Genomic DNA, 57671 nt, shown 5'->3' with positions numbered 1-57671 from the left:
CATAGTCAAAGCAGCGCCGCGCGCGACCGACCGAGAACGCCGCAACCGTCAGGCGGGTTGCGTAAAGCCATTCGTTCATCACGGCAAAGCCGCCATCAACCTCGCCCAAGACCTGTGCATCGGGCAGACGGCAGTTGTCGAAATACAGGATATAGTTCTTGTAGCCCTTGTGGCTGACCGAGTTGTAGCCCTCGCGCACTTCAAACCCCGGCGTACCGCGATCCACCAGGAAAGTGGTGATGCGTTTCTTCGGGCCCTTGGGGGTTTCGTCCACGCCGGTCGCGATGAAGACGATGAAGAAATCCGCATGTTCCGCGCCCGAGATGAAATGTTTCGATCCGTTGACAACCCAGTCGCCGCCATCGCGCACCGCCTGGCATTTCATACCACGCACATCCGAACCCGCATCCGGTTCGGTCATCGCCAGGGCGTCCATCTTGTCACCACGTACGGCAGGCAGAAGATACCGTTCGCGCTGCTCGTCGTTGCAGGCCATCAGGATGTTCTGCGGGCGCCCAAAGAAATGCGTCAGTGCCATTGACCCGCGGCCAAGCTCGCGCTCGACCAAGGTGAAATCCAGATGAGACAGACCTGCGCCGCCGACTTCCTCGGGGAAGTTGCAGGCATAAAAGCCCAGATCGATACATTTCTGCTTGATCTGCTCACCCAGCTCAGGAGGCACGGTTCCCGAACGCTCGACCGCGTCTTCATGCGGGTAGATTTCGTTTTCAACAAAGCTTCGGACCGTCGAGACGATCATGTCCTGTTCTTCTGTCAGACCAAACTGCATGGCGCGTGTTCCCTGGATCGGTGGTTGACCAACCAAACGCCATCGCTCAAGGTCACGGCATGCAGAGTTGATATCAAATCATGCCAAATTCGAAAATTTTGACGCGACAATACAACATCCTGCTCTTCAACGGGTTTTCGAACCATTGCCTTGCAAACATGGTCGAACCGCTCAGGGCTGCGAACAACCTGTCGAGGCAGGTTTTGTATTCGTGGTGTTTCTGCTCCATTGACGGAGACCCCGTTCAAAGTTCCAGCGGCCTTGTCGTTACACCGAATGGTTCAATCTTGGATCAGCAAGGCGACGTTCTGGTGGTCATGCCGTCTTATGGGTATCGCAAGTTGGACACGCGATCGACCACGCGCACCGTGCTGGCTGCGGCCCGAAAACACCGGCAAGTGGCCGGATTGGATACCGGCAGTTGGCTGCTGGCCCGCGCCGGTTTGCTGGATGAGCACCGGGCGACCATTCACTGGGACGAGCTTTCCCGGTTCGAAGAAAGTTTTCCGGCCGTGGATGCGGTGCAGGAACGTTTTGTCATCGATGGCAACAGGCTGACCTGTTCTGGGGCGATGGCCGCGTTCGATCTGGCCTCGGCCCTGATCCGCAAGGATCACGGCCCCCTTTTGTCCATGGAAGTCGGGCATCTTCTGATGAGCCGAAATGGGCAGGATCATTACCCTTTGCCTCTGAAGTCCGAAGACACTTTGGTCAATCGCGCACTGGCTGTCATGCAGGCGAACCTTGAAACACCTCTTTCGATCAGGGAACTGGCCCGCAAGATCGGGTGTTCACAAAAGCGGATCGAAATGCGCGTTCAGGCAGAGCTCAAAACCACGCCGCAGGCGCTGTATCGTCGGCTGAGGCTTAACCTTGCACGCAATCTGGCAGAAGATACCGAGCAGTCCATCGCCGAAATCGCCGGTCGTTGCGGATATGAAAACGCCAGCGCCATGACGCGAGCGTTCAAGGCAGAATTCGGCCAGACACCGACGGCGTTTCGCCACCGGAGCTTGTCTGACGGCTGAATGGGGTGCGCATGGCGATGCCCGCTTTCCTGGAAAACCAAAGAACCCTGGGGGCTATTCCAGCGAAACCCACAGCACCTTTGCGTTTTCTTCGCTGGTCGAAATACACCCATGCCCCATTCCGCTGTCATAATAAAGCGAGTCACCGGCCTTCATTGGCAAGGGGCGGTAGTGTTCAGACACGAAGATAAGTTCACCGCTGAGCACATACATGAATTCTTCTCCGGAATGTCGGATCCACGTCTCGAATTCCGACAGGTCACGCGCCTTGATAGTCGCGATATAGGGCAGCATCCGCTTGCTGGTCAGTTCGGGGCAAAGCAGTTCATGCAGGTAAGTGGGCGTATTCTTGATTTCCCCCTCGCCTTTCGGAGTGAAATCACGGCGGCCTGAAATGCCGGATTGACCCGACTGAAGAAACAACTGCGGGGTGCTCATATCCAGGGCCTGAGTCAGACGCCGTACGATGTCAAAGCTTGGCTTTGTCTGGTTGTTTTCGATCTTGGACAGCGTCGACCGCCCGATACCCGCAGCGCGGCCGGCTTCTTCCAGAGTCCACCCTTTCGCGCGCCGAGCATCGCGGATGGACCGGCCCAGAGCCTCTCCTTCATCCAGATCTTCCTGTCCGGAAACATCATTTCTGCTTTCGTCGCCCATTTAATTCCCCCTGTTTTATCAAAGGTTACATGCCTCCCGGTAAATACGCAACTTCTTGAATAAGAGATTTTTGTTGCCTAAAGCACATTATTTCCCTTATAGGAAACAAAGTTTCGTACTAAGGATTCGGGGCAAAAGGAGGAGACCATGTTCAAAACGTCGCTGATTGAGGCAGATCCCGTCATTGCCGCGTCCATTTCGCGCGAGGGTGAACGCCAAGCGGAACAGATCGAGTTGATCGCCTCGGAGAACATTGTCTCGAAGGCCGTGATCGAAGCTCAGGGTTCGGTCTTGACCAACAAATACGCCGAAGGCTATCCGGGCCGCCGCTATTATGGCGGCTGCGAATATGTCGATGAGGTCGAAGTCGAGGCGATCGAACGCCTCAAGAAGCTGTTTGGCTGTGAATATGCCAACGTTCAGCCCCATTCCGGCGCACAGGCCAACGGGGCCGTCAAGTTGGCGTTGTTGAACCCGGGCGATACCATTCTTGGCATGTCGCTGGACGCAGGTGGCCATCTGACCCACGGTGCGAAACCGGCGCAGTCCGGCAAATGGTTCCGGCCCGTGCAGTACGGCCTGACCGATGCAGGGCTGATCGATTATGATCAGGTTGCCGAATTGGCGCGGGCGGAAAAGCCCAGGCTGATCATCGCAGGCGCATCCGCCTACTCGCAAAAGATCGACTTTGCCAGATTCCGTAAAATCGCGGACGAGGTTGGCGCATGGTTGCTGGCTGATATGGCTCATATTGCCGGATTGGTGGCGACCGGCCTGCACCCCTCGCCTGTAGGGCACGCACATGTCGTGACCTCGACCACGCACAAAACGCTGCGCGGGCCTCGTGGTGGCATCATCCTGACCAATGACGAGGCGCTGGCGAAAAAGATAAATTCTGCCGTCTTCCCCGGCCTACAGGGTGGCCCGCTGATGCACGTCATCGCAGGCAAGGCGGTGGCTTTTGGCGAGGCGCTGAAACCCGAATTCAAGGAATACATGCAGCGCGTCGTTGACAGCGCATCGGCCTTGGCAAGCGTCATGATGGCGCGCGGATGTGATATCGTTTCCGGCGGCACCCAGAACCACCTGATGTTGGTCGACCTGAGACCTTTGGGCGTCACCGGTAAGGACGCCGAAGCCGCGCTGGAGCGCGCCGGGTTTACCTGCAACAAAAACAGCGTTCCCGGAGATCCGGAAAAACCCACCATCACCAGCGGCATCCGTCTGGGCACCGCCGCCGGGTGCAGCCGTGGCTTTGGCCCGGAAGAATTCAGGAGGATCGGCCATCTGATCGGTGATGTTCTGGACGCGCTCGCGCAGTCACCGGAAGGTGACGAAGCCGTCGAACAGGAAACCCGCAAACAGGTTCGCGCTCTTTGCGCAAGCTACCCGATCTACTGAAAGTACGCGAAATGAATACCTATGACCTCATCGTTATCGGGGGCGGACCGGGTGGCTATGTTGCCGCGATCCGCGCGGCTCAGCTGGGGCTGAAAGTGGCCTGTGTCGAAGGGCGCGGCGCACTGGGCGGTACCTGTCTGAACGTGGGGTGCATCCCCTCCAAAGCGTTGCTGACCTCCTCGGCCAAATATGCCGAGCTTGCACATCTCTCCTCCCATGGCATTGCGGTCGAGGGGGCCAGCATCGACGTCAGTGCGATGATGGGGCGCAAGGACAAGATCGTCGGTGATCTGACCAAGGGCATCGCATTCCTGTTCAAGAAGAACGGCGTCGATCTGATTGAAGGATGGGCCAGCATCCCGGCCACTGGTCAGGTCAAGGTCGGCGACAGCACATACGAAGCAAAGAACATCCTGATTGCGACAGGATCCGAGCCGACCTCACTGCCGGGGATCGAGATTGATGAGCAGGATGTGCTCAGTTCGACCGGTGCAATCGCGTTGGAACGCGTGCCGGATCATCTGGTTGTGATCGGTGCAGGTGTGATCGGTCTGGAACTTGGGCAGGTCTGGGCGCGTCTGGGCGCCAAGGTCACCGTGGTCGAATATCTGGATCGCGTTTTGCCCGGCATCGATGGCGAGATCGCCAAGCTGGCGCAGCGGGCCCTGTCAAAACGCGGTTTGAAATTCCAACTGGGCCGTGCTTTGAAGTCTGTCGATAAAACCGATACGGGTTTGTCGCTGACGGTGGATCGTGTTGGCAAGGACAAGGAAGAAGTGATCGAGGCCGACAAGGTTCTGATCGCTGTGGGCCGTCGCCCGGTGACGCGCGGGCTTGGGCTGGAAGAGCTGGGCGTGGCCGTGAACCCGCGTGGCTTCATCGAAGTCGACAGCACATTCCAGACGTCGGTGCCCGGTATCTATGCCATTGGTGACTGTGTTCCCGGCCCGATGCTGGCCCACAAGGCCGAAGAGGACGGTGTTGCCTGTGTCGAGATGCTGGCCGGCGAAGCCGGTCATGTCGATTACAACACCGTGCCGGGTGTGGTCTATACCGATCCCGAAGTGGCCTCGGTTGGTCAGACCGAAGAGGCTCTGAAAGACGCGGGCGTCGAATATGTTGTCGGCAAGTTTGCTTTCATGGCCAATTCGCGGGCACGCTCGACAGGTGAAACAGATGGCGCGGTCAAGGTTCTGGCCGGTTCCGACGGCAAGATCCTCGGGGCTCATATCTGTGGTGCCCATGGCGGCGATCTGATCGCCGAGTTGGTTCTGGCCATGTCCAAAGGTGCCGCGGTCGCCGATGTTGCAGCCTCGTGCCATGCGCATCCTGCCATGGGTGAGGCGGTCAAGGAAGCCTGTCTCGACGCCATGGGGCGTGCGATTCACGCTTAACGAGGTTTGCCAGATGACAATCCAGCTTAGACCACGCCACCCGGAAAAGGCCAAAAAGGCCGACAGCGTGATCCCGCGTAAGCCCAAGTGGATTCGCAAGAAAAAAGGTGACAGCGCCGCGTATTACGAAACCCGACGTCTGATGCGGGATCACGATCTGGCAACGGTCTGCGAAGAAGCGGCCTGCCCCAATATCGGCGAATGCTGGTCCAAGCGCCATGCAACCATGATGATCATGGGCGAGATCTGCACACGGGGCTGTTCGTTCTGCAATGTGGCCACCGGCCGCCCCGATGCGCTGGACGCGTTCGAACCCGGCCGGGTTGCGGCGGCGGTCAAGAAACTGGGCCTGCGCCACGTGGTGATTACATCTGTTGATCGCGATGATCTGGCCGATGGCGGGGCCGAGCATATCGCCCAGACAATCCGCGCCGTACGCCATCAGAACCCCGGCACCACTGTCGAGGTTCTGACCCCCGACTTCCTGGGCAAGGGCGACGCCGCAAATATCGTCTTTGACGCAGTGCCGGACGTGTTCAACCACAATCTGGAAACCGTCCCGCACCTGTATCCGACGGTTCGTCCCGGCGCGCGCTATTATGCGTCGCTGCGGCTGCTGGACGATGCCAAACGCTCGAACCCCGAGATTTTCACCAAGTCGGGTCTGATGGTCGGCTTGGGCGAAAGCCTCAACGACGTGCGTCAGGTGATGGATGATCTGCGCGCGGCCAATGTCGATTTTCTGACTGTCGGGCAGTATCTGCAACCGACGCCGAAACATCATCCGATTGACCGGTTCTGGTCGCCCGAGGAGTTCGCCCAACTGGAACAGATCGCTCGTTCCAAGGGCTTTTTGCACGTGTCAGCCACGCCGCTGACCCGTTCGTCGTTCCATGCGGACGAAGACTTTGCCGCCCTCAAGCAGGCCCGTCAGCGGGCCATCGCCACCGGGGCATAACCAAACGCAAATGGGAGGGAAACCATGGAAGCGTTAAATTCAATCGTAGGGGCCATCAATGGCGTCGTATGGGGGCCGATGATGCTGGTCCTCATCCTCGGCGTTGGCTTCTTCCTGCAGGTCGGGCTGAAATTCATGCCGATCCTGCGCATCGGCACAGGCTTCAGCCTGTTGTTCAAAGGCCGTGAAGGTCAGGGCGAAGGGCAGATCAGCCCGTTCAACGCACTGATGACTTCGCTGTCGGCGACCATCGGTACAGGTAACATCGCCGGTGTGGCCACTGCTGTCTTCCTGGGCGGTCCAGGCGCCTTGTTCTGGATGTGGATGACCGCCCTGGTGGGCATGGCCACCAAATATGCCGAAGCCGTCTGCGCGGTGAAATATCGCGAGAAAGACGAGCTGGGCAACTATGTCGGCGGTCCGATGTACTACATCAAGAACGGTCTGGGCGCGAAATGGGCCTGGCTGGGCGTGGCTTTCGCCCTGTTCGGCGCGGTTGCCGCCTTTGGCATCGGCAACGGTGTGCAGGCCAACGGTGTTGCTCAGGTGCTGGAAGCCAATTTTGGCCTGAACACCTCGGTCACCGGCGTTGTTCTGATGGTTCTGACTGCAGCCGTTATCCTGGGTGGTATCACCCGCATCGGTGCGGTTGCCGGTAAGCTGGTCCCCTTCATGGCCGTTGCCTATATCATCGCGGGCCTGCTGGTTCTGCTGATCAACATCGGCAACATCGGACATGCGCTGTCGCTGGTCTTTACCTATGCGTTCACCCCGTCCGCCGCAGAAGGTGGTTTCGCGGGTGCAGCCGTCTGGGCCGCCATCCGCTTCGGTGTGGCACGTGGTGTGTTTTCGAACGAGGCCGGTCTGGGTTCGGCCCCGATCGCGCATGCCGCTGCCGAGACCAAGGGTCCGGTCAACCAGGGCCTCATCGCGATGCTGGGTACGTTCATCGATACCATCATCGTCTGCTCGATCACCGGTCTGGCCATCATCGCGTCGGGGGCATGGACATCGGGTGAATCCGGTGCGGCGCTGACGAGCCACGCGTTCGAATTGTCGCTGCCGGGTATCGGCGGGTATCTGATCGCCATCGCGCTGTCGATCTTTGCCTTCACCACCATCCTCGGCTGGTCGTTCTACGGCGAGAAATGTGTCGAGTTCCTGCTGGGCGTGAAATCCCTGATGCCCTACCGCGTTCTGTGGATCGTGATGATCTACTTCGGCGCAACTGCGGATCTGGGCTTCATCTGGCTGCTGGCCGATACGCTGAACGCCATGATGGCCATCCCGAACCTGATCGCCCTGGCGCTGCTGAGCCCGATCGTCTTCAAACTGACGAAAGAGTTCTTCGCCTCGGGCGGCAAGTCCGAAGAGCCGGGCGGCACACCTGCCGAATAAGACCGGCCCGACCAAAACGGGGGGCCATCCCGGCCCCCCGCCTTTGAAACCGAATTCAATATCTCGAGGAGAGACGTGATGGCCACTAAAATCCTGCTGCCCATTGATCACACCGACGACCGCTCGTGGAAACTGGCCCTGTCGACCGCCTTGGAACAGGCAAAGTTCTACGGTGCCGAACTGCATGCGGTTGCCGTCATCCCCGAGATCATCCAGCTGCCGAACCTTCCCGCCAACTATGGTGCCGGCGCAAAGGACCACGTGCGGGGTGCGGTTCAGGCGATTCTGGATCATGCCAAGGCTTCCGACGTGCCGGTCCATGTAGAAGAAGGCAGTGTTTACCGCGAAATCCTGAAGCTTGCCTACAAGGAAGGCTTTGATCTGATCGTCATGGCATCGACCAAGGGCGATTTCCCGAACTACGAGATTGGCCCGAACCTGGCCCGTGTCGTGCGCAATGCGCATTGCACCGTCATGGTCGTCCGCGACCAGTCCCGCTGATTGAAAGGTTGAAGAAATGACCACACCGAAGCGCACGCCCTTGTATGACCTTCACGTCGAACTTGGTGGCAAGATGGTTGATTTTGCGGGTTGGGAGATGCCTGTTCAGTATCCTTTGGGGATCATGGGAGAGCATAAGCAGTGCCGTGAGAAGGCGGCGTTGTTTGATGTGTCTCACATGGGTCAGGTGATCCTGCGCGGTGAGAATGTGGGTGAGAAGCTGGAAGCTCTGTGCCCGCAGGCCTATGCGACGCTGAAGGAAGGCAAGGCGCGGTACGGGTTCTTCACCAATGCCGAAGGCGGGATCATGGACGATTTGATCGTGTCGAATGCGGGGGATCACTACTTTGTGGTGGTGAACGCGGCGCTGCGCCATCAGGACATTCCGCATATGCGCGACAATCTGGACGGGGTTGAGGTGACCGAGATCTTCGACCGCGCGCTGGTGGCCGTGCAAGGCCCCAAGGCCGAAGATGTGGTGGGCGCGCTCTGCCCCGCGGCGCGCGATCTTAAGTTCATGGAAACCACGATTGCCGACATCCTGGGTGTCGAATGCCGTATCTCGCGCCTGGGCTATACCGGCGAGGACGGGTACGAGATCTCGATCCCCGAGGATAAGGCGATCGAGATCACACGGGCCTTCCTGGCGCATGAGGAGTGCGACCCGGCGGGTCTGGGCGCGCGCGACAGCCTGCGGCTTGAGGCCGGGCTGTGCCTCTATGGCAATGACATCGACCAGAGCACCTCGCCGGTCGAGGCCAGCCTCGGCTGGGCGATGCAGAAGCGTCGCAAGGAAGAAGGTGGTTTTCCGGGGGCGGAGCGTATCCAGCGCGAACTGGCCGAGGGCGCAGCCCGCAAGCTGGTGGGCATCAAGCCCGACGGCCGTGCGCCGGCGCGTCAGGGCGTGGAAGTGCAATGCCTAGAGGGTAACACCATCGGTCAGATCACCTCGGGCAGCTTTGGCCCCACGGTCGGCGGCCCGGTTGCGATGGGTTATGTGAGCAAAGGCCATGGCGCGCCGGGCGAGAAGGTGAACCTGATCATCCGGGGCAAGGCGCAACCGGCGCAGATCGTGGCGCTGCCCTTCGTCAAACAGAATTACAAGCGTTGAAGTCAGGAGAGAGAAGCATGGCAACCTATTATTCCGAAGAACATGAATGGCTGAGCGTCGAAGGCGACACCGCCACGCTGGGCATCACCAAACACGCGGCTGAACAGCTGGGTGAGGTGGTGTTTGTCGAGCAGCAGGAAGTGGGCGACGAGTTCGAGAAAGACGGCGAGATCGGCGTGATCGAATCCGTCAAGGCGGCCTCGGAACTCTATGCCCCGGTCGATGGTGAGATCGTCGAGGTGAACGAGGCGCTGGCCGACAATCCCGGCGCGCTGAACGACGACCCCGAGGGCGAGGCCTGGATCTACAAGATCAAGATCAGTGACGCGTCGCAGCTCGAGGATCTGATGGACGAAGCCGGATACAAAGCCTTCATCGGGTAAACCCGAACGGAGTCCCGGCATGGGGCTCCATCGAATTAATTGATGCCGCCGAATTTGGGCCCCGCCCTTCATCTGGCAAGAAATATCCCCGCCGGAGGCTCCCGCAGTCTCCGCCGGCCCTGACCTATCCATGGGAGCGCTGCAATGGCCTTCAAACTGACCGACTACGAAGCCTATGATTTTGCCAACCGTCGCCATATCGGTCCCAGCCCGACCGAGATGCGCGACATGCTGCAGGTGATCGGCTTCAAGACGCTGGACGAGCTGATCGACGCCACCGTCCCCCCGGCGATCCGGCAGAAACAGCCGCTGGACTGGGGTCCGGCGATGACGGAACGCGATGCGCTTTTCCACATGAAACAGGTGGCGGGGAAGAACAAGGTTCTGACCTCGCTGATCGGTCAGGGCTATTACGGCACCACCACGCCTGCGCCGATCCTGCGCAACATCCTGGAAAACCCGGCCTGGTATACCGCCTACACGCCGTACCAGCCCGAGATCAGCCAGGGCCGACTCGAGGCGCTCTTGAACTTCCAGACCATGGTCAGCGACCTGACCGGGCTCGATGTGGCCAACGCCTCGCTTCTGGACGAAGCCACCGCGGCGGCCGAAGCCATGGCGATGGCCAAGCGCGGCGGCCGGTCCAAGGCCAACAACGCGGCCTTCTTCGTTGACAAGAACTGCCACCCGCAGACCATCGCGGTGATCAAGACCCGGGCCGAGCCTCTGGGCATCGACGTGCAGGTCGCCGACCCGGATCAGCTGGACGCGGGCGCGGTATTCGGCGCGATCTTCCAGTATCCGGGCACCTATGGCCATGTGCGCGACTTCACCGCCGAGATCGCGGCGCTGCATGAACACAAGGCCATCGCCATCGTCGCCGCCGACATCCTGTCGCTGGCGCTGCTGAAGTCACCGGGCGAGATGGGCGCGGACATTGCCATCGGCTCGACCCAGCGCTTTGGTGTGCCGATGGGCTATGGCGGCCCGCACGCCGCCTACATGGCCACCACCGACAAGCTGAAGCGATCCATGCCGGGCCGGATCATCGGTGTGTCCATCGACAGCCGCGGCAACAAGGCCTACCGCCTGTCGTTGCAGACCCGCGAGCAGCACATCCGCCGCGAGAAGGCGAACTCGAACGTCTGCACCGCGCAGGCGCTGCTGGCGGTGATTGCTTCGATGTATGCGGTCTATCACGGCCCCGACGGCATCAAGGCGATTGCCCAGTCGGTGCACCGCAAGACCTCGCGCCTGGCCGCCGGCCTGGAAGAGGCGGGCTTCTCGGTCGAACCCGAGGTGTTCTTCGACACGATCACGGTCGAGGTCGGCCATCTGCAGAAGACGGTGATGGAGGCCGCCGTGGCGCGCGGCGTCAACCTGCGCAAGGTGGGCGACACCCGCGTCGGCATCAGCCTGGACGAACAGACCCGCCCCGAGACGATTGAGGCGGTCTGGGGCGCCTTCGGCATCGACCGCAAGGATGACAGCTCGAACAAGCAATACCGCCTGCCGGATTATGCGCTGCGTGAAAGCGCCTATCTGACCCACCCGATCTTCCACCAGAACCGGGCCGAGGCCGAGATCACCCGCTATATGCGTCGTCTGGCCGACCGCGACCTGGCGCTGGACCGGGCGATGATCCCGCTGGGGTCCTGCACCATGAAGCTGAACGCCACGATCGAGATGATCCCGGTCACCTGGCCCGAGTTCGGCAATCTGCACCCGTTCTGCCCCGAAGATCAGGCGCAGGGCTATCACGAGATGATCGCCGATCTGAACGACAAGCTGTGCCAGATCACCGGCTATGACGCGATCTCCCAGCAGCCCAACTCGGGCGCGCAGGGCGAATATGCGGGCCTGCTGACCATCCGCAACTATCACTTTGCGCGCGGCGAAGGGCACCGCAATGTCTGCCTGATCCCGACCTCGGCCCATGGCACCAACCCGGCCTCGGCGCAGATGGTGGGCTGGCAGGTCGTGCCGGTGCAGGCGGATGACAAGGGCAATATCGATGTCGCCGACTTCCGCGCCAAGGCGGAAAAGCACTCGGATCATCTGGCCGCCTGCATGATCACCTACCCGTCCACTCATGGTGTGTTCGAGACCACCGTGCAGGAGGTCTGCCAGATCACCCATGACCACGGCGGCCAGGTCTATATCGACGGCGCCAACATGAACGCCATGGTGGGCCTGTCGCGCCCCGGCGACATCGGCGGCGATGTCAGCCACCTGAACCTGCACAAGACCTTCTGCATCCCGCATGGCGGCGGCGGCCCCGGCATGGGTCCGATCGGCGTCAAGGCGCATCTGGCCGAGCACCTGCCCGGGCACCCGGAATACGGCACCGCCGTGGGCCCGGTCTCGGCGGCGCCCTTCGGGTCTCCGTCCATTCTGCCGGTCAGCTGGGCCTATGTGCTGCTGATGGGCGGCGCGGGTCTGACCCAGGCGACCAAGGTGGCGATCCTGAACGCCAACTACATCGCGGCGCGGCTCAAGGATGCCTATCCGATCCTCTATACCTCGGAAACGGGGCGTGTGGCGCATGAATGCATCCTCGACACCCGGCCCCTGGACGCCGAGGCGCATGTCACCGTCGATGACGTGGCCAAACGCCTGATCGATTCAGGCTTCCACGCGCCAACGATGAGCTGGCCGGTGGCCGGCACCCTGATGGTGGAACCCACGGAGTCGGAACCCATGGCCGAGCTGGACCGTTTCTGCGATGCCATGCTGTCGATCCGCTCGGAAGCGCAGGACATCATCGACGGCAAGATCGACGCGGAAAACAACCCGCTGAAAAACGCCCCCCACACGGTGCGCGATCTGGTCGGCGACTGGGACCGCCCCTACACCCGCGAACAGGCCTGCTTCCCGCCGGGTTCCATGGGCGTCGACAAATACTGGTCCCCCGTCAACCGCGTCGACAACGCTTACGGTGACAGAAACCTCGTCTGCACATGCCCCCCAATGGACGCATACGCAGACGCCGCGGAATAGGGAACCGGGCGTAGCAATCCGCGGTTTGCCCAAGCGGATTGAAATCCGAAAATGAGGGCAGCGTCCAGCGAGGCGCTGCCTCTCGTCAATTCGATGGAGGAACAATGAAACACTATGTCCTCGCAAATGATCGCGCCGACCTGGCAAAGACCGCGCCGGAAGTGCCAGAAAGATTAAAACACATCGATGTTATCCTCAGCGACACGCGGGCGCTGGCATCGGCTGAAATCGTCGTCGAGTTCTATCAAGCTCTGAACAGCCTGGTCGAAAACTGCTCTTACGTCGTCAATCTCCGGGTGTCCGGAAATGACTCGGTTGGCGGGCCTCTTTATTGGACAGGTCGAACGGCAATATTCTGGGGCGACCTGGAGAACAACTGGGACGTCTCCGGTCCGCGCAGAAGCTGGATTTCGCAAGTTCTCAACCTGTCTTCAAGGACCGTTCTGGTCGGCGGAGCCGTCCTGCTGCTGGTGCAACTGGGCAGAGCGGGCCGAAACATCGTTGCGGTTCATCCCAACTTTGCTGCGGCCGCGCTGGAAAGCGGATTGGAAAGCTGCGGTGCGGCAACCCATCTGGCCGCCGACGGGCACCCCCACAGCGCAACCAGCAGACTGAGCGCGTTGCGGCTGTTGTCCGAATTCGTTTCCATGGATCACGGAGAGCATATTGCGGACGCACTGCGCAGCTATATTGGTCTGACCGAACCCACGCAAAAACACGAAAGCAGGTTGGCCGCCCGGTTGGTGCACAGGGCAAAGGGTGATCTTTTGGTGGTGCGTACTTTGGATGCGATGCAGGAAAACATCGAAGATCCTCTGACGATTTCCGATCTTTCCCGTTTGCTCAAAACCTCGACGCGGCAGCTGCAACGACGGTTCCTGAGCAAAACCGGTGCAAAGCTTCTTTCCACGTACAAGGAGCTTCGTCTGGAACGGGCGCAGAACCTGTTGCAGTTCACGAACATGTCGCAGATCGAAATCTCGGCAGCCACTGGTTTTTCATCGACCGTCGCTTTGAAACGTGCGTTTCAACGCTGCTACAAAACCAGCCCGGATGATGTGCGCGACCGTCGGTTCATGGGGTCGATGGCGCCGGAAGGATCCTAGCACTTCTTCGACGTGCGCAACGGGCGATAATATCGCGTGGGCAGTTTGCCCACGCAACTTTGGTTTGGTTCACGCCGCAGCAATCTGGCTTGCCTTTTCCACCAGCACTTCGGCCTGACGGATCGAGGCGTAATCTATCAGCCGGCCGTCCAGCGAAACAGCGCCTTTTCCATCGGCTTCGGCCTCGGCCATGGCGACCAGAATGCGCTGAGCCTTGTTGACCTCGGCGTCCGACGGCGACATCACCTCGTTGGCAAGTGCGATCTGGCTTGGATGAATGGCCCATTTGCCCTCGCAACCCAGAACGGCGGCGCGTTTTGCGGCAGCCTTGTATCCGTCCGGGTCCTGAAAATCACCAAAAGGTCCGTCAATCGGGCGCAGCCCGTTGGCGCGCGCCGCAACCACCATGCAGGCCAGTGCATAATGCCACATATCACCCCAATGGGTCTGGCGCCCGCCGTCCGAATCCGTATCCGTCAAAACAGAGTAGTCCGGGTTCACACCGCCGATGATCGTGGTGCGCGCACGGGTCGAGGCCGCATAGTCGGCCACGCCGAAGTGCAGGCTTTCATTGCGCTTGGATGCTGCCGCAATCTCACTGACATTCTGCATGCCAAGCGCGGTTTCGATGATGTGCTCGAACCCGATCCGTTTTTTGTAACCCTTGGCGTCTTCGATCTGGGTCACCAGCATATCGACGGCATAGACATCAGCAGCCGTCCCGACCTTGGGGACCATGATCAGATCAAGGCGTTCACCAGCCTGCTCGACCACATCGACGACGTCGCGGTACATGTAATGCGTGTCCAGACCGTTGATCCGAACCGACATGGTCTTGTTGCCCCAGTCGATGTCGTTCAGCGCCTGAATGATGTTCCTGCGGGCTTGTTCTTTTTCATCCGGCGCAACAGCGTCTTCCAGATCAAGGAAAATAACGTCCACATCGGATTTGGCTGCCTTTTCGAACATTCCGGGTTGGCTGCCGGGTACGGCCAATTCACTGCGGTTCAGTCGGGCTGGGGCTTGGTCGATGGAATGAAAGCTCATGGATTCGGGTCCTTCGTCTTACAGGTTCGGATAGATCGGGAATTTGGCGCAGAGGTCTGCGACTTCGGCCTTGACCTTGGCTTCGACGGCGCCGTTGCCGTCTTCGCCATTGGCAGCCAGGCCGTCGACCACTTCGATGATCCAGTCGGCGATCTGGCGGAATTCGACCTCGCCGAAGCCGCGGGTGGTGCCGGCGGGCGACCCCAGTCGGATGCCCGACGTGATGGTCGGCTTTTCGGGATCAAACGGCACGCCGTTCTTGTTGCAGGTGATATGCGCCCGGCCCAGAGCCTTCTCGGTGGCGTTGCCTTTCACCCCTTTGGGGCGCAGGTCGACCAGCACCACATGGGTGTCGGTGCCGTGGGTCACCGTGTCCAGACCGCCCTTGATCAGCTGATCCGACAGCGCCTGCGCGTTGGCGATCACCTGCTTGGCATAGTCCTTGAACTCGGGCCGCAGGGCCTCGCCAAAGGCCACGGCCTTGGCCGCGATCACATGCATCAGCGGGCCGCCCTGAATGCCGGGGAAGATGGCCGAGTTCACTTTCTTGGCGATATCTTCATCATTGGTCAGGATCATGCCGCCGCGCGGGCCGCGCAGGGTCTTGTGGGTCGTCGTGGTCGCCACATGCGCATGGGGGAACGGGCTGGGATGTTCACCCGCCGCCGCCAGACCGGCGAAATGCGCCATGTCCACGTGCAGATAGGCGCCCACCATATCGGCGATCTGACGCATGCGGGCAAAGTCGATCTGACGCGGGATGGCCGAGCCACCGGCGATGATCAGCTTGGGCTGGTGCTCTTTCGCCAGCGCCTCGACCTGATCATAGTCCAGCATGTTGTCCTGCTGGCGCACGCCGTATTGCACCGCGTTGAACCACTTGCCCGACTGGTTCGGGCGGGCTCCGTGGGTCAGGTGACCACCGGCATCCAGGCTCATGCCCAGAATGGTGTCGCCGGGCTTGATCAGCGCCTGAAACACGCCCTGATTGGCCTGAGAGCCAGAATTGGGCTGCACATTGGCGAATTCACAGCCGAACAGCTGCTTGGCGCGGTCGATGGCCAGGTTTTCGGCAATGTCGACAAACTGGCAACCGCCATAATAGCGGCGACCGGGATAGCCTTCGGCGTATTTGTTGGTCATCACCGAGCCCTGCGCCTCCATCACGGCGGCAGAGACGATGTTCTCGGACGCGATCAGCTCGATCTCGTCGCGCTGACGACCCAGTTCCGACGTGATCGAGCCAAAAAGCTCGGGATCACGATCAGCAAGGGACTGGGTGAAAAATCCGTCTGAACGGTGCAGGGCATTCACTGGTCATATCTCCTTATAGAGGAACGCAACGCAGCCACGGCTGCGTTGGACGCCATTGCGTGATGTTTGAAGGTGGCCTCAGATCACGCGGTCCCGAGGTTCGCGGCCGTCGAAGAAGTCGCTCAGATTGTCGAGAACCCGGAACCCCATCGCTTCGCGCGCTTCGCGGGTCGCGCTGCCCAGATGCGGAAGCATGACGAGGTTGTCGCATTGCAACAGGTCCGGGCTGACCCGCGGTTCACCATCGAAAACGTCCAATGCAGCGCCGCCGATCATGTCGAACACCAAGGCCTGGATCAGCGCCCATTCATCGATCACTTCGCCCCGTGCGGTGTTGATCAGAAATGCGTCAGGCTTCATCAGGCCAAGTCTGCGCGAATTGATCAGATGGCGGTTGGCTGCGCCGCCCGGACAGTGCAGTGAAACGAAGTCACATTGCGGCAGCAAGTCATCAATGGTGTCCACCTGTCTTGCGTTGCATTCGGCGAGAACATCGGGCGATACGGCGCTACGGTTGCAAACCAGCACGTCCATGCCGAACCCGTGATGCGCACGGCGGGCCATCTCCTGTCCGATGCGGCCATATCCGATGATGCCCAGTGTCTTGCCGCTGACCTTGGTTCCGACCAGATGCGTGGGCCGCCATCCTGTCCACTGACCTGCACGCAGCTCGCGTTCGCCCTCACCCGCCCGACGCGCCACCATCAAAAGCAGCGTCATGGCGATATCGGCGGTGCACTCAGACAGAACGTCGGGCGTGTTGGTCACGGTCATACCCAACTCGCGTGCCGACGGCTCGCAGATATGGCTGTAGCCGACGCCGTAATTGGCAAGGATTTTTGTCTGCACACCCGGCACATCCAGTGCCTCGGCGCTCAGCGTGTCCGTTACAGTGGGCAGCACGGCGTCATAGGATTTCAACGCTTGCCGGGTTTCAGCCGGGGACATGGGTTTGTCGCCGGTATTCAAAACGGTGTTGTAGTTCTCGGCCAGCTGCGCCTCGACGGCAGCAGGCCAGCGACGGGTAACCAGAACCGATGGTTTGACCATCACGCAGCCTCCATCACGCGGGCGATCGTCTCACCGATCACGGCAGGGTTTTCGGCCACGGTGACACCTGCGGCGGACAGGATCTCGACCTTTTCGCTGGCGCTTTCGCCGAAGGCCGAGATGATCGCCCCCGCGTGCCCCATGGTACGGCCTTTCGGAGCGGTCAGGCCGGCGACATAGGCGATCACCGGTTTGGAGATGTGGTCGCGGATATATTCGGCGGCTTCCGCTTCCTGCGGGCCTCCGATTTCGCCGATCATGGCGATGACATGCGTGTCTTCGTCGTCTTCAAACCGTTGAAGGATGTCCTTGAATGACGATCCGTTGATCGGGTCGCCCCCGATTCCGACACTGGTCGAAACGCCGATCCCGCGCTCTTTCAACTGGGCCGCCGCCTCATATCCCAATGTCCCCGAACGGCCGATGATCCCCACATGTCCGGGAAGATAGATATGCCCCGGCATGATGCCCAACAAAGCTTTTCCGGGCGAGATGGTGCCGGCACAGTTCGGACCGGTCAGAACCATGCGTTTCTCTTTCGGATAGCGATACATGTACCGTTTCACCCGGATCATGTCCTGTGCCGGAATGCCGTCGGTGATGCAAACGCAATAGCGGATGCCCGCATCGGCGGCCTCCATGATGGAATCCGCCGCAAACGGGGGCGGTACGAAGACCAGGCTGGCATCGGCGCTGGTGGCTTCGACGGCCTGTTTGACGGTGTCAAAAACCGGAACGCCTTCGACGGTTTCGCCCCCCTTGCCGGGCACGACGCCACCCACCACGTTTGTGCCATAGTTCAACATGTCCTTGGTGTGGAACCGCGCCATGCGCCCGGTGATGCCCTGCACGATGACACGCGTGTCACGATCGAGAAGAATGCTCATTACACAACCCTCATTTTGGTGCCCTGAGTAAGGTCGTTTTTCCAAGCGCCCACAGCGCGTTCTGCCGCCTCCATCAGCGTCGTGGCGCGAATGATCGGCAGGCCCGATTTGGCAAGAATTTTCTGGCCTTCTTCGACATTAGTGCCGGCCAGCCGCACGACGACGGGAATATCGAGGTCAAGTTCCTTCAACGCCTGAACGACTCCTTCAGCCACCCAGTCGCAGCGGTTGATACCGGCGAAGATGTTGACCAGAATGGCCTGAACATTGTCATCCGACAGGACCAGCCGGAACGCCTTGGCCACCCGTTCAGGCGACGCGCCACCGCCGATGTCGAGGAAATTTGCAGGCTCGCCGCCTGCCAGCTTGATCGTGTCCATGGTGGCCATCGCCAGACCGGCCCCGTTGACGATGCAACCGATATTGCCGTCAAGCCCGACATAAGACAGCCCGCGATCCGCAGCGCGGCTTTCGCGCGGGTCTTCCTGGCTTTTGTCGCGCAGTTCGGCGATCTGCGGGTGGCGGAACAGAGCGTTGTCGTCAAAGCTCATCTTGGCATCCAGCGCCAGCACCCGGTCGTCACCGGTGATGACCAGCGGATTGATTTCGACCATCGTGGCGTCAAGATTGCTGAAGGCGGCATAACAGCCCTGCAGCGTCCGCACCATTTGCTGGATCAGTTTGGCTTCAACCCCAAGATTGAAGGCGATTTCACGGGCCTGAAACTCCTGAAGCCCGACAGCCGGTTCAACGATGGACCTGACAATGCTGTCGGGGCGGTCGGCCGAGATGTCTTCGATCTCCATCCCGCCTTCGGACGAGGCGACGATCATCACCCGCTGGCTGGAGCGATCCAGAACAAAGCCAAGGTAGATTTCCCGGTCAATCGGCACTGCGGCTTCGACGTAGACACGATAGATGCCTTTGCCTTCAGGACCCGTCTGATGCGTCACCAGTTTGCGACCGAACAGATCATCGCAAGCCTTGTAGATTTCGTTTTCGCTGTTGCAGAGCTTGACCCCTCCGGCCTTGCCGCGCCCGCCTGCATGGACCTGCGCCTTGACAATCCATTTGTCGCCACCCAGTTCGCGCGCCCGATAGGCCGCCTGTTCTGGACTGTAGGCAAGCGCGCCGGCGGGCACGTCGACGCCGAATTTCGAAAGAACTTCTTTCGCCTGGTATTCGTGGATATCCATCTGATGCGCTCCTGTTTAAGCAGCTATTGAAGTGCCGTAACGGCTTTCCAGCAGAGCTTCGATCGCGTCTTGGTCGACCTCTCCCCCCAGCTCACGAATGGCTTCGGCGAACAGGCGCACAATCCGGCTGACGGCCTCGCGATTCAATTGATTTAGGATGCCGATGCGCACCTGCACCGGTTCGCTCAAGGTGGGCCAGATGCCAAACCCGCGGGCGCGGCAGTTCTGCACCAGTTCCATCTCGCGGCCAGAAAGCTCGGAAGGCAGGTTGAGAACGATCAGGCTGGGCATGTCCGAGGTGACCTCGCACCCCATCTCGGTCACCGCGTCCCGAAGAACCTTTTCATGCGTCCGGTAAGACATCGACCGCTTGGCCAGACCTTCCTGCAAGGTCAGGCGCAATGACTCGTGGAATGCCGCAACCGCATATCCGGAATGGGTCCGGTGATAGGTGCCCTTTTCCACGTCTTGCCCATCGACGATGCCCCAGTGGCGGGCCTCGAAGATCGGATTGTGTACATAGGTATAGGCACCTGTGGATTTCAGTGCCTCGATATAGGCATCGGTAAAGCTGACAGGGGCATAGGTCAGCGGCAAGCAGCACAGGCCTTTCTGCGGGCAGGATGCCCAGCCTGCCACACCCGGATAGTCATCGATCGCAAAGTCTTCGACACCCAGAGACGAGACCGCATCGATCAGCCCCATGGTGTCATGACGTTCACATGCGTCCGAGAAACCGCGCAGATCGTTCACCCTGCCCGATCCGGTTTCCCAATGCGCCATGAAGGCCCATTTCGGCTTGTGCTCGGCCAGAGTCGCTTCAATCAGTTCAGCAGTCACCCGCTGGCCATGTGGAACCTCGACTACCGTGACACTCGCCGCCTGTGGGTCAAGCGGGCTGGCTGCGTGCTCGGCGGGCGTTGCCGCCTTGATCCGCAGCGTCAACGCGTCGATCCCCGAGAATGTGCCGTTGGTGAATGCAACAACCTTGTCACCGGGCATGACGGCCGAGAACATGGTGTCCAGCGCGCTCCAGCCGGTACCCGCGACGGCGAACGTATAAGCGTTCCGGGTGCCCCAGATTTTCCGCAGCATGTGCTTGCATTCGATCATGCCCCTGAGGACATCGCCTTGCATGTGATCGGCGACCCCTGCGCCGGCGAAGGCTTTCAGGACACGCACATCCGTATTGCCCGGCCCCGGCCCTGCGGCAAGGGTCTCGGGAATTTCGAGCGGAGGGAAAATCTGAAAGGTCATGGTCTGACATCCTCGGCTGTTGGCCGGGTATTGCGGCCTGATGGTTCAAGATACCGGTCAGAAAACGCGAGCTTGCCGGATGGCGCAACGTAACTTACTACTGCTTTTGGATGGCTAATAGTGTGGGTAATTACCTACCCGTTTTGGCAAAAATACGACGGTATACCGAAATCTACCCCACCCTTTTGGGTAGTATTTTGTAAAATATGGGCAAAATCATATGGTTGAGACATCGGACAAACCCATCGACATCATGCTTGCGGACAGCAACCCGCTGGTTCTGTCGGCCATGTCGGAAATTTTCGAACGTGATCCCCGATTCTCTCTGGTCGCCACGTCGGCAACGGCAGAAGGGTTTTTGGGAACGGTGATGCGGATACCCGTTCAGGTCGGTGTCGTGGACTGGACGCTTCCGGCCCTGGGCGCTGCCAAACTGATCGAGGTGCTGCGCGATCAGGCCGATGCACCGCGCTTTGTCATCTATGGCGATACCTCTGGGGATGTCCCGCGATTGGCGATGCAGGCGGGCGCCGCTGGATTTGCAGCCCGCTCGGGCGAGGTCGAAGGCCTTCTTGAGACCTGCGCCGAAGTGGCAGCAGGCAAGATGGTGTTTCCGTTCATCGACGTCCGGAAGATGAAACAGGATCCGATTCAAAGCCTGTCGCGCAAGGAACGCGCCATTTTGGAGGCCCTGGCACAGGGGATGTCGAACCGGGAACTGTCCAAGGAACTTCAGATATCCACCAACACGGTCAAGTTCCACCTGTCCAATATCTATGAGAAGCTGAACGTCAAAAACAGAACTCAAGCCATTGCGTTTTTCTATTCGTCCCACCGTGGGGCGGACTAAACGACAAGAACAGAGAGCCCAGATGACTGAAATCAAAATTAACGTTGTCGGTGCCGGGCGGGTTGGCAAAACGCTGATCAGCCTTCTGGATGGCACTGATGGCTGCCGGATCCAGGATATTCTGAGCACATCCTTTCGGTCGGCAAATGAAGCCGCCCAGTTGTCCAAAACCGGGCGCGTTGCCGCAAGCTATGCCGATCTGCGGCCAGCTGATCTGTGGATCCTCTCAGTACCCGACACGCAAATTTCTGCGGTGGCCTACGAATTGAAAGAGGCGTTCGAAAACCAAGAAAAAACCGGGAAGCCTTCAGTGGCTTTCCATTGCAGCGGCTATTTTCCTGCCGAGCACCTGGCGCCGTTGCGAAGCCTCTCATGGTCTCTGGCCAGCGTTCATCCCGTCCTGTCTTTCGCCGATCCACAGGCCGCTGCCGCGCAATTCAAAGAGGCGCTGTGCGGGTTGGAAGGCGATGAAGACGCCACAGCGTTCATTCAGCAGCTTCTGGAAGGATTGGGAACCACCTGTTTTCCCATCCGGTCTGAAAGCAAAAGCCTGTATCATGCAGCCGCTGTGATATCGAACAACTTCGCCGTTGTCTTGCAGGCCATCGCCCGCGAAGCGTGGGCCGAGGCCGGCGTGCCGGACGAAACTGCCCGCAAGCTCAACGCTGGTTTGTTGAGCAGCACAGTCGAAAACGTCAACCTTCTTGGCCCGCAATCTGCCCTGACCGGTCCGGCGGCAAGAGGGGACGCAGAGGTCGTTGCCCAGCAGGGCGCGGATGTAGCGGCGTGGCATCGCGATGCAGGTGAAATTTACAAGCATATGAGCCTGCTGGCGCAGAAGCTGAAGGCAACCGGTTTCACGAAGTAATCACCAGATCCATTGCTGCAAGGCATTTTGGATCCTGCGTTCGAAACGCGTCGCGGAAAAGGCGGGCCCGGGCCTTTCTTTTGCGAATCCCTGAAACATGTTACGTTGGGTCAACTTTCGAGATTTGATTTTTCCCGGCACTCAGTTTCTTGCAGCGCTTTCCTACGAGGTGACTTCATGTCCGACTCCAGCAGTGAGCCCCCGCGCATTACGCTGTCCCTTCCGACCTCTCGACCCAATCCCACGATCTCGGCGGAACTCTCGGGATCGGCCGGTTTTACGGCTGACAGCCTTGACGATCTCAGGCGCGTCGAAGCCGAGAAGCTCAAGGCGCTGCGCCGTGGTGTCGGCATTGACCTGTCTGCTGAGGTGATCAACGATCTGGTCGATCAGCGCGTTCAGTCCACCGGTGCCGTCTTTCGTCAGCTTGAAACCATACGCAAGGATCTGGCCGACGGGTTTCTGGGCGCTGTCGTCCCAACCCTTGCCCCGAAACTGCGCGGTGAACTGATCAATCCCGACGGCACCCCTGCCGAGCGGGTAATCGTTGAAGCGCTGCGCCCAACCTTTACCGCTAGTGAAGGCATCGACAACGCGGATTTTTCATGGGCTGTAAAAGCCGCCGTAACGGATGCGCGGGGCCTGTTTTCGCTTGATCTGCCCAATCTGCGCCTGCCGCAAAATGGCCTCAGATTGCGGATTCGCGGGCAGAACACCACTCTGACCGAGGCAGTGCCGCGCATTGATGCATTGGATGGTGAATTGGGCCTCGTGGTGCTGGATCGCACTGTCCTCCCTTTGCAGCGCTCGATCCTGGGTGAGCTTGCCGATATTCTGCCGGTGGATCCCGAGGATGCGGAAGAAAACATATCCGACTTCGCCGGCACGCAGGCCCCTATCGTGCTGGGCGAAGGTGATTGCGCTTCGGAATACCGAACCGAAGGAGGCACGGTTTCGCGGCGGCGATATTCGGTTCTTTACCGGTTGATCGACCCGCTTGTCGGGCCGAAAAACATCGTTCGCACCCGCCCCGTTGGCGGCAATCGCTTTGTCACGACAATTCCGGGCGGCACCTTTGCGCAGGCCAATCTTTCTGCCGAAACACTGTTGAGCGCATTCAACAATGACGGCGGAGACTGGGATTTCCGCGATCGGATACCGATTGACGAACCCATTGATATCGAGGATTTTTTCGAAGATCTGGAACAGCGCCCGCAGGATGTGCCAAAAGCTTCCAGCCTGGCGCTTGGCTATATCGCCAAGATGCGTTCAACCGCCGTTCACGCCGGAATGTCATTGGGGCGTCTGGTCTATTCCCTGCCGCTTGCCCCGGGCGAAGAGCAACGGATCGTCGTGTCGGAACAGCGCGAAACCCTGACCGTGCGCGAACGCGAAAGCCTGACCTTCGAGGAACAACAGGAATTCGAAGAGGCGCGCGACACCTCTTTCGACAGCACATTCGAAACCGCATTGGACGAAGTGATCCGTGGAACATCCTCTTTCTCGACCAAGGCGTCCACAAAAAGCTTCGGGGGCGCCGGCGGCATTGGTGGCGGTCTGTTTGGCGGCATCGGGGCCATAGTGGGCGGGGTCGGTTTCAGCGGCGCCCGTTCCAGCTCCAACTCGTCAGGCAGTTCGTCCAACACGCAGAACACGTCACGCGATTTTCTGTCAGACACGCACGAGACATTCTCGGCCGCGCTGGAACGGGCCGCTTCGGTCAAGCGAAGTTCGGCCCGAACAAGCGTTCGTACAGCCACGGCAAGTGATCGGCGGACGGCGACGACAAAATTCGTGGCCAACCGCAACCACTGTCATGCAATGACGATGCAATGGTTCGAGGTTCTGCGCGACTTTTCCCTGGAAACGCGGATCGAAGGCGTTCAATTGGTGGTCTTCGTTCCCATGCAGCTCATCCGCTTTCGCCGTCTGGGGCAAGGCGATCAATTACCGGGCAATGTCAGCCGGTCCGGATTGCTGAGCCGGTACAAGGTGATCCTGCGCCACGCAGACGTTTTCCGCCGCGTGTTCCGAAACCGTCGCAGATTCCGCACCGCCCTGAAACTGCTGGAAGAGTTTTACGCGGACAAGGACGCGACACCGCAGAATGCTCCGGGTGTCGCGCAGGACATCGTCAGCTTCGAGGCGCAGGGCACTTTCATGCCCAATGATGACATATCCGCGGTGATCTTCACGCAGGATGGCGACCGCGTTGGGCCAGTGCCCCTGACCGGATCGCCGATCGACATCGACAACCTGCATGACTTGCCTGCCGAGACACGCGAAAACCTGCTGGTTCGGCTGGCTGACGCGCGCCGTGATCCAACCAACCGGCGGACTTATACCGGATCCGTGGCGTTGCCCCGCTCGGTCGAACGTTCCGACATCGCCCGCGTCGAGTTGCGCAGGCGGACGGGCTCTTTTGCCTATTCATTCTATACCGGCCCGGACCCGATCAACATCTTCAACATTTGGGAACATATCTCGAACCTGGAAGATGCGGATGATCTGGATCGCGCCACACGCAACATCAACCGGAGCCTTCACACGACGATTTCAGGCTCGGATTTCGACGATCTGGTCGGCGCGCCGATGATCAGCGAGTTCGAAGCGCGCATGAATGAGGACGCACAGACCATCGTCGACGACAACACATTCCAGGCTTTGCCTGCGACCCTACCCTATTCGGTACAGGAAGTGCCGGATGTGTTGTCACGCCGTGATCTGCGGCGGATCGAGGAAATGTATCAGCATATCGTTGCCGACACCGTTCGCTATTCCCGCGTGATCTGGGCCAGTATGACGGATGAGGAACGGGCCATCCTGCTGGAACGCTTCACCATCGGCGTGCCCGATGGCGGATTGGATGACGCCTCAAGCGAGATATCGCTGCTCAGCACGGTCCAGAACAAGGTGTTGGGCTTCTATGGCAATGCAATGATCATGCCGTTCTCGATCCCACCCGATCTGGCCGACAGAATGGAGATGCGGACCGGCGACATTCAGGACAGCCTGCTGGCCTTCCATCGCGAAGACTTCCGACCACCGCGCCGCACGATCTCGCTGCCGACCAGGGGCCTGTTGGGCGAGGCTGTTCTGGGCCGCTGCAATTCCTGCGAGATGATCGACCATCGCCGCTTCTGGAACTGGCAGGACAGCCCGACGCCACCCCCGGTCGGCGACACGCCGGTCCTGCCCGCGGACAGCGATGCGATCTTTGGCGCCCGTGCGCCATCAGACCTGCCGGCCAATCAACCTTCGAACACGCTCACCATCGCCGGTGGCGACATTGGTACAGGCCAGGCCGTGCCCACTTCGCAACTGGCCGAGATCCTCAAAGCCGCGCCTGATCTTGCACGGGCGGGAACCGATCTGACGGGCCTGAAAGAGTTGCAGGCGCAACTGGCCCTTGAAACGCAATCGGTCGCCGCCGGTCGGGACAAAGCCATAGACACGGCGACGGATCTGACCAAAGAGCTTGTCGGCAAGGCCACTGAGCTTGCGGGCAAGGGGCAAGAGATCGCTGCGGCCCGCAAAGAGGAAGAAGCCAAAAAGCAAGCCGCCGAGAAGAAAAAGACAGCTGCCGACAATGCCGCAAAGCTCAAGGGGTTTGAGGATATCGCCAAGAACGCTTCGGGAGTTTCCGCTCTGATTGGCGGGCAACCGGATGGCAACCGGGCCGGTTTCGTTCAAAACCTGTTCAAGGATTTCCCCGGTGGTGCTGCGGCTCTGGCCAATCCTTCCAACACGTTGCTTCTGGCCAAGCTTTTCGGGGCCTTTACCAAAGCCAATACGGATGCGGATGACGGCAGCGCAACCAAGGCCGGCAGCCAATCCGTACTGGATTTCCTCAATGGCCTGAGCGCCCCTGCGGAGGACGACGATGACTGACACCAGCACAAATGCAACCCCCGAACCGGGCATCGATGAAAGCCTTGCCGAGGCCATCATCAATATTCTTGAAACCACCAATTCCCCGGCGATTCAGCGCGCCCGAGAGGTTATAGCCCACAGGCTGGCCATCGCTGGCGACATTGCACCATCCCGCATCCCTGCCCCGCGCAACATCACCGAGATCGGAGGCTATATCAATCTGCTCAGCGAGTATGGAGAGGCCGAACAGCGCGCGCGCATGATCGCGGCGGCGCTGGGCATAGCAGGGCCGCAGATTTCGCTGCCACAGCCCGGTGCCGTTCCACCGTTGTCCTTTGTCACACGTGACGGTGCCCGACCTGCGGGGCCACAACAACCCAGCTTCCCGTTGACCTATACGATCCGTAGCGACTTTGTTCCGGCATTTGACAATGCGGTGCAGGAAATCACGATCCGTGGTGGCGCGGTTCCGATTTTGACACCTGTCAGGATCCTGCCTGCTGCGGGGTCTGCACCCGCAACAGACGGCTCTGCGCAGCTGGCTCTGATCGGTCGTACACTCAGCCTGGCGCCAACAGCGGCTTTGCACGCCGTGGCGACAGACCCTTTGTCGCTCAGCCGTCCGACGGCTGGTGGCGGGTTCGAAGTTATGGTTCGGGTCATCGACGCCGCCGCACCGATCGCCGGAACCATCGCGGCGGCGAACTGGACAAGTTGGGAATGCGATGCCGCTGCCTGTACCGAAGTCGACAGCAATGATGCGCGCTTTGCGCTCATACCACTGCTGAACGCCGCCGGGTGGCACCAGCCCGCAGATCCCGGCAATCCGAACAGTCTGTCAAATCCCGGAACCTGGGCGGAATGGCGCAACATCACCGGGCTTGTGCCGGGCGTCACGCGGTTTGCGGATGAGCTGCAACTGCTATATTCCGCAGAAATGCTCATTACTTCACCGGTCTTCAATCAACTGGACAATGTCTGGACTGGAAGCGAGTTCGCCGCGCCATAGCACGGCTGCCTGAAACGCAGGAAAGTGATTTGGCAATGCGTCCATCATGGGGTTCAATGCCTTCAGGAGGTCAGCCATGCAGAACCCCGAACGTTTCGAGAAATTCTATTTCGCCAAAGTCGGCATGGGCGAAGCCTGTGGCTGTGCCGAGCGGATAATCGACGTGTTCGAATTCAACCGCAAAGGCGGTGCGCAATCCAGGCAACCTGTCAAAGAGGACAGGCGCAGACGTGGATCCTTTGGGGCATGGGCGGTCAAATATGGGCTGATGAGCCGCAGGCGCACATAGCCAAGGCCTGACGACGCACAAAGTTCGCTTTCCGTTTCATGGCGTGGCTCAGGCGGTATGATTGCATATCTAAAACCACCATGTCCGGTTGCCACGAGAACAGGTCAGACCGGCACCAGCTTCCCGTCGCGAAGATCCAGTTCATCGGGCGCCAGTTCCAAGCGGAATGTTGGCGAATGACTGACAAGCAAAATCGCCTGCGGCAACGCGCGCAGGATTTCCAGCAGGCGCGCTTCGTTTTTTGTATCCAACGCATTCGTCGGTTCGTCCAGCAACAGCACTTCGGGTTCCATCGCCAGAACCGTCGCCAGGGTCACCAGCCGTTTTTCACCGCCTGACAATTTGTGGGTAATGCGGTTCTTCAGATGCATCAGGTCCAGATCGCCCAGAACTTTGTCGACGATGGCAAGTGCCTCGTCACGGGTCTTGCCCAGATTGAGCGGGCCAAAAGCGACGTCTTCGGCGACGGTCGGGCAGAACAGCTGATCGTCCGCATCCTGAAATACAAGCCCCACCCGGCGGCGGACCTCATGGAAATCAGCCTCTTCCACGCGTTGCTGACCAAAAACGGTGACGGTGCCCGAACACGGGCGCTGCAACCCAAGCAAAATGCGCAGGAGCGTCGATTTTCCCGCTCCGTTCGGGCCTGTCAGGGACAGGCGCTGCCCCGCGCTCAGGCTCAGGCTTGCCCCGTCCAGAACGGGTGGCTGGCCGGGGTAGGAAAAACAGATGTCTTCAAGCGCGATCAGTGTCATGCGAATTCCAGAATGATCAGACCCAGGCAGAGACCGCTGAAACCAGCCGCAAACACAATGTCCGCGCGGGTCAGGGCAAATTCCTGAAGCAACGGCATACGCCCGGAAAACCCGCGGCACTTCATCGCGGCCAGGATGCGTTCCGATCTTTCGATCGCGCGCACAAGCATCATACCCACAAGGTAGCCAAAGCTGCGATATGTGTGCCAGTTTGTTGCTGGCCGAAAACCACGTACCTTCATGGCGGACCGCAGCCGCAGGTATTCTTCGCGCAAGACCTCGATATAACGGATCGTGAACATCAGCAGGTAAACCAGCTTTTCCGGGCACCGCAGACGATGCAGGGCGTGGCCCAGTGTGACCGGCTCCATCGTCCCGACCAAAACCATCAGGGACAGGATCACGGCATTGGCGGTCAAGGCAATCTCGACCGTTTTCCAAAAACCCTGCCAGCTTGCAGGGAATCCCCAAAGCGTGAACATCGGATCCCCGGGCATGGAAAAGGGCAACAGGACCAGCATGAACAGGATGAACCCATCCATCATGGCCATTCGCTTCAACGTCTTTCGCCGCGGCAGACGTGAAACTATCAGAAGCGAAAGCGACACTGTCAGCGCCGCGCAAAGCGCGCCGAGGGATGACACCGCCACGGTCACGACTGCAAAAACAACTGCCATGACGATCCGCATCCGGGGATCCAGCAGGCTGATCAGACCTTCTGGCCCGTCACCGGCTTCGGACAGTGTTTTTTCCTTGTGCCCCAGAACGTGTGCCATCAGGACGCCAGCTTGCGGCGGGCCGCCATGTAAAAACCCAGACCAAACAGACCAACGATGTACCCAATCCCGCCAAGGATGGTTTGCAGGTCGTTCTGTTCGCGATAGGCCGCAATCTCGCGCCTGAGCGGGCGCAATTCGTCACGTATGGCCTTGGCGATAACCTGCTGTTCTTCGGCGCTGAGAGACGCCGCCGAACCGCTGGCCTGCGTCACAGCAGCCGAAGATAAGTCACCGTTTTCTGCCACGGCAATGCCCATGATCCGCGCGACATCTTCGGCAGGCATCGTGACTTCGGCCACATGCCCGGCGCCAAGGTCGGCAAAGAAGGTGTGCGCCACGGCCGAGGTCGGCGTGTAGACAAAGAAACCGTCCGCATCCGTGACCGATCGACCCAGCTCGGCCCCATCCAGGCCGGTAACAATGACCTCGGTGCCGCTTGCCATGTCGCCGTTGGAAAAGCCGATTTCGCCCTCGATGACGTCTCCCGACTCGAAAACGCCGGCTATGACCTTGTGCGCCAGGGCAGGCACAGGTGCGCAGCACACGGCCAATATGACAACCAGATGCTTCATGTGGCTGCTTCCCTTATAAACAGCTCGGGCTTGACCTTGCGCGCCAACAACACGGAGAACCCGGTCAAAATCGCCTCAATGGCCATGACAGGAATATGGGCAAAGAAAACAAGCCTGGCGGCAGGCAGAAATTCATCTCCCGACAGCGCCAGGGAAAACGCGACCATGCCGGTTGTCGCCGCAATGGCAAATGCGCCGCCGACGCCCCCCCAAATCGCACCTTGCAAAGGCGTTCCACGCGCGATCAGACGACCGAACAACATTCCGGCCACCACAGCTGGAAAGGCGATGTTGACGGTGTTGATCCCCAACACCGTCAACCCGCCAAAGCCGAAAAAGACCGCCTGTAGCAAAAGCCCGACGAACAAAGCCGGGAATGCGGCCCAACCAAGCAGCAGCCCGGCCATGCCGTTGAGGATCAGATGGACCGACGACGGACCAATGGGTACGTGGATCAACGATGCCACGAAGAAACTGGCTGACAGCACGCCCGCAGTGGGGATGCGATCAAGATCCAGAGACCTGAGACCCATGGCGATCCCGCCCGCGGCGGCTATGGCGCCGCCAATTACAACCGGGTTGGAAAGGGCTCCGTCGACGATGTGCATCTTGGGTTACTCCAGATCCCAGGCGCGAATCCAGATGACCGCATCCTGGCTGAGTTCTTTGCCCTCATGTTCGGTTGCCGGACCGGAACCAAGTGCTGCGAAACCCCAGTAACCGGCATTTGGAACACCGAACGAAAAATACCCGTTGTCGTCAGATATGGCGACCACCGCACCACCCGGCATCGGAGAGACTTTCGGTGCAGAAGCGGCCGAACTTTCCATGTCGGGCTCGGCGGCCATGTACTCGATCTCGATTTCGACCCCCGCAACCGGCTGACCATCAGCCAGCACACGGCCCGTGAAAGTCGAACCCGCGATGATGTTGGTCGGCTTGTTCAGCGGGATAATCTCGGTCGGCAAACCTACGGGATTCATCCAGTCGGTCGGCAATTCGTTGCGGTTCAGGAAGGCTTTGGTGAGCTGTTGGATATAGATGTCTTCGGATTCCTCGTAATAAGGCTGAGGAACCGTCACCAGCACATAGTCGCCCGACCGTTTGACCGGGACACTGCCTTTGAACGCCACGCCCTCGTTTTCCCCGCCGGTGAACCGGATAGGTTCCAACGTGTCCAGCAAATCGGTCTTTTCACCGTTGTGGATCACATAGAATTCCTGCGGCTTTTCAAGATCCATGACGTGGCCGTTCTCGAACGGATGCCAGAAAATCAGCTTGACCGGCACATCGCCCGGTTTCTGGATCATGGTATCGGTAGTGTATTCCAAAAGAAAATGCGCATCTGCGATGGCGGGAAGAGCCACCGCGGCAACGGCTGCGCTGAGCAGCGTTTTCATGAACAGTCGTCCTTGTCCCGTCGCGCCAATCCCGGCGCGAAATTCGTTTTGACTACGGGACATTCAACGCCAAATCACCCTTTCAGGCATCCTGGTACGACGCACATCCCGTCGCCGATTAGGAGTGCCCCTTATGAGGACACATGTCCGGCAGGTATCCTGACTTGCGGGTCAAAGCGTTGGACTGGCCTTCCCGGGGCAAACCCCAGTGGCGTTTCAGCCCTGCTCGCCGCTTACAGTTGCGGGTGCAGTTGCGGAATTGGGCCTGAGCCCGCACCGCATTCCCTATTGATTCCAGAGCAAGCCCCGGAACCGGACATGCCGAGCGGCTTGCCAGACAACTCAGCCTTCCGTCAACGAAAATGTGTTACGGCCATCGAAAATTATGAGCTCGGCAGTTTGCGAGAGTGAACCGGTTTGTGAAATATCCAAGGCAACAGGGTGATTTCACATCTAAGCTTCTGAAAGATACCTTTCCGACAATGGCAGGCTTGCCGCGCCCAGTGAGCGTGCATCCGGGCCCACGGTCCCTGCCAGCACCACGGGGTGCTCGAGACCGGTCAGGTTCAGCTCGGACAGTTTGTCTTCGACCATTTCAACCAAACGCGCCTTGATGTCCTGCGGCATCCAGCCGTCAATCTTCACGCATTCGAAATCTATCAGGCTACAGGATGAGACAATCGCATAAGCAATCCCGCTTGCCGTCCGTTTCAACCAGTTTTCCAGTTGAATTTTTGGCACATCCCAACGCTGGGTCGTTTCCCAAATGGAATGCGACGTTACCCCTGCTGTGGTGATTGCACGCTCGAGAACATACAGGCTGGCCACGTCGATAAGCGGTCTGACACCACCCGCACCATCCGGTACAGGCAGGGGGCCGATTGCGCCCGAGTTTCCACGCCCGGAAAAGATCGCACCATTGAGAACCACACCGCCGCCAATAAAAAACCCGATATAGAAGTACAGGAAATCCCTTGGTCCATCGGCCGGACCAAATACCAATTCCGCCCCACAAGCCGCAGTGGCGTCATTTTGCAGAAAAACCGGCATATCGAGGCGACGAGCCAGGTCAGCCTTCAGGTCTGATACGCGCCACGGGTCCATTTCTTCCTGAGGAACCTGAAGGGTCTGGGCCCAGTCCCACAGGTAGAACGGCATGGCAATTCCAAGACCCGCAATCCTGCCTTTGGCCTCGGGCGACATGGATGACATCATTTTCCCCAGACTCTGTATAGAAAACTCCAAAGTGGCTTTTGGCGTTGGATAGTCATAGGTTCGCCGCTCGCGTTGCCGCACATTTCCGACAAAGTCAGTCAATACCAGCTCGGTACTGCGGCGTCCGACCTTGAGCCCAAAGAAAAACGCACCATCCGGGTTGAGGCGCATGGGAACGGAAGGTTGCCCGACTTTCCCGCGGACCGGCTCACCGCGCAAAAGCAAACCGTCCTTCTCAAGCAGCCGCATGATGACGGAAACGGTTTGCGCCGACAGTCCGGTCATGCGCGCAATCTCGGACTTAGCAAGAGCCTGATGACGCCGGACAAGCGACAACACCAGCCGTTCGTTCCGGGCCCGCATCCCGCTTTGATTGGTTCCGCGCACCTCTGACCCGTGCAGGCCAATCGAATTTTTCCGAGATGAATTTTCCGGCACGACCACCCCTTTCCTGCTGAAGAATGAGAAAGCCCGCCCGCCCTGTCAATAATAAATAAGAGTGATTTATTTATTGACTCAAATTTCGAATCTTGTGATTGTTTCTTATGAGATCAGGGTTTTTGCCTGATCGCCCTCGTGCCCTGTACGGCACAGGAAAAACTGGGAGGATAATCGATGAAACTTGCAAGACTTGCGGGTGCTGCTGCGCTCGGGGTTACTGCCATGGCTGGCAGTGCAATGGCGGAAGGCGAAACCGTTTGTCTGATCACCAAGACAGACACCAACCCGTTCTTTGTCAAAATGAAGGAAGGTGCGACAGCGAAGGCGGAAGAGCTGGGAATGACGCTCAAAGCCTTTGCAGGCAAAGTTGACGGTGACCATGAAACGCAGGTGCAAGCCATTGAGACCTGCATTCTGGACGGCGCCAAGGGCATTCTGCTGACGGCCTCGGACACATCATCCATCGTTCCGGCCGTGAAGCAGGCGCGGGATGCAGGTGTTCTGGTTATCGCTCTGGATACGCCGCTGGAACCCATTGACTCGGCTGACGCAACCTTTGCCACGGACAATTTCCTTGCCGGGCTGCTGATTGGACAATGGGCCAAAGCCACGCTGGGCGACGCGGCCAACGACGCCAAAATCGCGACACTGGATCTTGCCGTCAGTCAGCCGACAGTGGATGTGCTGCGCAATCAGGGTTTCCTGCAAGGCTTTGGTGTCGATCTGGCGGACCCGAACGTAATCGGTGATGAAGATGACCCACGACTGGTCGGAAGTGATGTCACTGCCGGCAACGAAGAAGGTGGTCGCCGCGCGATGGAAAACCTTCTGGCCAAAGATCCCACGATCAACGTTGTTCACACCATCAACGAACCTGCCGCGGCAGGTGCCTACGAGGCGCTGAAAGCCATCGGGCGCGAAAATGACGTGCTCATCGTTTCCGTGGACGGAGGCTGCCCGGGTGTCCAAAACGTTGCCGATGGTGTTATCGGCGCGACGTCGCAGCAATACCCGCTGTTGATGGCATCGCTGGGTGTTGAGGCCGTCAAGAAATGGGCGGACGAAGGCGTGAAGCCTGAAAACACGCCTGGCAAGGATTTCTTTGACACCGGCGTAGCGCTTGTAACGGACAAGCCTGCCGAAGGCGTCGAGTCGATCTCGGTCAAAGAAGGCATGGACCTCTGCTGGGGTTAACCTGACCACCCGGGGGGCCGCAGAGGGTGGCCTTCCGCTTTTCCAACCACCCATTCGCCCGAAAACTTGCTAAAGTCGTCAGAAACCTGACGCTTTGGGGGAACCTTTATGTCCGATACTTCACGACGATCAGACGACTTCGAAGCCGCTGCAAAAGGCAGCCCGGAACAGATTGCTGAATTTGACGATCACCACCGCGGGTTTGTCGGAACGGTTCAGCATTTTTTGCATGTGAACCCCTCTCTGGTGCCGCTGATCGTTCTAGTGGCTGCCATCGTCATTTTCGGGGCTTTGCTGGGCTCCAAGTTCTTCTCGCCATTCGCGCTGACCCTGATCCTGCAACAGGTTCAGATCGTCGGGATCGTGGCGGCGGCGCAAAGCCTCGTCATCCTGACCGCCGGTATCGATCTGAGCGTCGGAGCAATCATGGTGATGTCGTCGGTTGTCATGGGACAGTTCACCTTCCGATATGGGCTGCCACCAACGGTCGCAATCGTTTGCGGCCTTTTCGTTGGAACCGCAATCGGCGCGGTGAACGGATATCTGGTCAGCCGCATCAAACTGCCGCCGTTCATCGTGACGCTTGGCATGTGGCAAATCGTTCTTGCGGCGAACTTCCTCTATTCTCAGAACGAAACCATCCGGTCACAGGAGATCGAAGAAAACGCCGCGATTCTGCAACTTTTCGGGGCCAAGTTCAACGTGGGCGGGGCTGTGTTTACCGTCGGGGTGATCTTCATGCTGGCGCTGATCCTCGGGCTTGCATACGCCCTGCGCCATACCGCGTGGGGCAGGCATGTTTACGCGGTCGGAGATGACCCGGAAGCTGCCGAGTTGTCAGGTGTCAATGTGCACCGAACGCTTATGTCCGTTTACATGTTGTCCGGGCTGATCTGTGCCTTTGCGGGCTGGGCTTTGATCGGCCGGATCGGATCGGTGTCTCCGACATCAGGCCAGTTGGCCAATATAGAAAGCATAACGGCGGTTGTGATCGGGGGCATATCCCTGTTCGGTGGCCGCGGGTCTATTCTGGGGTCGCTGTTCGGTGCCCTGATCGTGGGCGTCTTTACGCTTGGGCTTCGGTTGCTGGGCGCTGACGCGCAATGGACGTTTCTGTTGATCGGCATCCTTATCATCGCGGCGGTCGCGGTCGACCAGTGGATCAGAAAGGTGGCAGCCTGATGGAACCTATTCTCAAAGGACGGAACCTTGTGAAGCGCTACGGCAAGGTGACGGCGCTGGATCAGTGCGATTTCGATTTGATGCCGGGCGAGATTCTGGCCGTGATCGGTGACAACGGGGCAGGCAAGTCTACACTGATCAAGGCGGTGTCCGGCGCGGTGATGCCGGATGAAGGCGAAGTCTGGCTGGAAGGTCGGAAAGTAAATTTTCATTCCCCGATCGACGCGCGCGAAGCTGGTATTGAAACCGTCTACCAAACGCTTGCCATGTCCCCTGCCCTGTCAATTACGGACAACATGTTCATGGGTCGCGAAATCCGCCGCAAGGGGCCGCTGGGCTCGTGGTTTCGAATGCTCGACCGCCCGGCGATGGAGAAATTCGCCCGCGACAAACTGAGCGAGTTGGGCCTTATGACGATCCAAAACATCAATCAGGCTGTCGAAACTCTGTCCGGGGGTCAACGTCAGGGGGTTGCCGTGGCGCGGGCAGCTGCGTTCGGTTCGAAGGTCATCATCCTTGACGAACCGACAGCTGCGCTGGGCGTGAAAGAAAGCCGTCGGGTCCTTGAACTGATCCTGGACGTGAAGTCTCGCGGCATTCCGATCATCCTGATCAGCCACAATATGCCACATGTTTTCGAGGTCGCCGATCGAATTCACGTACATCGGCTGGGCAAACGCCTCTGCGTCGTTGATCCCAAGGATTACACGATGTCCGACGCAGTGGCGTTCATGACCGGTGCCAAGGAACCACCCGCCGAGGACCAAGCCGCGTGACGGGTAAACTTGCCACCCCCGAGGCGCTTGCAACCAAAATCGCGGATGCCGTCCAGGCCTTGCCGCCGCTGCAAGACCGGCATCTTGTCGCGATTGCCGGGCCGCCGGGTTCGGGAAAAACGACTGCGGCGGGCCTTGCAACCAAAGAGCTCAATCTGCGCGGCGTCGCAACCGGACTGGTTTTCATGGACGGCTTCCACTATGACAACGTGATCTTGAAGGATCGCGGCCTGCTGAGCCGCAAAGGGTCTCCTGAAACCTTTGATCTTGCCGGCTTTCATGCGTTGCTTGATCGATTGCGCGCGGAAGAAGAAGTCGCAATACCCGAGTTTGACCGGGAACTGGATCTGGCCATTGCCGCGCGGTCCATGATCACGGTGGATCAGCGCGTTGTTCTGGTTGAGGGCAATTACCTTCTCTTGAACGAGCCGGGTTGGTCGGACCTTCACCAACTGTGGGCATTCAAGGTATTTCTGGACACCGATTTAAAAACACTCGAAACCCGCCTGACCAACAGATGGATCGGCCATGGACTGGACGCCAATGCCGCCAAGGACCGTGCGCAGTCGAACGATCTGCCGAATGCACAGCGCGTGACCCGAAATTCGATACCCGGTGACCTGACACTGGCTTGAGTTTTGCCTGCGGCCAACACAATCCGTCTTGATGAAAGGCCAGAGGTCAGTTCCGGTACACCGGCGGAACAAGACCGGCTTGGAACCAAGTCACGAAGGACACGATCGAAAACACCGGCAGCCCGGTCGCCTGCCGAATATCCGGCGCATAGGGGCACATATTCGTGCACTCCAGAACTATTGCCCCAAGTTCGGGATTGTCCGAGGCTAACGCGATTGCGGCCTCAACATTGTCCTCCCGTGCCTTCTCAACATTCAGACGCGATTCATTGCCAAGAATTGCGCGGGTGAACTCCTGCCCACCCTCGGTAGTGCCGATTGGCGTGTCCAAGGGGACATTGGCAGCCTGAAGATGGTCATTGGTCAAGGTGGAGGCCGAAATGGTCAGAATGCCCGCGCGCTTTCCCTTGGGAAGGATACGATTCACCATTTCGACCTGCATCAAGGACGACGTGACGACAGGAACCGGAACGGCCTCGGCCAGTTCCTTCTGGAACAGGGACAGGAACCCGCAATTGGTTGTTATTCCGTCCGCGCCGTCTTTGACCAACTCTTGCGCGGCGTCGATGAAGACCTCGAGCATACCTTCGGCCCGATGCCGAACTACCCGATCAGGCGAGGCATCCCGGACGATGCGGTACAGCACCGGAAACGGCCATGTCTGCGCATTGCCCATGTCACCGGGAATTCTTGGGAATTGCGCGTCCAGCATGAGGATTCCCACGGATGCGCCGTAAATGGACTTGCCGCCCTGCACGATCATCCCTGTTCCTCCTCGATAATGCGGGTCGAGATGTCTTCGGCCCCTTCCATGTAGATGTTGGTAATTCCGTGACGCACTGCGTCCTGAACCTGATCCATTCGTTTTGTGATATGAGCCGCCAGAACCCGGGCCGCCTCGTCCGCGTCCCGATCCAGCAGGGCCTGCATCACGCGTTTATGTTCGTCCTTGGACTTCTGCACCCGGTCCATGCTCATGGAAATCCAGCGGATATAGCGGATACGCTCGTTGATCCGCGTCAGAGTTTGCAACAACTCCATGTTCCCTGACAGCCTTGCGATCCCCAGATGGAACGCTTCGTCCCGGGCCACTGCTTCTTCGATCGTCAGGCCAGTGATGTCGATGCCCGTTTCATAAAGTTCATCACGCAGCCTTTGCAGGCCTTCATCCGTCGCCTTGGTACAGGCGGATCGGGCCGCCGCGGATTCGATGATCTGGCGCAGCTCGAAAAGGTCGAACACGCTTTGCGCATCCAAGGGACGGCAAAAGAACCCTTGCCCCGGGCGGAAATCGAACAGCCGTTCGGCAACCAGACGGTTCAACGCTTCTCGCAACGGCGTGCGACTGACGCCCAGATCCCTGGACAGAGCGACCTCGTTCAGGCGGTCACCGGGGCGCAGGTGGAAGGAGACCGCCATCGCTTTGACCTGATCATAGATATCATCGACGCGTGGACCCGCCATAAACAATGCCCTTCTTCCGTTGATTCACAGGTGCCACACTCAATTCTTGAAATCAATATGCAAGCCTGTATACAGTTATGTGTACAATTATCACTCGAAGGAATCGCGAACCATGACAGGGACGAATTACCTGACCGGAGCCGAGGCGATGGTGCGTATGCTCGAGGCGCATGGCGTGACGCATATGTTCGGCCTGTGCGGCGATACCACCTTGCCGTTCTATGACGCGCTCGCCCGAATGGATCACGGCATTCAGCACATTCTGACCCGCGACGAACGGCACGCCGCCTACATGGCGGATGGCTATGCACGCGTGACAGGCAGGCCCGGCGTTTGCGAAGGCCCTTCCGGCGGTGGCGCGACCTACATTCTGCCGGGTGTGGTCGAGGCCAATGAAAGTTCGGTTCCAATCCTGGCGATCACCTCTGATGTGGCGACGACCAGCCGCGGGAAATACCCTCTGACAGAACTGGATCAGCCGGCGTTGTTCCGCCCGCTGACGAAGTGGAACGCGTCTCTGGATGATGCCGCCCGGCTTCCGGCCATGGTTCGTGCGGCGTTCCGGGCGATGACAACGGGAACACCCGGCGCGACCCATCTGGCACTGCCGTTTGATACGCAGAAGGCACAGGTGGACGAAGCGGAAATCTGGGCCGACGACCGGCATCGCAGCTATCCCGCCGAACGGGCTGCCCCAGATCCGGATGCCATCGAAGCGGCCGCAGCCATTCTTGCCCGGGCCACATCCGCCGTCGCGGTCTGTGGCGGCGGCCCGGTTCTGTCCGGCGCGACCGATGCGTTGCGCCGCGTCGCCGGTCTGTTGGACATGCCCGTCGCCACAACCGTTTCAGGCCAAGGGTCCATCGCCGAAACCGATCCTCTGGCCCTGGGTGTCGTCGGATCGAACGGCGGCATCCCCGCGACACGCGCCGTGGTGGATCAGGCTGATGTCGTCCTGTTCATCGGGTGCCGCGCCGGTTCGGTCACGACCGAACGGTGGAGAAGCCCCGGGCGCAACGCCACGATCATTCACATCGACAGCGACCCCATGGTGATCGGCGCAAACTATCAGACCGAAGTGGCGATCTGCGCTGACGCCCGCCTCGCGCTTGAGGCATTGGCCCGAGCGCTGGAGGACCGGCAAGACCTGAACGGACAAGACGGAGCAACCAAGGCCCGCGCCGCATGGGCGGCCAAGGCGGCGGCATTTGCCCCCTTGGCTGCAAGTCGGGAAACGCCAATACGGCCCGAGGCTGTCATGGCGTCCCTGATGGACATTCTGGACGACGATGCGATTGTGGTCGCTGATCCCGGCACCCCCTGCCCCTATTTCAGCGCGCATTACCGTTGGCGGCAGCCCGGGCGGCATTTCATCACAAATCGCGCACATGGAGCACTGGGCTATTCTCTGGGGGCGGCCATGGGTGCACATGTCGGGCGGCCCTCGGTCAAGACCCTGGCCGTCATGGGCGATGGTTCGTTTGGGTTCACCTGCGGTGAATTTGAAACGATGGTCCGGCACAAAATGCCGATCACCTCGATCGTTTTCTCGAACTCGGTCTTCGGATGGATCAAGGCGGGTCAGGACGCTGGTTTTGATCAACGCTATTACAACGTCGATTTCAACCGGACCGACCACGCCGCCGTCGCAGCCGCTTTCGGAGTGAAATCATGGACGGTCAAAGACCCTGAGGACTTGCCAAAGGTGCTGAAACAGGCCGTCGAACATGACGGCCCCACATTGGTCGACATCCATTCGCAACAGCTTCACAAGGCCGCTGCACCTGTGTCGGAATGGGTTGCGTAAGAGGCAATCGACGGGGTCAGCTGGGCCAGAAATTCCTGCGCAATCGTGGACAGGGGGCGCCCCTTTGCGGTGATGATTGCAAGATCCAGCATGACGGATGGCCTGAACGGGCGGGTCTGGTACCCGCTCTCACCATCGAACGTCACGGTAAAGGGATCGATCATCGCAACCCCCATGCCCTGTTTCACAAAACTCAGCAGGTTCTCAGACAGGTGCGTGTGAATCTGTGTCCGCCACGTGCGCCCGGATGCCTGAAAGATGTCACGGGTTCGACGGTGGGTTTGGTGTTCCGGACCCATCACGATGAAGGGCTCGTTTTCCAGTATTTCCGGTGTCAGAACGTCATAATCCGCCAAGGGGCTGTTTTCTGGAAAAGTCGCAAGCGTTTCGAACTGAAACACCTGATAATTCAGAGTGTCGTGCAGGATCGGCATCTCGACGATGCCGATTTCAAACAGGCCTGAAATCACCCATTCCTGAATCTTGGATGAATACTGCGACTGGAAACTGACGGACAGGTTGGGGCGGCTTTTGGCAAAACGAGCGATCTCGCGCGGCATGAAACCAAATGACAGAAGATGCGGCGCCGCAACCTGCAACTGACCGGGATGCTTGTTCTGCAAATCCGTCACGGCCTGCGCCACGTGATCCAGCCCGCGCACGACGGTGTCGACTTCGCGGAACAGCAACTCGGCTTCCGGGGTGGGCAGCAAACGGCCCTTGTTGCGCTCGAACAGAGGCAGTCGCGCTTCGCGTTCCAACTGAGCCAACAGATTGCTGATACCAGGCTGGGATATCCCAAGTACCGACGCCGCACCGGTTACGGTTCCGGTTTCCATGATGGCGTGAAACGCTTGAAGCTGGCGAAAGCGCAGGGACATCGGTAATCACATCATTTTTTCTGATGAACTGTCGAAGATATAGTATTTGAAATGATATGCCCGTCAAGGCAGGCTTCCGCTCATCCACAGGGGGCGGAATGAGCGATCTGTCACAAAACATCATCGGTTACGACCTTTGGCACCTGAAGCTTCCGGTCACGTCCCGCCGGGATCACGGTATAGGATCCGTCGAAGGTGCCTGCGAAGTCGTCATACTGCGACTGACATCCGAGGATGGCACACAGGGATTTGGCGAAGCGTCACCCTGGTCGGTGTTCACCGGAACCCCGGAAGCGACATTCGCGGCACTGGATCGTTATTTACGCCCTCTTGTTCTTGGCGCCAGCGTGGGCGACCGGTCAGCCATCATGGCGCGCGCGGCCTGTGCCGTGGCGCATTGCACCGAGGCCAAGGCCGCGCTGGAAACCGCGCTGCTGGATTTGGCCGGCCGTATCAGTGACATCCCTGTCTGGTCTTTGCTGGGCGGTCGCTGCCGCAGCGCCATTCCGCTCAGCTGTTCCATCGCCAACCCGGACTTTTCCCAGGACATAGACCTGTTGGCGCGGTTGCGAGAGGATGGCGTGCGGATTGTCAAACTCAAGACCGGGTTCAAGGATCACGCCTTTGACATCATGCGATTGGAGTATCTGGCGCAGAACTGTCCTGAATTCTCGGTCCGCGTGGATTTCAATCAGGGGCTGAACATCGATGACGCCCCGGCGCGGGTGCGGGACGTGGCCCAGTTCAATCCTGATTTCATCGAACAGCCGGTTCGCGCCCACCATTTCGACATGATGGCAAAGCTGCGCCAAATGACCGATATTCCCCTTCTCGCTGATGAGAGCGTCTTTGGCCCCGAAGATATGGAACGCGCCGCGCGTGAACGTATTTGCGATGGTGTTTCGGTGAAAATAATGAAGTCTGGCGGCCTGACCCGCGGGCAAACGGTCGCCCGCATTGCGGCCGCGCATGGTCTGACGGCATATGGCGGGGACATGTTCGAGGCCGGCTTGGCCCATCTTGCCGGCACCCATATGATTGCTGCAACGCCCGAGATCACATTGGGCTGCGAATTCTATCAGGCGTCCTATTTCCTGAAAGAAGACATTCTGGAAGAACCCTTCCGGATCCAGAACGGACAGGTCTGCGTGCCCGAAACCCCCGGGCTTGGCGGCAGGCCCGAGATGGCCAAACTAAACCATTACGCAGTGGCCAGGGCGGTTTCAGAATGAGTGACAAGAAAACCATAGCCATCATCGGCGCCGGTATCGTCGGCGTGTCGGCCGCGGTCTGGCTGCAACGGGACGGGCACGACGTGATCCTGTTCGACAAGGCCGGACCGGGTGAAGGCACGTCTCATGGCAATGGCGGTGTGCTGGCGTCCTGTTCCATCATACCTGTGACGGTTCCCGGACTGCTTAGCAAAGCGCCCAAAATGTTGCTGAGTTCGTCGCAGCCGCTGTTTTTGAAATGGGGGTATCTGCCAAAGTTGCTCCCATGGCTCCGGCAATATCTAAGCCACGCGAACGTGGCAGACGTTGAACGGATCGCGGCGGCGCTGACGCCGATCGTCGGCGACAGCCTGAATGACCACAAGGCATTGGCGGCAGGCACGCGTGCTGAAAAGTGGATCGTGCCCAGCGACTATCTGTTTCTCTACGAGAACCGGGCCCATTTTGAACAAGATGCGTTGGGCTGGGGAATAAGGCGGAAGAACGGCTTTGATTGGGAAGAACTGGAGGGCAAGGCGTTTCACGACTATGACCCCGTGTTCAGCCCGGATATCGGTTTCGCTGCCAAGCTGTCAAACCACGGTCATATCATCGATCCGGGGCGGTACGTGAAAGACCTGGCCGCCCATGTCGAGGCCGGCGGAGGCCGGATCATCCGCGCCAATGTCGAGGACGTCACCCGCGACAACGGCCGCGTTACCGGTGTGCGCGCGGATGGTGAGACCATCGTTTGCGACACCGCCATTGTAACGGCTGGCGTCTGGTCGGGGCCGCTGGCAAAGCGACTGGGGGTTTCTGTTCCTCTTGAAAGCGAGCGCGGTTATCATCTTGAATTGGTGTCACCTTCTGCCATGCCCCGCAGCCCGGTCATGGTGGCTTCGGGCAAGTTTGTTGCCACGCCCATGGATGGGCGCATACGCTTGGCGGGTATCGTGGAGTTCGGTGGGCTGGACGCACCGCCCTCGCGCGCACCGTTTGAATTGATGCGAAAGAATGCCCGGGCCGCGTTTCCGGGCATAACATGGAAGGAGGAAGTGGAATGGATGGGGCACAGGCCGGCCCCGGCTGACTCGATCCCGATCATAGGCGACGTGCCCGGAATCAAAGGGGCCTATATGGGCTTTGGGCATCATCATATCGGCCTGACAGGTGGGCCAAAGACCGGGCGGCTTCTGGCGCAGATGATCGCGGGCAGAACCCCGAACACCGACGTAAGCGTCTATGCGCCGTCGCGCTTTGCAACATAAGAACAGACCGATGAAAAACACCGGTATTTCAAAACTCGATAGGGAGAAAACGATGAAAACACTGACAAACCTTCTGGCGGCAACCGCTTTGACTGCTGCCGCGGCAGCACCGGCCATGGCCGAAAAATGGGACATGCCGATGGCCTATTCGGCGTCGAACTTCCATTCGGCCACCGGTGCGGAATTCGCCAAATGTGTAACGACCGGAACCGGCGGTGAGATCGAAATCGTTACGCATCCATCCGGCTCGCTGTTCAAAGGTGCCGATATCAAACGCGCAATCCAGACCGGGCAAGCCCCGATCGGAGAACGCCTTCTGTCCGGCCACCAGAATGAGAACGCGTTGTTCGGTTTCGATTCGATCCCGTTCCTTGCAACCTCGTTCGATGACAGCGCCAAGCTTTGGGAAGCGGCAAAACCGTCAATTGAAAAGGTACTGGCCGAACAGAACCTGACGCTGCTTTATGCTGTACCGTGGCCGCCGCAGGGACTGTATTTCAAGAATGAGGTGAACTCGGTCGCCGATATGAAGGGCATCAAGTTCCGTTCGTACAACAACGCGACTTCGCGACTGGCCGAGTTGACGGGCATGTTGCCGGTAACGATCGAAGCGGCAGAAATCAGTCAGGCTTTTGCGACGGGTGTCGCCGAGTCGATGGTGTCTTCGGGATCGACCGGGTACGACCGCAAGGTCTGGGAAAGCCTGAACTATTTCTACGAAGTCGATGCCTGGTTGCCGCGCAACTACGTGATGGTGAATTCGGATGTCTGGTCGGGCGTGTCCGACGCCAACAAGAACGTCATCAAGGCCTGCGCAGAGCTGGCGGAATACGCGGGCAACTGGCGCGCCAAGGAATACACCGGCTTTACTCTGCAAGGTCTGCGTGATGGTGGCATGACCGTCGGTCCGGCATCCGAGCAGATGACGAATGAGCTGAAAGAGATTGGTGTGACCATGACCAATGAATGGCTGGAGGCCGCCGGCGACGAAGGCAAAGCCATCGTCGACGCGTTCAACGCCTCTCAGTAACCATTCGAGGCAGGCGGCGTTGCATTGCGTCGCCTGTTTTCCATCCAATCATAACAAAGCGGGGACGCCATGGCGGTATTGCGGGGGCTTCGGTCCGTTCTGGATTTCATCTATCTGGCAGCGGGGGTAATGGCGGCGGTCAGCCTGATTGCCATTCTTTTGCTGATCGTCGTGCAGATGCTGGCCCGCTGGACCGGTGAGGTATTTCCCGGAGCGCCCGACTATGCCGGCTATGCAATGGCGGCGGCATCTTTTCTGGCCTTTGCCAATGCGTTGAATCGGGGCAGCCACATTCGGGTTTCGATCCTTCTGAACGCGGTGCCGGACAGCGTGCGGCGTGTCCTTGAAATCTGGTGTTTCACCATCGGCACAGCCGTCATGTGGTATTTCTGCTGGTATGCCTATCGCTTCGTCTATTGGAGCTGGAAGTTCAACGACATCAGCCAAGGTCAGGACAGAACCGCGCTGTGGATTCCGCAATCCGCGATGCTGATCGGAGCCGTCATCCTGGCCATCGCGCTGACGGATCACCTGATCCACGTCCTGTTCAAAGGTGACCATCGCATTGTCCGCGATCTGGCCGACCAGAGCCACGGAGAATAGACGCATGGAAAACCTGTCTGTCATCATCCTTTTCCTTTTTGTTCTGTTCACCCTTCTCGGGACCGGTGTCTGGGTCGGCCTGGCCCTGATGGGGGTCGCCTGGGTCGGGATGGAGCTGTTCACCACCCGCCCCGTGGGCGACGTGATGATCACAACCATCTGGTCGGCGTCGTCATCGTGGACCCTGACCGCCTTGCCCATGTTCATCTGGATGGGCGAAATCCTGTACCGCACGCGATTATCCGAAGACATGTTCAAAGGGCTGTCCCCTTGGATGGCACCCCTGCCCGGCGGTTTGGTGCATACCAATATCGTGGGTTGTACCGTCTTCGCGGCAGTCTCAGGTTCGTCGGCGGCAACGCTGACCACCGTCGGCAAGATGTCGATCCCCGAACTGCGCAAGCGCAATTACCCCGAACGGATGATCATCGGTACTCTGACCGGCGCGGCCACTCTGGGGCTGATGATCCCGCCGTCCCTAACCCTGATCGTCTATGGGGTGACGATCAATGAATCGATCACCAAGCTGTTCTTTGCCGGCATCCTTCCCGGTTTGGTGCTGGCAGCGATGTTCATGGGTTATGTTGCGATCTATTCCAAGTTGGGCAAAGATTGGACCCCGGATGTCGAGGGCAAGCTGAGCTTCTCCGAGAAAGTCAGAAATTCCCGCTTTTTGTTGCCTGTGATCCTTCTGATCACGGTCGTCATCGGCTCAATGTATCTGGGCTATGCCACTGCGACCGAAGCTGCGGCTTTCGGGGTGATCGGCGGCCTGTTGCTTGCGGCAGGCCAGGGGTCGTTGAACTGGAAGACATTCACTGAAAGCCTGATGGGGGCCACGCGAACCAGCGCGATGATTGCCCTGATCCTTGCTGGCGCTGCTTTCCTGTCACTGTCCATGGGCTTCACCGGCCTGCCGCGCGGGCTGGCCGATCTGATTGCAGGTTGGGAACTGACCCGTTTCGAACTGCTGATGGTCCTGCTGGTGTTCTACATCATTCTGGGCTGTTTTCTTGACGGGATTTCTTCCGTCGTGTTGACCATGGCCGTGGTGGAACCAATGATCCGCGATGCTGGCATTGACCTGATCTGGTTCGGCATCTTCATCGTGGTCGTTGTTGAAATGGCGCAGATCACACCTCCGATCGGGTTCAACCTGTTCGTGATGCAGGGCATGACCAACCATGAGATGAGCTATATCGCACGCGCAGCGATACCGATGTTCCTGATCATGGTGCTGATGGTCTTCATCCTCATCTGGTTCCCCGACCTCGCCACCTGGCTGCCCGAGAATTTGCGTCAGAGCCCGGGCGGGTAAAACGGCCTTGAACCTGCTCCATCTGGCGGCCCGTCACGGGCCCCGTGTTCTGGTCGCCGGATTGGCGGCGGGTCTTTTATTGCCGGGTTTGGCCGAGCCCATGCGAGGCCTGCTGCCGCCCCTGGTCGTGTTGTTGCTGTTCGTCACCGTCCTGAGAATGGACCCCGAAACCATTCTTGGATCGTTGAGCGATCTGCACAAGGTCGCGTTCACCGTCATCGGGTTTCAATTCGTGATGCCGCTGATCATTCTGGCTATTGGATTTGTCGGGGGATGGACCGGAACGCCGGTGCTTCTGTCCCTGCTCATCATGGCGGCTGCGCCCTCGATTTCCGGCAGTCCCAACATGTGTTTGATGATGGGCTACCCACCTGAACACGCGATGCGAATGATGGTGGTTGGGACCGCCCTGCTGCCATTGACAGCGTTTCCGGTGTTCCTGCTCATGCCAGAACTGGGCGGCATTCACTCTGTTCTGCTGGCCGGGTTGCAACTGCTGTTGACGATACTCTGCACAACCGGCGCCGCCATTGTTGTCCGGCGTGTCTGGTTGCGTTCACCATCACGCTCCACATTGGTGAATCTGGAAGGGTTGGGCACAATCACCTTGGCCGTTTTTGTCATCGGCCTGATGCCTTCCGTCAGCACCACTGCGCTGAAAAGCCCGGCCGTCGCCGCTTTCTGGATCGCGCTCGCCTGTCTGGCCAATTTCGGAGCACAATTCCTTTCGTTCCGCATGACCCGTGAACGTCTGCCGGCAGCCAGAGCAACCGCTGTCTCTCTGATCGCGGGAAACAGAAACATCGCGATTTTCTTCGTTGCTTTGCCGCCCGAGGTCACCGCACCCATCATGGTCTTCATCGGGGCGTATCAAATCCCGATGTACCTGACGCCAATGGTCATGCGTCATCTCTACATGAGGCAAGTCTTGCCCGAGTAGCTTTGGAAGGCCGCCTTAGGATATTTTTTTCCTTTTCTCCGATCCTTGTCCGCGTTGGGCCGATACCTCGTGCTTGGTTCAATGCAAAAAAACACCCTCAGGAAAATCGGGTGAATGCTTGTCACTGTTGACAGCTAATTGCATCCTTCCTATTTACTGTCAATATCGACAGTAAAGGATACATCATGCCGATAAGCAAACTGGTCGTCGCATCTGTGATGACACTAGCTTCAACCCTCGGGGCATCCGCACAAACTCTCACTGCAACGGTGCAGGGCGTGCGCAATGCAGAGGGTGATTTGATCATTGCCGTGTTCGATGACGCAAAATCTTTTAAGGCCATGGACATGACGAACGCGGCGGCCTTGGCTTCCGTTCCTGCTGTCAAAGGCTTGGCTTCGGTCACCTTTCACAATCTCCCGCCTGGCACCTATGCGATTGCCGGGATTCACGACGAGAACAGCAACAGCAACCTGGATACCGAAAAAGATGTCCCAACCGAAGGGTACGGCTTTGGCGGTATGGGGCAGAACGGTCTGCCGCCGGAATTCGCGAATGCCGCTGTCACCGTCGGCACCGGCGTAACCGCAAACCTGAAGCTGAAATACTGGAAATAACATGATCGGGCGCCCCACAAATCGTGAAGAACGTCATGAGCAGATCATGCAGGCTCTGATCAGATGTGTTGCGAAATCTGGCCTGGATGGTGCATCGCTTTCGCTGCGCTCATGGTCGCGACGGTGCTTGGCTGTCAGACGTTGTGGGGGATTCTTTTCATGTTCTGGACAATCCCGAGTTTCCATTCCGGGCACTCTTTGCTTTTAACCAACGTATCCCGGGATGAGGATCCCATCCTGTTTTGGCTGGTCCAACTTGCCTGGATCGCACTTGGCCTGTCGATGATCGCCATCGACTTTCACCCTCGGACGTTTTGAAAACTCTTTCACAAGAGGCTCAAATGAAACCCATGCTGCACCTTTTGCCGGTCGAGGCTTACACGAGCCAGGATTGGTTCGACCGGGAAATGCGCGAGATCTTTTCCAAAACCTGGCGCTATGCCGGGTTTATGGAGGATGTCAGTGAACCCGGCCAGTACATCGCCGTGCAGGCCGGACTCAACAACATATTCGTGATCATGGGGCGCGACCGTCGCCTGCGCGCGTTCCATAACATCTGCCGCCACCGCGGCACCCAATTGATCCGCGCGGTTGGCAAAACGCAAAAGGCATTGACCTGTCCATATCACGACTGGACCTACGATCTTGAAGGCAATCTGATTTCGGTGCCGGACGAGCACGAGGAATATGGCAAGGTCGACAAGTCCTGCCTTGGCCTGAAACCCGCCAAGGTCGATATCTGGAAATCGATGATTTTCGTCCATCCAGACCCCGACGCTCCTTCCATCGCCGAATGGTTCGGCCCGGTCGAACCCCATATCGGCCCGCACGTCCCGGAAGAGCTGATCGAATACGAAGACCTGAACACCAGCTATGAGATAAAGGCCAACTGGAAGGTTGTCGTCGAGAATTACATCGACGTTTACCACCTGAGTCATCTGCATTCGAACACGCTGCAAATGTATGATCACAAATCCGCCGAATTCCACTGGGAAGGACCTCATTACATGTTTTGGGAGCCGCCGGTGGCAGAATTTCTGGAAGATCAGGACAGCAAACTGACCGCCCCGCGCGTCATTCCCAAAGACATGAACGGCGCCTGGGTGCCGATGCTGTTTCCGGGGATTGGACTGGCCGCTTCGGAAGACGGCTGGAGCATCTTCATTGTCGAACCCCTTCGCCCGGAACTGATACGAGTTCACAACCGCGGGCGGGTGTCCAACAGCTCGGAATGGGAATTCACCAAACAGTCGATGAAGTCGTCCTCTTTCTGGTCCAAGTTTGGAATAGGCGGAAAATACGAATCCAGTGACGCGATGGGCGAAGATGACCCGATGGTTGCCGGCGACTTTACCGGCGAAGACATCTACGCGTGCGAGCAGCAGCAGAAATCCCTGCATTCTCCGTATTTTGAAGCAGGTCCGGCAGCAAACGGTGAAAGCCCCGTCATCGAGCACCAGAAAATTGTTCTGCAATGGTTGGGAGAAGGGAAATGAGCCCGCGTGACTTTTTCCCACTGCGCGTTTGCGGGACCCGAGTTGAACTGGATGGCGTGGCTAAGACCGTTATGTTCGAGGTCCCTGACCGCCTGATGGACATATTCGCCTGGCGGTCGGGCCAACACGTGTCCCTGCGTTTCAATATTGATGGCGAGGAGCACCGTCGAAGCTATTCGATCTCCAGTTCACCTTACTCCGGGGGCCCGCTTCGCATCACCGTCAAACGGGTCAAGGGTGGCCGTGTCAGCAACTTCATCAACGACACGGTTCAGGAAGGACAAACCATTGACGTCATGCCGCCATTTGGCAGTTTCTGCCTGGACCCTGATGAAACGGCGCGGCGCACCCATTACTTTTTTGGCGCGGGTTCTGGCATCACGCCGCTCTACGCGATGCTGAACTCGGTTTTGACAGCCGTGCCCCATTCAGTCGCGCATCTGGTGTATGGCAACACAAACGCCAAGAGCATCCTGTTGCAGCAAGAGCTGAACGGTCTTCAGGAAGCGCATCCCGAACGTTTTACAATCAATCATGTCTTTTCGAAGCCCGGCTGGTGGTCCAGCGCCGAATATTGGCGGCAGGGTACGGTCGACCAGGCCGCAATCGAAGCGTTGATCGCCGAGTATCCTCCTTACGCCCAGGACGCGCGTTACTATATCTGTGGTCCGGGCAACATGAACCAGGCCGTCAAATCGGCATTGATGTCCATTGATGTGCCCGCGAACCGCATCCACATGGAAAGCTATGGTGCTGCGCCGGATCTGGACGCTGGTATTGAGGGGGTGGACGCAACCGCTGAACTGACGCTGGAAGGCGCCCGACACCTCATTCCGATCACCAAGGGACAGACCGTTCTTCACGCAGCGCAGTCAGCGGGGCTCAAGCCACCCTATTCCTGCCAATCGGGGGTCTGCGGCGCGTGCCGGGCCAAACTGACCGACGGCACAGTTCATATGCGGGCGCGCATGGCGCTGGAGGATGAAGACATCAAAGCCGGAGAAATCCTGACCTGCCAGTCAATACCCACGGCGGGAAAACTGGCGATCAACTTTGACCAGACCCGTCGCTGAAGAACCGATGACGCGCCTGAGGCATGCCGTTTCACGCCGCCTCAGGTTCGTTCGCGGATCGGATCATGCGTCCGGCGCACAATCTCGGATCACGAAGTGCTTGGTCGTTTCTTCCACGACTTCCCAATAGCCGCGAAAGCCGTTGGGGATCAAAAAGCTGGCCCCGGTGCGAAAATCCTGACGGGTCCCGTCTTCGTGGATCAGGGCACAATGGCCTTTGACGATATAGCAATATTCGTCCTTGTCCGTGAACGCGTGCCATTTGCCCGGCGTAGACGTCCAGGTTCCGGCAGACAATTGCCCATCCGGGCTGGTGAAGTGCATTCCAATCTTGTGATGCGGATCACCCTCGACAACGCGATCGGGAAGATCGGCCAAACGCCTTTCGCTGCGCGTTTCCGGCTCATCGAATAGATTGAGTACCTGTGTCGTCATGAGGTCATACCCTCCTGCTGGTCATGTAGTGCGAGATGACGTGACCGGCCAATGGTCGGTCACGTGCTGGACGTGGAATTTCGCCATCCTCTAGTGAAACAGGTAGACGCCCACCAGAACCAGAGCAGCGATGAAGATCGTCTCGGCCACAATCAGGACGATGGCCTGCCCGCCAACATCCAGAATCCGCTTGAGCGACGTTTTCATGCCCACTGCGGCAATCGACACCAGCAGCGCCCAACGGCTGAGATCGGCCATGGCCGACGAGACCACATCCGGGATCAGACCTATTGAATTCAGGACGGCAAAGATCAGAAAGCCAACGACAAACATCGGCAAAATGGGCGGGCGCTTGCCGTCTTCCTCGCTGAACTCCGCGTGGCGCCGGACAAGAAACGAGATAACCAGCACCACCGGGGCCAGCATGGCAACACGGATCAGTTTGACCAAAGTCGCGACCTCACCGGTTTGGTCCGAAACCGAGAACCCGGCCCCGACAACCTGCGCGACATCATGTATCGTTCCGCCCAGGAAGACCCCTGAAACCTCGTCGTTGAACTCGAAAGCCTCGGTGAGGATCGGGTAGGCGATCATCGCGATTGTCGACAAAACAGTTACCGACAGTACCGTGAAAACCAAGTTCCGCTCCGAATGCTCGTTTTTGGGCAGAATGGCCGACAAGGCCATCGCGGCCGATGCGCCGCAGATCGCCACCGATCCCCCCGTCAGCACCCCAAAGCGCCAACCACGGCCCAGAAGACGCGCGCCAAGAAGGCCGAACAGGATCGTGAGGATCACACCGGCAATCACAACGGCAATCAGATCAGCGCCAAGGCTCATCATCAATTCAACGGAAATACGCGCCCCAAGCAGCGCAACGCCAAAACGAAGAACCGTTCGTGCGGTAAATTCGATTCCGGCCTTGCAGTCGCCGGCATCGTCTTCGGCCAGGAAATGGAACGCGATGCCCAGCAACAAGGCCATCAGCATCGCCGGGGCACCATAATGTTCGGACAAGAACTTCGCTGCGACGGCGACAACCACGGAAACAAGGAAACCGTGCCCGTTCAAACGAACGAAAGACCGTGCCCGAAGCCACGGCGAGTTGGATGCACTCAACGCCTGCATCTTACTTCCTTTGCAATATTTGAGCTGCCTTTTGGGCAAAGCCTGCCCCCACTCGAACCGTATTCGGCCCGGGTGGGGGCAGGATCAGATTACAGTTCGGCCTGAGCTTTCATGTCATCGGCGGAGATTCCGGCGACGGCGACGGGTTTTTTCATCGCGTCGCGGCGGAAAGGCTCGCCGAGCTCTTGGTTGATCAGGGCCTCGATCAGCGTGGTGATGCCGTTCTTCTGATCCTCGATCGCCTGATTCAGCGCTGCAGTCAGCTCGTCCTGGGTGCGGGCCACGACACCCTTCAGGCCACAGGCCTGCGCGATACCGGCGTAAGACACTTTGGTGTCCAGCTCGGTGCCGACGAAGTTGTCGTCGAACCACAGGGTCGAGTTGCGCTTTTCCGCGCCCCACTGGTAGTTGCGGAACACGATCTGGGTCACGGCGGGCCATTCCTCGCGGCCGATCGCGGTCAGTTCGTTCACCGCGATGCCAAAGGCACCGTCACCGGCAAAGCCCACGACCGGCACATCCGGGCAGCCGATCTTGGCACCAACGATGGCCGGCAGGCCATAGCCGCAGGGGCCGAACAGGCCCGGCGCCAGGTATTTGCGGCCCTCTTCAAACGATGGATAGGCGTTGCCGATGGCGCAGTTGTTGCCGATATCCGAGCTGATGATCGCCTCTTTCGGCAGGGCCGCCTGAATGGCGCGCCACGCCATGCGGGGGCTCATCCAGTCGGGCTTGGCCGCGCGGGCACGCTGGTTCCAGGTGGTGCCCGGATCGTCATCCTCGTGGGTCATCGAGGTCAGTTCCTGCGCCCAGGCCGATTTCTTCTGCGCGATGCGCTCTTTGCGCTCCTTGCGGCCTTCGTCACCGGCGGTGTCGCTCAGCTGGGCCAGAATGCCCTTTGCCACCTTGGCGGCGTCGCCGATGATGCCGACGCTGACCGCTTTGGTCAGGCCGATACGGTCAGGGTTGATGTCGACCTGGATGATCTTCGCATCCGCGGGCCAGTAGTTGATGCCATAGCCCGGCAGGGTCGAGAACGGGTTCAGACGGGTGCCGAGGCACAGGACAACATCCGCCTCGCTGATCAGCTCCATCCCGGCTTTCGAGCCGTTGTAGCCCAGCGGACCGGCAAACAGAGGGTGGCTGCCGGGGAAGGCGTCGTTGTGCTGATAGCCCACGCAGACCGGCGCATCCAGACGCTCGGCCAGCGCCTTCGAGGCCTCGATCCCGCCCTTGGACAGCACCACGCCCGCACCGTTCAGGATCACCGGGTTCTTGGCGTTCGACAGCAGCTCGGCCGCCTGCGCCACGGCGGTTTCGCCGCCCGCAGGGCGTTCGAACTCGACGATGGCGGGCAGGTCGATATCGACCACCTGGGTCCACATGTCACGCGGGATGTTGATCTGGGCCGGGGCGCAGGCGCGCCTGGCTTTCATGATTACGCGGTTCAGAACCTCGGTGACGCGGGTCGGGTCGCGGACCTCTTCCTGATAGGCGACCATGTCCTCGAACAGCTTCATCTGCTCAACTTCCTGGAAACCGCCCTGACCGATGGTCTTGTTCGCCGCCTGCGGAGTGACCAGCAGCAGCGGCGTGTGGTTCCAGTAGGCGGTTTTCACGGCGGTCACGAAATTGGTGATGCCGGGGCCGTTCTGCGCGATCATCATCGACATCTTGCCGGTCGCACGGGTGTAGCCATCCGCCATCATCCCCGCGCTGCCTTCATGCGCACAGTCCCAGAACATGATCCCGGCCTTCGGGAACAAGTCCGAGATCGGCATCATCGCAGATCCAATGATCCCGAACGCATGCTCAATCCCGTGCATCTGCAAAACCTTAACAAAGGCCTCTTCCGTCGTCATTTTCATGTGAGTGTTTCCTTATCCTTTCAGGGCGCCGAAGCCCCTGTGAGTTACAGTATTTCGTCTTTGAGGTAGTAGCCGACATACGCCATGCGCTGTCCCAGTCGGCGGAAAGGCGTCAGAATGCCGTGGCTGGGCAGCGGGGACGTGAAGATCGGTAGTTCAAACGCCTTGTCTTTCTTACCCGCGATCAGCTGTGCCATACGACGCCCGGCCTGAGCCGAGTACATCACGCCGTTGCCACCGTATCCCATCGCGTAGAACACGCGCTGTTGCGGGTCCGGCTGGAAGATACGCGGCATCATATCATGGCTGACATCGACCCAGCCCCACCACGAGTAGTCGAGGTTGATATCCGTCAGCGCCGGGAACTTTCGGGCGAGACCCTTTTTCAGTAGCTCCAGATGTTTTTCGTTCTCGGCATCACGCCCTGTCACCGCGCTGCGGCTGCCGATCTGCATCCGATTGTCCGGCAGCAGGCGGTAATAGTGGCGCAGCGTACGCGTGTCGGTCAGGGGGGATTTGGTCTGAATGCCACACTCATCCAGTTCGGCCTGGGTAAGCGGCCGTGTCACCATCGAGTTGGACAGGATGGGCATCAGGCGGTGCTTTGTGCGCGTGTTCAGACCTGGCGGAGTATAGCCCGCGGTTGCCAAGGCCACCGTTTTGGCGCGGACGATGCCGCCCGGTGTGCGCAGGTGATGCACGCCGTTCTTCGTCTGCCATCCCATGACCGGGCTGCCGGTGTGAATTTTCACACCCAGACGGCGCGCCATGTTGACGTAGCCGAAGGCCAGTTTACCCGCATGGATGCAGGTCCCGTCAGGTTCCCACATGGCACCTGCGGCCTCCATATCGCGCACGTGCTTTTCGTGAAGTTCTTCCCGAGAGAGAATCCGCGAACCATAGCCGAACACGTCGTTGAGCAGCTTGCTTTCTTTCTTGAGGGAGGGCATGACCTTGTCGCGATGCGCGATGTAGTAGTGGCCGCCTGGCTGCGGGTCGCAATCGATATCGTCCGACGCAATCAGATTGTTGAACAGCTGAAACGCTTCTGTGACCTCGGCATGCATGCGCTTGGCCACGTCCGTGCCCCAGCGCTGAATCCATTGCGACCGTTTCAGCCGTCCGGATGAGATCTGGGCCTGCCCGCCATTGCGGGTGGAGCAGCCCCAAGAGACTGTATTTGCTTCTAAAACAACGGCTTGAATGCCGTGTTCCTTGGCAAGATGAATGGCGGTGGACAGGCCGGTATACCCCGACCCGATCACCACCACATCCGCATCCATATCGCTGGACACAGGTCCATCATCGGCCGGAGGTGTTCCGGCCGTTCCAATCCAATATGTGGGCGCGTGGTCGCGATTGTGACCCGGACCCGCATCTATGATCGGGTCATATTTCGGGTCATAGCTGGCCTTGGGCCAGTGACGCGGGATGCTGTTATCCACCATTCTTGTTTTTCTCCGAGGCTGCGCGCAGGGCGGCGGATCAGGCTTTGAACATTGGACGCGTCTTTCGAAGCGCCTGTTTTACAACGATTTTACCGTCACGAACGGTGAACAGATCCGCACCTTCAGCTTCGATCCGCATACCGTTTGCGTCGGTTCCTGAGAAGGTCCACTCGGACACGGCACGATCACCGTGGACAAAATGGCTGTGATGGTCCCAATGGGCGTCTTTCATGCCTGCCCAGACGCCTGAAAACGCGGCGGCTATGGCTTCGGCACCTTCAACCTTGTTGCCGTATTTCTCGTCACCAGCCACGGTGTAGAACACGCAGTCGTCGGCGAAGTGGGTCATTACGCCGTCGATGTCATGGCGGTTGAACGCGTCAAACGTGTCCGCCAGGTCCTGCGCGGTCAGAGTTTTGCTCATTTTGTACTTCCTTGTCAGTGGGGTTGTTACGTTTCGTCCGGGTTCGGAACGATCAGTGTCGGTATCTTGGAGCGCCGCAAAACGCGTTTTGCGACGGTGCCCAGAAACGTATGCGAAAAGCCGTGATCATGCGCACCCAGCACGATCAGATCACAGCCCAGTTCGACCGAGCGGCGCAGGATCACTTCGGCCGGGTGGCCATCGGTGACTTCGACCGAGGTGATCTGATCGCGAATTTTTCCATCGTCGCCGTCGAACTGCGCCCAGAATTTGGCTTGCCGTTCGGCCAGAACCTTGCGCACCATCTCGTGACGACGCTCGATCGCGGTCTTGCGGGTTTCTTCATTCAGGATGAAGATCTCCATCGTGATCTTGGCATCGTCCGACAGTGGCTCATTCACATGCAGCACGTGAATTTCGGCCCCCGTGGCCTGCGCGATGCTGGCGGCATGGCGCATGGCGTGACCCGAGTTTTCGGACAGGTCAGTGGCAAAGAGGATGTTTGTGACCATCTGTTTCATGTCGTCATCCTTTCAGATCAGTAGCCAAACAGCCGTGGGAGCCACAGCGACAGTTCAGGGAAGAAGGCGATGATGAAGATTGCAATCGTGTTGGCGGCCGCAAAAGGCAGCGCACGCAATGAGATCTGTTCGATCGTGATGTTCGAGATACCCGAGGCGATGAACAGGTTTTCGCCCAGTGGTGGAGTCTGGAAACCGATACCCAGCGTGCAGACCATCACCACGCCAAAGTGGATCGGATCGATACCCACCGAATAAGCCACCGGCAGCATCACCGGAACCAGGATCAGGATGGTGGCCAGCGTCTCCATGAACATGCCGACGAACAGCAGGAAAAAGATGATCAGCGTCCAGATGACATAGAGGTTGTCTGTGAAGCTGAGCATCGAATCCGCGATGATCGCCGGGATCTGGTTTTCCACCAGCAGTCGGCCAAACACGGTCGCGGTGAACAGGATCAGCAGAACACGGCCCGTGAGCCAGGTGGTGGCCTCGAGCGACTGGAACAGCGACTGCCAGGTCAGTTCGCGGTAGATAACCACGCCCACGAACAGGGTGTAGAAAATCGCCACGATTGCCGCCTCGGTCGGGGTGAAGAAGCCGGTATAGATACCGCCCAGGATCACCAGCGGCGCCATCAGCGACCAGAAACCGCGATACATTTCGCAGCCCACGTGACGGATCGACCAACCTTCGGAAACGCCCTTGTAGCCGCGCTTTTTCGACATGAAGAAGTTCAGGATCAGCAGGCTGGTGGCGATCAGGAAGGCCGGGACGAATCCGGCAATGAACAGTTTCGAGATCGAAACCGACTGAAAGGTTCCGAACTTTTCCACGGCTTCCGGCGGCGGCGCCATGCCGAGCGCGGCAATGCCGAAGATCACCATCGGGATGGAGGGAGGAATGATAATCCCGAGGCCGCCAGAGGACGCAGTGATCGCCGAGGCATAGCCGCGCTCATAGCCGCGGTCGATCATCGCAGGGATCATCAGCATCCCAACGGCCGCGGTTGTTGCCGGGCCCGAGCCCGAAATGGCGCCGAAGAACAGACAAGCCATGACCGTTGCAGCCGAAATACCGCCGGTGAATGGACCAGCCAGACTTTCAGCAACATTGATCAGGCGTTTCGAGATACCGGCGGCCTCCATCAGGGCCCCGGCAAGAATGAAGGCAGGCAACGCCATTAGGGGGAAAGCACCCACCGAGGTAAAGGCGATCTGCACGAATTTGATCGGGTTCTCGTCCAGGTAAAGGAATGAGACCAGCGATGCCACACCCAGCGCCACAGTGATCGGCGCGCCAATGAGCAGCAGAAACAGGAAAGACCCAAACAGGATTGTGACGATTTCGGATTCCATGGTTTATCCCCCTGCCCTTAGGATTTCTTTGCTGCTTCAGTCGCAGCTTTGATTTCGTCGAGGTCGATCTGATCGGGATCGTGAATATCCTCGCCCTTGATAAGGCGGCGGTAATTCACCTGAATGATGCGGACGGTCATCAGCGCAAACGCGATGGGCAGCACCATGTAGACGTACTTCATCTCGATACCCAGGGTCTGGGATTTCCAGAACTTGTTCATCTTGTTGAAGACAAAATCCGTCGCCAGATACAGGAAGTAGACATTGAAGAAGAGCCAGAAGAGATCGGCGAAGGCTTCGATGTATTTGATCGACCCATCGGGCAGGAACTTGAACTGGAATGTCACGCGGTTATGCGCACCTTTCAGAGCGGCGTAACTTGCGCCGAAATAGACGAACCAGACGAACATGTAGACCGAGAGTTCCTCGATCCAGCTGACCGAAAAGCCGAAGATCTCGCGCGCG

General features: G+C 59.0%; 53 protein-coding genes, 1 pseudogene and 1 riboswitch (2 of these 55 only partly in view). Of the genes and pseudogenes, 29 read left to right on the top strand and 25 right to left on the bottom strand.

The window, feature by feature from the left end:
• Positions 1-790 carry the 5' portion of an acyl-CoA dehydrogenase family protein gene (locus tag ACR3E6_RS19815; RefSeq protein WP_152460401.1) on the bottom strand. 371 nt of this gene lie to the left of the window's left edge, so the window shows 790 of its 1161 coding nt (coding positions 1-790); its start codon is at positions 788-790; its stop codon lies beyond the left edge, outside the window.
• A gap of 98 nt (positions 791-888) precedes the next feature.
• On the opposite strand from ACR3E6_RS19815, the gene ACR3E6_RS19810 reads away from it, so the two are divergent.
• Positions 889-1818, top strand: coding sequence for a GlxA family transcriptional regulator (locus tag ACR3E6_RS19810; RefSeq protein ID WP_480488935.1), 930 nt, complete (start codon positions 889-891; stop codon positions 1816-1818).
• Between the two features lie 54 nt (positions 1819-1872).
• On the opposite strand, the gene ACR3E6_RS19805 is transcribed toward ACR3E6_RS19810, so the two are convergent.
• On the bottom strand, positions 1873-2475 hold the full coding sequence (locus ACR3E6_RS19805) for a helix-turn-helix domain-containing protein (RefSeq protein ID WP_171635839.1): 603 nt from the start codon (positions 2473-2475) through the stop codon (positions 1873-1875).
• A gap of 147 nt (positions 2476-2622) precedes the next feature.
• Here ACR3E6_RS19805 and glyA (ACR3E6_RS19800) point away from each other — a divergent pair, with 147 nt between their 5' ends.
• The 9 genes from glyA (ACR3E6_RS19800) (at position 2623) to ACR3E6_RS19760 (ending at position 13727) form a co-directional block, all read left to right on the top strand.
• The gene (glyA, locus tag ACR3E6_RS19800; protein ID WP_171635837.1) at positions 2623-3876 is read left to right on the top strand and encodes a serine hydroxymethyltransferase; all 1254 of its coding nucleotides are present in this window, start codon (positions 2623-2625) and stop codon (positions 3874-3876) included.
• Between the two features lie 11 nt (positions 3877-3887).
• Positions 3888-5270 (top strand): dihydrolipoyl dehydrogenase, encoded by a 1383-nt coding sequence (gene lpdA / locus ACR3E6_RS19795; protein ID WP_480488933.1) that lies wholly within the window; start codon positions 3888-3890, stop codon positions 5268-5270.
• A 13-nt stretch (positions 5271-5283) separates the two neighbouring features.
• Positions 5284-6228: a lipoyl synthase gene (lipA, locus tag ACR3E6_RS19790; RefSeq protein WP_480488931.1), complete on the top strand. Its 945-nt coding sequence runs from the start codon at positions 5284-5286 to the stop codon at positions 6226-6228.
• A gap of 24 nt (positions 6229-6252) precedes the next feature.
• On the top strand, positions 6253-7626 hold the full coding sequence (locus ACR3E6_RS19785; protein WP_171119391.1) for an alanine/glycine:cation symporter family protein: 1374 nt from the start codon (positions 6253-6255) through the stop codon (positions 7624-7626).
• 78 nt (positions 7627-7704) lie between these two features.
• Positions 7705-8127: a universal stress protein gene (locus ACR3E6_RS19780; protein WP_171723662.1), complete on the top strand. Its 423-nt coding sequence runs from the start codon at positions 7705-7707 to the stop codon at positions 8125-8127.
• Positions 8128-8143: 16 nt separating this feature from the next.
• Entirely contained in the window at positions 8144-9238 is a 1095-nt protein-coding gene (gcvT, locus tag ACR3E6_RS19775) for a glycine cleavage system aminomethyltransferase GcvT (protein WP_480488928.1), read from the top strand.
• A 17-nt stretch (positions 9239-9255) separates the two neighbouring features.
• Positions 9256-9621 carry a glycine cleavage system protein GcvH gene (gene gcvH, locus ACR3E6_RS19770; protein ID WP_171638644.1) on the top strand — a complete coding sequence of 122 codons (366 nt, stop codon included), beginning with the start codon at positions 9256-9258 and terminating at the stop codon, positions 9619-9621.
• 144 nt (positions 9622-9765) lie between these two features.
• Positions 9766-12621, top strand: coding sequence for an aminomethyl-transferring glycine dehydrogenase (gene gcvP / locus ACR3E6_RS19765; RefSeq protein ID WP_210092824.1), 2856 nt, complete (start codon positions 9766-9768; stop codon positions 12619-12621).
• A gap of 104 nt (positions 12622-12725) precedes the next feature.
• Positions 12726-13727 (top strand): helix-turn-helix domain-containing protein, encoded by a 1002-nt coding sequence (locus tag ACR3E6_RS19760; protein WP_480488926.1) that lies wholly within the window; start codon positions 12726-12728, stop codon positions 13725-13727.
• Between the two features lie 69 nt (positions 13728-13796).
• Here ACR3E6_RS19760 and ACR3E6_RS19755 read toward each other — a convergent pair whose 3' ends face one another.
• From ACR3E6_RS19755 to ACR3E6_RS19730, 6 genes are all read right to left on the bottom strand, one after another.
• Positions 13797-14774: an HpcH/HpaI aldolase/citrate lyase family protein gene (locus ACR3E6_RS19755; protein ID WP_480488924.1), complete on the bottom strand. Its 978-nt coding sequence runs from the start codon at positions 14772-14774 to the stop codon at positions 13797-13799.
• Between the two features lie 18 nt (positions 14775-14792).
• Positions 14793-16088, bottom strand: coding sequence for a serine hydroxymethyltransferase (gene glyA / locus ACR3E6_RS19750; RefSeq protein WP_480488922.1), 1296 nt, complete (start codon positions 16086-16088; stop codon positions 14793-14795).
• A 78-nt stretch (positions 16089-16166) separates the two neighbouring features.
• On the bottom strand, positions 16167-17138 hold the full coding sequence (locus ACR3E6_RS19745) for a 2-hydroxyacid dehydrogenase (protein ID WP_480488920.1): 972 nt from the start codon (positions 17136-17138) through the stop codon (positions 16167-16169).
• Entirely contained in the window at positions 17138-18025 is an 888-nt protein-coding gene (gene sucD / locus ACR3E6_RS19740) for a succinate--CoA ligase subunit alpha (protein ID WP_480488918.1), read from the bottom strand. Before sucD ends, ACR3E6_RS19745 begins: the two co-directional genes overlap by 1 nt.
• Entirely contained in the window at positions 18025-19221 is a 1197-nt protein-coding gene (locus ACR3E6_RS19735) for a malate--CoA ligase subunit beta (RefSeq protein ID WP_171230724.1), read from the bottom strand. Before ACR3E6_RS19735 ends, sucD begins: the two co-directional genes overlap by 1 nt.
• Before the next feature lie 15 nt (positions 19222-19236).
• Positions 19237-20478 (bottom strand): pyridoxal-phosphate-dependent aminotransferase family protein, encoded by a 1242-nt coding sequence (locus ACR3E6_RS19730; protein WP_480488916.1) that lies wholly within the window; start codon positions 20476-20478, stop codon positions 19237-19239.
• Positions 20479-20698: 220 nt separating this feature from the next.
• Between ACR3E6_RS19730 and ACR3E6_RS19725 the strand changes: the two genes are divergently transcribed.
• The 5 genes from ACR3E6_RS19725 (at position 20699) to ACR3E6_RS19705 (ending at position 27367) form a co-directional block, all read left to right on the top strand.
• Complete coding sequence (locus ACR3E6_RS19725; RefSeq protein ID WP_245218233.1) at positions 20699-21328, top strand: response regulator transcription factor; 630 nt, start codon at positions 20699-20701, stop codon at positions 21326-21328.
• Positions 21329-21350: 22 nt separating this feature from the next.
• Positions 21351-22196 carry a Rossmann-like and DUF2520 domain-containing protein gene (locus ACR3E6_RS19720; RefSeq protein WP_480488914.1) on the top strand — a complete coding sequence of 282 codons (846 nt, stop codon included), beginning with the start codon at positions 21351-21353 and terminating at the stop codon, positions 22194-22196.
• 177 nt (positions 22197-22373) lie between these two features.
• The gene (locus ACR3E6_RS19715; RefSeq protein WP_480488912.1) at positions 22374-26087 is read left to right on the top strand and encodes a hypothetical protein; all 3714 of its coding nucleotides are present in this window, start codon (positions 22374-22376) and stop codon (positions 26085-26087) included.
• Positions 26080-27078 (top strand): hypothetical protein, encoded by a 999-nt coding sequence (locus tag ACR3E6_RS19710; protein WP_480488910.1) that lies wholly within the window; start codon positions 26080-26082, stop codon positions 27076-27078. Before ACR3E6_RS19715 ends, ACR3E6_RS19710 begins: the two co-directional genes overlap by 8 nt.
• A gap of 76 nt (positions 27079-27154) precedes the next feature.
• Complete coding sequence (locus ACR3E6_RS19705; RefSeq protein WP_171725151.1) at positions 27155-27367, top strand: hypothetical protein; 213 nt, start codon at positions 27155-27157, stop codon at positions 27365-27367.
• Between the two features lie 104 nt (positions 27368-27471).
• Here the strand turns inward: ACR3E6_RS19705 and ACR3E6_RS19700 are convergent.
• The 6 genes and pseudogenes from ACR3E6_RS19700 to ACR3E6_RS19675 form a co-directional block, all read right to left on the bottom strand.
• Positions 27472-28053: pseudogene (locus tag ACR3E6_RS19700) on the bottom strand (energy-coupling factor ABC transporter ATP-binding protein); the annotation flags it as partial.
• A gap of 65 nt (positions 28054-28118) precedes the next feature.
• A complete protein-coding gene (gene cbiQ / locus ACR3E6_RS19695; protein WP_480488908.1) occupies positions 28119-28898 on the bottom strand; it encodes a cobalt ECF transporter T component CbiQ in 780 nt (259 codons plus the stop codon).
• Positions 28898-29473 carry a cobalt ABC transporter permease gene (locus tag ACR3E6_RS19690; RefSeq protein WP_210093899.1) on the bottom strand — a complete coding sequence of 192 codons (576 nt, stop codon included), beginning with the start codon at positions 29471-29473 and terminating at the stop codon, positions 28898-28900. Before ACR3E6_RS19690 ends, cbiQ begins: the two co-directional genes overlap by 1 nt.
• Positions 29470-30081 (bottom strand): cobalt transporter CbiM, encoded by a 612-nt coding sequence (cbiM, locus tag ACR3E6_RS19685; RefSeq protein ID WP_480488906.1) that lies wholly within the window; start codon positions 30079-30081, stop codon positions 29470-29472. Before cbiM ends, ACR3E6_RS19690 begins: the two co-directional genes overlap by 4 nt.
• A gap of 6 nt (positions 30082-30087) precedes the next feature.
• A complete protein-coding gene (locus ACR3E6_RS19680; RefSeq protein ID WP_480488904.1) occupies positions 30088-30873 on the bottom strand; it encodes a DUF4198 domain-containing protein in 786 nt (261 codons plus the stop codon).
• A 132-nt stretch (positions 30874-31005) separates the two neighbouring features.
• Positions 31006-31205: riboswitch (cobalamin riboswitch) on the bottom strand.
• A gap of 121 nt (positions 31206-31326) precedes the next feature.
• Positions 31327-32451 (bottom strand): ROK family transcriptional regulator, encoded by a 1125-nt coding sequence (locus ACR3E6_RS19675; RefSeq protein WP_171638562.1) that lies wholly within the window; start codon positions 32449-32451, stop codon positions 31327-31329.
• Positions 32452-32703: 252 nt separating this feature from the next.
• Between ACR3E6_RS19675 and ACR3E6_RS19670 the strand changes: the two genes are divergently transcribed.
• The 4 genes from ACR3E6_RS19670 to ACR3E6_RS19655 all read left to right on the top strand — a co-directional run bounded on the left by ACR3E6_RS19670 (position 32704) and on the right by ACR3E6_RS19655 (position 36316).
• Positions 32704-33723 carry a sugar ABC transporter substrate-binding protein gene (locus ACR3E6_RS19670; protein ID WP_171230734.1) on the top strand — a complete coding sequence of 340 codons (1020 nt, stop codon included), beginning with the start codon at positions 32704-32706 and terminating at the stop codon, positions 33721-33723.
• Positions 33724-33831: 108 nt separating this feature from the next.
• Entirely contained in the window at positions 33832-34905 is a 1074-nt protein-coding gene (locus ACR3E6_RS19665) for an ABC transporter permease (RefSeq protein ID WP_480488902.1), read from the top strand.
• Positions 34905-35681, top strand: a complete 777-nt coding sequence (locus tag ACR3E6_RS19660; RefSeq protein ID WP_171638512.1) for an ATP-binding cassette domain-containing protein — start codon at positions 34905-34907, stop codon at positions 35679-35681. Before ACR3E6_RS19665 ends, ACR3E6_RS19660 begins: the two co-directional genes overlap by 1 nt.
• Positions 35678-36316 (top strand): nucleoside/nucleotide kinase family protein, encoded by a 639-nt coding sequence (locus ACR3E6_RS19655; protein WP_371807786.1) that lies wholly within the window; start codon positions 35678-35680, stop codon positions 36314-36316. The genes ACR3E6_RS19660 and ACR3E6_RS19655 overlap by 4 nt, the downstream gene beginning before the upstream one ends.
• A 46-nt stretch (positions 36317-36362) precedes the next feature.
• Here the strand turns inward: ACR3E6_RS19655 and ACR3E6_RS19650 are convergent, their stop codons facing one another.
• Both ACR3E6_RS19650 and ACR3E6_RS19645 read right to left on the bottom strand, forming a co-directional pair.
• Positions 36363-37079 carry an aspartate/glutamate racemase family protein gene (locus ACR3E6_RS19650; RefSeq protein WP_480488899.1) on the bottom strand — a complete coding sequence of 239 codons (717 nt, stop codon included), beginning with the start codon at positions 37077-37079 and terminating at the stop codon, positions 36363-36365.
• Positions 37076-37780 (bottom strand): GntR family transcriptional regulator, encoded by a 705-nt coding sequence (locus ACR3E6_RS19645; RefSeq protein WP_480488897.1) that lies wholly within the window; start codon positions 37778-37780, stop codon positions 37076-37078. The genes ACR3E6_RS19650 and ACR3E6_RS19645 overlap by 4 nt, the downstream gene beginning before the upstream one ends.
• A 112-nt stretch (positions 37781-37892) precedes the next feature.
• On the opposite strand from ACR3E6_RS19645, the gene ACR3E6_RS19640 reads away from it, so the two are divergent.
• Positions 37893-39587, top strand: coding sequence for a thiamine pyrophosphate-binding protein (locus ACR3E6_RS19640; protein WP_209835540.1), 1695 nt, complete (start codon positions 37893-37895; stop codon positions 39585-39587).
• Here ACR3E6_RS19640 and ACR3E6_RS19635 read toward each other — a convergent pair.
• The gene (locus ACR3E6_RS19635; protein ID WP_171638519.1) at positions 39548-40468 is read right to left on the bottom strand and encodes a LysR family transcriptional regulator; all 921 of its coding nucleotides are present in this window, start codon (positions 40466-40468) and stop codon (positions 39548-39550) included. The genes ACR3E6_RS19640 and ACR3E6_RS19635 overlap by 40 nt on opposite strands.
• A gap of 98 nt (positions 40469-40566) precedes the next feature.
• On the opposite strand from ACR3E6_RS19635, the gene ACR3E6_RS19630 reads away from it, so the two are divergent.
• The 9 genes from ACR3E6_RS19630 to ACR3E6_RS19590 all read left to right on the top strand — a co-directional run bounded on the left by ACR3E6_RS19630 (position 40567) and on the right by ACR3E6_RS19590 (position 50024).
• Positions 40567-41700, top strand: coding sequence for an enolase C-terminal domain-like protein (locus ACR3E6_RS19630; RefSeq protein WP_480488895.1), 1134 nt, complete (start codon positions 40567-40569; stop codon positions 41698-41700).
• A complete protein-coding gene (locus tag ACR3E6_RS19625; RefSeq protein WP_171638539.1) occupies positions 41697-42947 on the top strand; it encodes an NAD(P)/FAD-dependent oxidoreductase in 1251 nt (416 codons plus the stop codon). The genes ACR3E6_RS19630 and ACR3E6_RS19625 overlap by 4 nt, the downstream gene beginning before the upstream one ends.
• 52 nt (positions 42948-42999) lie before the next feature.
• Positions 43000-43977, top strand: coding sequence for a TRAP transporter substrate-binding protein (locus ACR3E6_RS19620; protein WP_171120827.1), 978 nt, complete (start codon positions 43000-43002; stop codon positions 43975-43977).
• A gap of 69 nt (positions 43978-44046) precedes the next feature.
• Complete coding sequence (locus ACR3E6_RS19615) at positions 44047-44580, top strand: TRAP transporter small permease (RefSeq protein ID WP_171638543.1); 534 nt, start codon at positions 44047-44049, stop codon at positions 44578-44580.
• Positions 44581-44584: 4 nt separating this feature from the next.
• A complete protein-coding gene (locus ACR3E6_RS19610; protein ID WP_152460436.1) occupies positions 44585-45898 on the top strand; it encodes a TRAP transporter large permease in 1314 nt (437 codons plus the stop codon).
• Positions 45899-45905: 7 nt separating this feature from the next.
• The gene (locus ACR3E6_RS19605; RefSeq protein ID WP_480488893.1) at positions 45906-46838 is read left to right on the top strand and encodes a hypothetical protein; all 933 of its coding nucleotides are present in this window, start codon (positions 45906-45908) and stop codon (positions 46836-46838) included.
• 185 nt (positions 46839-47023) lie between these two features.
• Positions 47024-47455 (top strand): DUF2141 domain-containing protein, encoded by a 432-nt coding sequence (locus ACR3E6_RS19600; RefSeq protein WP_171638546.1) that lies wholly within the window; start codon positions 47024-47026, stop codon positions 47453-47455.
• Positions 47456-47796: 341 nt separating this feature from the next.
• On the top strand, positions 47797-48951 hold the full coding sequence (locus ACR3E6_RS19595) for an aromatic ring-hydroxylating oxygenase subunit alpha (protein WP_480488891.1): 1155 nt from the start codon (positions 47797-47799) through the stop codon (positions 48949-48951).
• Positions 48948-50024 carry a 2Fe-2S iron-sulfur cluster-binding protein gene (locus ACR3E6_RS19590; RefSeq protein ID WP_480488889.1) on the top strand — a complete coding sequence of 359 codons (1077 nt, stop codon included), beginning with the start codon at positions 48948-48950 and terminating at the stop codon, positions 50022-50024. The genes ACR3E6_RS19595 and ACR3E6_RS19590 overlap by 4 nt, the downstream gene beginning before the upstream one ends.
• Positions 50025-50087: 63 nt before the next feature.
• Here ACR3E6_RS19590 and ACR3E6_RS19585 read toward each other — a convergent pair whose 3' ends face one another.
• From ACR3E6_RS19585 to ACR3E6_RS19550, 8 genes are all read right to left on the bottom strand, one after another.
• Positions 50088-50459 carry a cupin domain-containing protein gene (locus ACR3E6_RS19585; RefSeq protein ID WP_209835535.1) on the bottom strand — a complete coding sequence of 124 codons (372 nt, stop codon included), beginning with the start codon at positions 50457-50459 and terminating at the stop codon, positions 50088-50090.
• A 90-nt stretch (positions 50460-50549) separates the two neighbouring features.
• Entirely contained in the window at positions 50550-51587 is a 1038-nt protein-coding gene (locus ACR3E6_RS19580; RefSeq protein WP_210093889.1) for a YeiH family protein, read from the bottom strand.
• 89 nt (positions 51588-51676) lie between these two features.
• A complete protein-coding gene (gene xsc, locus ACR3E6_RS19575; protein ID WP_480488887.1) occupies positions 51677-53455 on the bottom strand; it encodes a sulfoacetaldehyde acetyltransferase in 1779 nt (592 codons plus the stop codon).
• Between the two features lie 44 nt (positions 53456-53499).
• A complete protein-coding gene (locus ACR3E6_RS19570) occupies positions 53500-54903 on the bottom strand; it encodes an NAD(P)/FAD-dependent oxidoreductase (RefSeq protein ID WP_171724526.1) in 1404 nt (467 codons plus the stop codon).
• A gap of 37 nt (positions 54904-54940) precedes the next feature.
• On the bottom strand, positions 54941-55327 hold the full coding sequence (locus tag ACR3E6_RS19565) for a nuclear transport factor 2 family protein (protein WP_209835032.1): 387 nt from the start codon (positions 55325-55327) through the stop codon (positions 54941-54943).
• Between the two features lie 26 nt (positions 55328-55353).
• Positions 55354-55848 (bottom strand): universal stress protein, encoded by a 495-nt coding sequence (locus ACR3E6_RS19560; protein ID WP_171636286.1) that lies wholly within the window; start codon positions 55846-55848, stop codon positions 55354-55356.
• A gap of 17 nt (positions 55849-55865) precedes the next feature.
• Positions 55866-57206 (bottom strand): TRAP transporter large permease, encoded by a 1341-nt coding sequence (locus tag ACR3E6_RS19555; protein ID WP_171117920.1) that lies wholly within the window; start codon positions 57204-57206, stop codon positions 55866-55868.
• Positions 57207-57223: 17 nt separating this feature from the next.
• Positions 57224-57671 carry the 3' portion of a TRAP transporter small permease gene (locus tag ACR3E6_RS19550; protein ID WP_480488884.1) on the bottom strand. It continues 89 nt past the right edge of the window, so the window shows 448 of its 537 coding nt (coding positions 90-537); the start codon falls outside the window, past its right edge; its stop codon occupies positions 57224-57226.

Source organism: Ruegeria sp. AL3, assembly GCF_056536065.1.
This window is presented reverse-complemented; position numbering and strand designations above follow the sequence as displayed.

Excerpts from the sequence above, each read along its gene's own strand:
- ACR3E6_RS19805 (WP_171635839.1), bottom strand. The coding sequence starts at position 2,475 with ATGGGCGACGAAAGCAGAAATGATGTTTCCGGACAGGAAGATCTGGAT.
- glyA (WP_171635837.1), top strand. The coding sequence starts at position 2,623 with ATGTTCAAAACGTCGCTGATTGAGGCAGATCCCGTCATTGCCGCGTCC.
- lpdA (WP_480488933.1), top strand. The coding sequence starts at position 3,888 with ATGAATACCTATGACCTCATCGTTATCGGGGGCGGACCGGGTGGCTAT.
- lipA (WP_480488931.1), top strand. The coding sequence starts at position 5,284 with ATGACAATCCAGCTTAGACCACGCCACCCGGAAAAGGCCAAAAAGGCC.
- ACR3E6_RS19785 (WP_171119391.1), top strand. The coding sequence starts at position 6,253 with ATGGAAGCGTTAAATTCAATCGTAGGGGCCATCAATGGCGTCGTATGG.
- ACR3E6_RS19780 (WP_171723662.1), top strand. The coding sequence starts at position 7,705 with ATGGCCACTAAAATCCTGCTGCCCATTGATCACACCGACGACCGCTCG.
- gcvT (WP_480488928.1), top strand. The coding sequence starts at position 8,144 with ATGACCACACCGAAGCGCACGCCCTTGTATGACCTTCACGTCGAACTT.
- gcvH (WP_171638644.1), top strand. The coding sequence starts at position 9,256 with ATGGCAACCTATTATTCCGAAGAACATGAATGGCTGAGCGTCGAAGGC.
- gcvP (WP_210092824.1), top strand. The coding sequence starts at position 9,766 with ATGGCCTTCAAACTGACCGACTACGAAGCCTATGATTTTGCCAACCGT.
- ACR3E6_RS19760 (WP_480488926.1), top strand. The coding sequence starts at position 12,726 with ATGAAACACTATGTCCTCGCAAATGATCGCGCCGACCTGGCAAAGACC.
- ACR3E6_RS19755 (WP_480488924.1), bottom strand. The coding sequence starts at position 14,774 with ATGAGCTTTCATTCCATCGACCAAGCCCCAGCCCGACTGAACCGCAGT.
- ACR3E6_RS19745 (WP_480488920.1), bottom strand. The coding sequence starts at position 17,138 with ATGGTCAAACCATCGGTTCTGGTTACCCGTCGCTGGCCTGCTGCCGTC.
- sucD (WP_480488918.1), bottom strand. The coding sequence starts at position 18,025 with ATGAGCATTCTTCTCGATCGTGACACGCGTGTCATCGTGCAGGGCATC.
- ACR3E6_RS19735 (WP_171230724.1), bottom strand. The coding sequence starts at position 19,221 with ATGGATATCCACGAATACCAGGCGAAAGAAGTTCTTTCGAAATTCGGC.
- ACR3E6_RS19730 (WP_480488916.1), bottom strand. The coding sequence starts at position 20,478 with ATGACCTTTCAGATTTTCCCTCCGCTCGAAATTCCCGAGACCCTTGCC.
- ACR3E6_RS19725 (WP_245218233.1), top strand. The coding sequence starts at position 20,699 with ATGGTTGAGACATCGGACAAACCCATCGACATCATGCTTGCGGACAGC.
- ACR3E6_RS19720 (WP_480488914.1), top strand. The coding sequence starts at position 21,351 with ATGACTGAAATCAAAATTAACGTTGTCGGTGCCGGGCGGGTTGGCAAA.
- ACR3E6_RS19715 (WP_480488912.1), top strand. The coding sequence starts at position 22,374 with ATGTCCGACTCCAGCAGTGAGCCCCCGCGCATTACGCTGTCCCTTCCG.
- ACR3E6_RS19710 (WP_480488910.1), top strand. The coding sequence starts at position 26,080 with ATGACTGACACCAGCACAAATGCAACCCCCGAACCGGGCATCGATGAA.
- ACR3E6_RS19705 (WP_171725151.1), top strand. The coding sequence starts at position 27,155 with ATGCAGAACCCCGAACGTTTCGAGAAATTCTATTTCGCCAAAGTCGGC.
- cbiQ (WP_480488908.1), bottom strand. The coding sequence starts at position 28,898 with ATGGCACACGTTCTGGGGCACAAGGAAAAAACACTGTCCGAAGCCGGT.
- ACR3E6_RS19690 (WP_210093899.1), bottom strand. The coding sequence starts at position 29,473 with ATGAAGCATCTGGTTGTCATATTGGCCGTGTGCTGCGCACCTGTGCCT.
- cbiM (WP_480488906.1), bottom strand. The coding sequence starts at position 30,081 with ATGCACATCGTCGACGGAGCCCTTTCCAACCCGGTTGTAATTGGCGGC.
- ACR3E6_RS19680 (WP_480488904.1), bottom strand. The coding sequence starts at position 30,873 with ATGAAAACGCTGCTCAGCGCAGCCGTTGCCGCGGTGGCTCTTCCCGCC.
- ACR3E6_RS19675 (WP_171638562.1), bottom strand. The coding sequence starts at position 32,451 with ATGCGGGCCCGGAACGAACGGCTGGTGTTGTCGCTTGTCCGGCGTCAT.
- ACR3E6_RS19670 (WP_171230734.1), top strand. The coding sequence starts at position 32,704 with ATGAAACTTGCAAGACTTGCGGGTGCTGCTGCGCTCGGGGTTACTGCC.
- ACR3E6_RS19665 (WP_480488902.1), top strand. The coding sequence starts at position 33,832 with ATGTCCGATACTTCACGACGATCAGACGACTTCGAAGCCGCTGCAAAA.
- ACR3E6_RS19660 (WP_171638512.1), top strand. The coding sequence starts at position 34,905 with ATGGAACCTATTCTCAAAGGACGGAACCTTGTGAAGCGCTACGGCAAG.
- ACR3E6_RS19650 (WP_480488899.1), bottom strand. The coding sequence starts at position 37,079 with ATGATCGTGCAGGGCGGCAAGTCCATTTACGGCGCATCCGTGGGAATC.
- ACR3E6_RS19645 (WP_480488897.1), bottom strand. The coding sequence starts at position 37,780 with ATGGCGGGTCCACGCGTCGATGATATCTATGATCAGGTCAAAGCGATG.
- ACR3E6_RS19640 (WP_209835540.1), top strand. The coding sequence starts at position 37,893 with ATGACAGGGACGAATTACCTGACCGGAGCCGAGGCGATGGTGCGTATG.
- ACR3E6_RS19635 (WP_171638519.1), bottom strand. The coding sequence starts at position 40,468 with ATGTCCCTGCGCTTTCGCCAGCTTCAAGCGTTTCACGCCATCATGGAA.
- ACR3E6_RS19630 (WP_480488895.1), top strand. The coding sequence starts at position 40,567 with ATGAGCGATCTGTCACAAAACATCATCGGTTACGACCTTTGGCACCTG.
- ACR3E6_RS19625 (WP_171638539.1), top strand. The coding sequence starts at position 41,697 with ATGAGTGACAAGAAAACCATAGCCATCATCGGCGCCGGTATCGTCGGC.
- ACR3E6_RS19620 (WP_171120827.1), top strand. The coding sequence starts at position 43,000 with ATGAAAACACTGACAAACCTTCTGGCGGCAACCGCTTTGACTGCTGCC.
- ACR3E6_RS19615 (WP_171638543.1), top strand. The coding sequence starts at position 44,047 with ATGGCGGTATTGCGGGGGCTTCGGTCCGTTCTGGATTTCATCTATCTG.
- ACR3E6_RS19610 (WP_152460436.1), top strand. The coding sequence starts at position 44,585 with ATGGAAAACCTGTCTGTCATCATCCTTTTCCTTTTTGTTCTGTTCACC.
- ACR3E6_RS19600 (WP_171638546.1), top strand. The coding sequence starts at position 47,024 with ATGCCGATAAGCAAACTGGTCGTCGCATCTGTGATGACACTAGCTTCA.
- ACR3E6_RS19595 (WP_480488891.1), top strand. The coding sequence starts at position 47,797 with ATGAAACCCATGCTGCACCTTTTGCCGGTCGAGGCTTACACGAGCCAG.
- ACR3E6_RS19590 (WP_480488889.1), top strand. The coding sequence starts at position 48,948 with ATGAGCCCGCGTGACTTTTTCCCACTGCGCGTTTGCGGGACCCGAGTT.
- ACR3E6_RS19585 (WP_209835535.1), bottom strand. The coding sequence starts at position 50,459 with ATGACGACACAGGTACTCAATCTATTCGATGAGCCGGAAACGCGCAGC.
- ACR3E6_RS19580 (WP_210093889.1), bottom strand. The coding sequence starts at position 51,587 with ATGCAGGCGTTGAGTGCATCCAACTCGCCGTGGCTTCGGGCACGGTCT.
- xsc (WP_480488887.1), bottom strand. The coding sequence starts at position 53,455 with ATGAAAATGACGACGGAAGAGGCCTTTGTTAAGGTTTTGCAGATGCAC.
- ACR3E6_RS19570 (WP_171724526.1), bottom strand. The coding sequence starts at position 54,903 with ATGGTGGATAACAGCATCCCGCGTCACTGGCCCAAGGCCAGCTATGAC.
- ACR3E6_RS19565 (WP_209835032.1), bottom strand. The coding sequence starts at position 55,327 with ATGAGCAAAACTCTGACCGCGCAGGACCTGGCGGACACGTTTGACGCG.
- ACR3E6_RS19560 (WP_171636286.1), bottom strand. The coding sequence starts at position 55,848 with ATGAAACAGATGGTCACAAACATCCTCTTTGCCACTGACCTGTCCGAA.
- ACR3E6_RS19555 (WP_171117920.1), bottom strand. The coding sequence starts at position 57,206 with ATGGAATCCGAAATCGTCACAATCCTGTTTGGGTCTTTCCTGTTTCTG.